Here is a 53424-nt window from a genome sequence, read left to right as displayed (position 1 = left end):
GAACGGCTCCTGAGCCTGCTGCCCAGCCAGGCGCGCAATCCCGTGGTGCTGGACACCACGCCCGATGCGCAGAGCTTCGACTGGCAGCCGGATCTCGGCCCCGAGCGGCAGGCGGAGCTGCGGCTGGCGCTGGAGGGGGGCGTCACGCCCTATATCCGCCGCACGCCCGATGGCCGCCTGCTGGTGAGCGTCGCCGAACCCGCGCGGCGCGGCGCGCAGGCGGTGGGCATCGTGCTGCTGACGCGCGAGGCGCGCGAGGTGGATGAGCGTCTCTTCGAGATCCGCGCCAGCGTGCTCGGCCTCTTCCTGCTGGCGCTGGGGCTGACGGTGGCCGTGTCGATCTACCTGACCTGGACGATCGCGACGCCGGTGCTGCAGCTGGCCGGCGCGGCCGCCGAGATGCGGCAGGGCAAGGGGCGGGGCGGCAGCGTGCCCAGCCGCCTGCTGGAGCGGCAGGACGAGATCGGCATCCTCTCGCGTGATCTGCAGGCCGCGGCCCGCGCGCTTTGGGCGCGGATCGACGCCAATGAGCGCTTCGCGGCCGATGTGGCCCATGAGCTCAAGAACCCGCTCACCAGCGTGCGCAGCGCCATCGAGACGCTGCGCCGCGTGGAGGACAAGGAGCAGCAGCACCGCCTGCTCTCGATCATCGCGAACGATGCGGTGCGGATGGACCGCCTGATCGGCGACATCGCCGACAGCTCCCGCGTCGATGCCGAGCTGTCGCGCACCATCGCGGAGCCCGTGGATATCGGCCCCATCCTCGCGGTGCTGGTGGAGCTGCACAACACGACGCGCCAGCCGCGCGACCCGGTGATGCACCTGGAGGCGCCGGAGAAGCTTGTGATCCTGGGCGTGGAGGACCGCGTCGTGCAGGTGATCCGCAACCTGCTGGGCAACGCGGTCTCCTTCAGCCCGGAGGAGGGGCATGTCTGGCTCCGCGCCCGCGAGACGGCGACCGAAGTGGAGCTGATCGTCGACGACGAGGGGCCGGGCATTCCCGACGCGAAGCTGGAAGGCATCTTCGACCGCTTCTACACCGAGCGCCCCCGCGGCGAGCGCTTCGGCCAGCATTCGGGTCTCGGGCTTTCCATCTCGAAGCAGATCATCGAGGGGCTGCGCGGGCGGATCAGCGCGGAGAACCGGCGCGGCGCGGACGGCAAGGTGACGGGCGCGCGGTTCATGGTGCGGATCCCGCGCGGCTAGTCCGCCTTACGGCGCTTCCGGCGAGGGGAAGCGCCAGCTGCCGTCCAGGATCTCGGCCCGCGGGCGGTAGAGCCGCACCGTGTAGTTCCAGCCCGGCGTGATCGGCAGGCAGTTGGGCACCGTGCCGTCGCAGCCGCCGAACTGCACGCGCACGGTTCCGTCGGCCTCGCGCCGTGCCGTCACGTTGTTGACCGAATAGGCGTTCTGCCGATTGGGCTCGAAGAAGCCGCGCGCGTTGTAGACGCTGATGGACCAGAACCCATCCACCGGAACGTCGCCCACCGTGAGCCGGTAGATCGTGCTGCCGTCGTTCCGGGACGGGAGGCCGTTGAGGTACAGCGCGTCGCGGTCCGGATTGCCGCCCCAGCCGGCCGCCGAGCCGATCAGATGGCGCACGGGCTCGACCTCGCCGCGCGCGCCGAACATGCGGCGCGCATCCGGCAGCGTCGCGGCCAGGCCGAGGAGCAGCTGGCGGACCTTGTCCTGGCTTTCGCGGTCCCAGCGCGGCAGCTCCAGCCGGCCGGCGGTGCGCGGCTCGATCCGGATCGTATCCTGCAGCGCATGCACCTGCTGCAGGTCCTGCGGCTTGGCCGGGTCCACCAGGATGCGGATGATGGCCATGACATAGCGCGTGCCGACCTGCTCGCGCGTCAGCACGTGCCGGCCGGCGCCGTAGTGCACGCCGATCGTGAAGTGATCCTGCGAGATCACCTGCATGGCGAGGTAGCGGTTGCCCGGATCGGGCAGCACGATCGCAGTCGGGCCCGCATCAAGGTCGATGACGGCGGAAGAATAGAGCGTGTCGCGATTCATGCGGATGACGGTCTGCGCGTCCACCGGCGTCGGCTCGCGGTGGTGGACGAACCGCTCGAAGCCGCCGTTCGCGGAGGTCGCGGCGAAGTAGAAGTCGCTTTCGGCGCGGATGAAGTTGTCCGCGGTCACGGTGACGGCCGCGGGCTGGGCCATGGCCGCCGGCGCGACGATGGCGAGCACGGCCGCGATGAGAGAGCGGCCGAAACGGAGCGACATGGCGTTTCCTTCGTTGAGGCGAGGTATACTTGCCTGGGAAGGTTAATCCGCGCGGCCGCCGCCCCACAACAGATCCAGCGCCTGGCCGCCGGCGCCGCGGGCGCGGAAGAGGCGGATCTCGACCTCCAGCGAAATCCCTTCCGCGGCGGGGACCAGCCTTCCGCGCTCCACCTCCTCCTGCGCCATGGTCACGGGCAGCCAGGCGATGCCGCCGCCCTCGCGGGCGATGTTCATGAGCGTGGCCGCGAGATGCGAGGTCAGCACCGGCTCATGGCCCACGAGGTCGGGCAGGGCGGGCGCCGAGGCCGCCACGATCCGCCCGAGGCCCGAGGCCGGGTGATAGGCCAGCAGCCTCCGCGAGCCGCCGGGCGCCCAGAAGGGCGCCAGCACGTCCGCGCCCACGCGGATGCTCTCGAAGCGCTCGCCCTCCAGCCGCACGGGGGCGGAGGGGTGGTAGTGGCAGAGCAGCGCCTGCACCTCGCCCGCCAGCATGATCTGCTCGCAGGTTTCCAGGCTGTCGGAGACGAGGCTGATGGCGCCCATGGCGCCCAGCGGTAGGCGCGTGCGGATCCAGCCGGGGAAGAAGGTGAAGGAAAGCGCATGCGTGGCGGCGATGGAGAGCGAGCCGCGCTCGCGCTCCGCGATGGCCCGCATCTCCCGCTGGGCGCGGGTCAGCAGGCGGAGCATCTCTCCGGCGAGGGGGTGGAAGTGCTGGCCGGCTCCCGTCAGCTCGGCACCCTGGGCGCCGCGCAGGAAGAGGGGCACGCCCACCCAGTCCTCCAGCGCGCGGATGCGGCGGCTGAAGGCCGGCTGCGTGACGTGGCGCAACTCGGCGGCGCGGGAGAAGTTCCGCTGCTCGGCGAGGGCCAGGAAATCCTTCAGCCAGTCGAGTTCCATCACGAGTTCCCGTGGCGGCGATACCGGTCATGCATCGCGCGAGGCGACAACGGCATTGGCCCGCGCGCTGCCCGCAGAGGTAGCTCTTCCGCCGCGCCCCGCGAAGGGGGCGGTTCAGGAGAGCCAGCCTTGAAGATCGTCGACGTCTGCGAGATCACCCAGCCGATCTCGTCCCCCATCCGCAACGCCTATATCGACTTCACCAAGATGACCGCGAGCCTGGTGGCCGTGGTCACGGATGTGGTGCGCGACGGCCGGCGCGTCGTGGGCTACGGCTTCAACTCCAATGGCCGCTACGGCCAGGGCGGGCTGATCCGCGAGCGCTTCCGCAACCGCATCCTCGAGGCCGCGCCGGGCAGCCTGATCGACGAGGCGAACGACAATCTCGACCCGCACAAGATCTGGGCGGCGATGATGACGAACGAGAAGCCGGGCGGGCATGGCGAGCGCTCGGTCGCCGTCGGCACGCTCGACATGGCGATCTGGGACGCGACGGCGAAGATCGCGGGCAAGCCGCTGTTCCGCCTGCTGGCCGAGCGCAAGGGCGTGACCGCCAATCCGCGCGTCTTCGTCTACGCGGCCGGCGGCTACTACTATCCCGGCAAGGACGATACGCAGCTGCGCGCCGAGATGCGCGGCTATCTCGACCGTGGCTACAACGTGGTGAAGATGAAGATCGGCGGCGCGAGCCTGGCCGAGGACCGGCGCCGCATCGAGGCCGTGCTGGCCGAGATCGGCAGCGAGGCGCAGCTGGCGGTGGACGCGAACGGCCGCTTCGACCTGGAGACGGCGATCGCCTACGCCAAGATGCTCCGGGACTACCCGCTCTTCTGGTACGAGGAGGCCGGCGATCCCCTCGACTACGCGCTGCAGGCGGCGCTGTCGGAATTCTATCCGCGCCCCATGGCCACGGGCGAGAACCTGTTCAGCCACCAGGATGCGCGCAACCTGCTGCGCTACGGCGGCATGCGGCCGGACCGCGACTGGCTGCAGTTCGACTGCGCGCTTTCCTACGGGCTGGTGGAATACCTGCGCACGCTGGACGTGCTGGAGCAGTTCGGCTGGTCGCCCAGCCGCTGCGTGCCGCATGGCGGGCACCAGATGTCGCTGAACATCGCTGCGGGCCTCGGGCTGGGTGGCAATGAGAGCTACCCGGACCTGTTCCAGCCCTATGGCGGCTTCCCCGACAGCGTGCGCGTGCAGGACGGGCACATCGTGATGCCCGAGCTGCCTGGCATCGGCTTCGAGGGGAAGTCGGATCTCATCAAGGTGATGCGGGAACTTGCGGCGTAGTTTCCGCCCTCATAGGCCGGGCGGCGGCATCCGCCGCCCTGGCTTTGCCGGGCCGCGGGTTCGCTGACACGGCGGGTGGGCAGCGCCGGCCGATATTCGCGTGCGGCAGTCCGAATTCTTCTCAGTCCAGCCTGATATTCGCGGCCTGCGCGACCTCGCGGAAACCCGCGATGTCGTCGCGCAGCACCGTCGCATATTCCTGCGGCGAGGAGCCGCCGGGCGTGGCGCCCTCCGCCTCGTAGACGCGCGCCACATCCGCCTCGCGCAGTGCGGAGGCGACGGCCGCATTCAGGATGCCCATCGGCCCGGCCGGGATGCCCTTCGGCCCCAGCAGCCCCCACCAGATCGAGGCCTCGTAGTTGATGCCCGTCGCCTCCTTCACGGAAGGCGCCGGCGGGCTGCCGGCCGGCGCGCCCGGTCCGCAATAGGCCAGCAGCCGCACCCGGTTCTCGCGGATCGCGGCGGAAGCGCTGGCCATGGTGGTGATGAGCAGCGGTACGTGCCCCGCCACCACATCCGTCACCGCCGGCGGCATGCCGCGATACGGCACGTGGTTCAGCCGCAGCCCCGCGCGCAGCGCGAAGAGTTCCGTCACGAAATGGTTGATGCCGCCGGGGCCGGAGCTCGCGAAATCCACCTGGCCCGGCCGGGCGCGGCAGTACTCGATGAGCTGGCCGATGTCGCGTGGCGGGAAGTCCGGATGCACCAGCACGAGGAAGGGCGCCCGCGCCAAGAGCGACACGGTGTCGAAGCTGCCGATCGCGTCGTAGGGCGTGCGCTGCACGGCTGCGGAGGCGGCGAAGCTGCTGCTGGTGACCATCAGCGTGTGGCCGTCGGCAGCCGATTGCGCGACCTGCGCGGCGCCGATGGCGCCGCTCGCGCCCGCGCGGTTCTCGATCACCACCGGCTGGCCCAGGCGCTGCTGCAGCTTCTCGGCCAGCGGGCGGGCGATCACGTCGTTCGAGCCGCCGGGCGGGAAGGGGACGACGATTCGGACCGGCCGTTGCGGCCAGGTCCCCTGGGCCTGCGCGATGACGGGCGCGGCCAGCAGCCCCAGGGTCAAGGTACGACGCTTCATGGATTGATTCCTCCGCGCGCATCCTGGACCCGCGGGCGGCGGCGGTCACCTGGGGAACAATTCCGTGTGCGTTTCCGCGGCGCGGCCGAAATAGAGCGCGCGCCGCCCGGCGAAGGAGACGATGTAGCCCGCGCACCCGGCCGCAGCGGCCTTCCGGCAGAAGCCGCGATAGCTATAGCCGGGGACCAGCTGCTGCGCCTCGCGGATCGCGGCCTGGAGGGCCAGGACGTCGAAGCCCTCCGCGACGGAGGGCTCGCGATGCGCGGGGAGCTCCAGGCTCTCGCCGTCCGGCAGGTAGAAGGTCGCGGTGCCCCGGCGATAGTCGATGGCGTAGCTCTCGAAGCCCGCGCGCATCAGGGCGTCCACGATTTGCGGGAAGGTCATGCGGCCGGTGTCGGCGGCTTCCAGGCAGGCCTGCGCCATCTGCTGCTGCTGGTCGTCCATGGGGCGGTCCTCCTATTCCACGGGCGGGGCGGCGATGCGGTGATGCGCGGAGAGCCGGCGAAGGATGCGCTCCAGCGCCTTGCGGTCGGCCGGTGAGAGGGGCGCGAAGAACTCCGCGTCGTGACGGTCGGCCAGCGCTGCGAGCCGGGGCACCAGCCGAGCCCCTTGCGGGGTGAGGGCCAGCGTCTGCGCGCGCCCGTCATCCGGGTCCGCCGCGCGGAGGATCAGCGACTTGGCGATGAGCCGGTCCGCCAGCTTGGTGATCGCGCCGCGCGTCATGCCCATCACCTCCGCGAGGCGGCTCGGCGGCATGGGGCGCTGGCCGTGCAGCGCGCGCAGCATCACCCATTCGGCGACGGTCACGCCGGTCGCGGCGAGGTGGGCCGCGAAGCCATGAGAGACGTGGTTGGACACGCCGCGCAGCCAGAAGCCGAGATGGTCGGTGAGATCGGAAACCTTCATGATTGATGAGGAAACTAGATCGCCATTGGTTTCCTAGTCAACCGGATTACAGCCCGCCCGTGACGGGCAGCACGGCGCCGGTGACGTAGGAGGCGGCGTCCGAGATCAGCCAGGCCACGGCTTCCGCGATCTCCTCCGGCTCGCCCACGCGTCCCATCGGCACCCGTAGCGCCACGCGGGCCGGGCGGCCGGGATCGCCCGCCGCCGCATGGATGCCGGTCTGCACCGTGCCAGGGGAGACAGCGTTCACCCGGATGCCCTGCGCCGCGACTTCGCGCGCCAGGCCGCGCGTGAAGGTCTCGATCGCGCCCTTGGTCGCGGCGTAGTGGACGTATTCGCCCGGGCTGCCCGTCGCCGCCGCGATGGAGGAGATATTGACGATGGAGCGGCCCGCCGCATCCGGCCGCCGCGCGAAGCACCGCAGCGCCTCCTGCGCGCAGAGCAGGCTGCCCACGAGGTTCACGTCCACGACGCGGCGCAGCTGGTCCGCCGGCAGGTCGGCGAAGCGGCCGAGCGGGCCGGTGATCCCCGCATTGTTCACCAGCGCGTGCAGCGGGCCGAGCTCGCGCTCCGCGGCCTCGAAGAGGGCGGCGACATCTTCCGCGACGGAGGTATCGGCGCGGACCGCGATGGCGCGGCCGCCCTTCGCGGCGATCCCGGCGACGAGGGAGGAGGCGGCCTCGCCATCCTCGCGGAAGTTCACGCAGACGGCGTGGCCGTCCCGGGCCAGGCGCCGCGCGGTGGCGGCGCCGATGCCGCGGCCGCCGCCGGTGACAACGACCACGCGGGCTCCATCCTGGACCATGCCTTTCCTCCGATGCTGCGGGGAAAGGCTACAGGCGCGCTCCGGGCTCGCGGAGGCGGATGAATTCCCTCGAAGTCCGTGGCCTCACCGCATCGGCGGCGAGAACATCATCCCTCCGCGCGTCCAGAGGTCGTTCAGCCCGCGCGGCAGCCGCACCGGCGAATTGGCGCCGAGGTGGCGATCATAGATCTCGCCGTAATTCCCGACAGCCTTGATGGCATTGTAGATCCAGCGCCGGTCGAGCCCGATCGCGGGGCCGAGATCTCCGTTCACGCCCAGCAGGCGGCGGATGGCGGGGCGGGGGCTGTTCAGCATCTCGTCCACATTGGCGCGGGTGATGCCGAGCTCCTCCGCCTCGATCAGGCCGTAGGCGACCCATTTCACGATGTCGAACCACTGGTCGTCGCCATGGCGCACGGCGGCGGCGTAGGGCTCCTTGCTGATGCGCTCGGGCAGCAGGATGTGCTGCTCGGGGTTGGGAAGGGCGGCGCGGATGGCGGCGAGCTGCGCGGCATCGCCCGTGAAGCTGTCGCAGCGGCCGGCCTCGTAGGAACGGCGAGCCTCGTCCTTGTCCGCGAAGATCACGGGCGTGAAGCGGATGTTGTTGGCGCGCGACCAGTCCTGCAGGTTCAGCTCATGCGTGCTGGCGGAGGTGAAGCAGATCGACGACCCGTCGAGCTGGTTCGCGTGCTGCACGCCGCTATCCGCCCGCACCAGGAAGCCCTGGCCGTCGAAGAAGTTGGGCGCCGCGAAGTTCAGCCCGTTGGTCGCGTCGCGCAGATAGGTCCAGGTCGTGGTGCGGCTCAGCAGGTCGATCTGGCCGGTGGCGAGCGTCGGGAAGCGGTTCTGGCCGGTCAGGGGGTGCCAGGCCACGCGGCTGCCGTCGCCCAGCACGGCGGCGGCGACGGCGCGGCAGAAATCGGCGTCCATGCCCTGCCACTCGCCGCGGCTGTCGGGCTGGGACCAGGCGGGATCGCCGGTGGAGATGCCGCAGGCGACTTGGCCGCGCGCGCGCACGGTGGTGAGCGTCGGTCCATTGGCGATGGCGGCGGTCTGCGCGCTGGCGGCGGAGGCGACGAGAAGGAGGGCGGCGGCGAGGCGAGCAAGCATGGGTGCGGTCCTGAAACGACCGCCCATTGGCCCATGGCGGGCTGCCCCGCGCAAGCGGCCGCGCGGCGCCGGATGGGCCGGCTCCGCGCGGGGATGGCGCGGTTTTAGGCCGCCTTCGCCTCGCGGCGGTACTTCGTCAGCAGGAACTCGGTATAGCCGTTGGGCTGCGTCGTGCCCTCCATCACCAGGGCGGTGGCGGCGCGGAAGGCCACGCCGTCGAAGCCGGGTGCCATGGGCGTATAGGCCGGGTCGTCCTGGTTCTGCTTGTCCACCACGGCGGCCATGCGCTCGAGCGTCTCCTTCACCTGCTCGGGCGTCACGATGCCGTGGCGCAGCCAATTGGCGATGTGCTGGGCGGAGATGCGCAGCGTCGCGCGGTCCTCCATCAGGCCGACATCGTGGATGTCGGGCACCTTGGAGCAGCCGACGCCCTGGTCGATCCAGCGCACGACGTAGCCGAGGATGCCCTGGGCGTTGTTGTCGAGCTCCGCCTGCAGGTCCTGCGCCGGCCAGTTGGTCTGGGCGGCGACGGGGATGGTCAGCAGGTCCTCGAGCTTGCCGCGGCGGCCGCCGGCCGCGATCTCCGCCTGGCGGGCGGCGACATCCACCTGGTGGTAGTGCAGCGCGTGCAGCGTGGCGGCGGTGGGCGAGGGGACCCAGGCCGTGTTCGCGCCGGCCTTGGGGTGCCCCACCTTCTGCTCCAGCATCGCGGCCATGGCGTCGGGCATCGCCCACATGCCCTTGCCGATCTGCGCCTTGCCGCGCAGGCCGCAGAGCAGGCCGATATCGACGTTCCACTCCTCATAGGCCTTGATCCAGGCGGTGCCGCGCATGTCGTTCTTGCGGATCATGGCGCCGGCTTCCATCGAGGTGTGGATCTCGTCGCCGGTGCGGTCCAGGAAGCCCGTGTTGATGAAGGCGACGCGCTCGGACGCCTCCTTGATGCAGGCCTTGAGGTTGACGGTGGTGCGCCGCTCCTCGTCCATGATGCCCATCTTGAGCGTGTTGTGCGGCAGGCCCAGCAGCTTCTCCACGCGGCCGAAGAGCTCCACGGCCCAGGCCACTTCCTCCGGGCCGTGCATCTTGGGCTTCACGATGTAGACGCTGCCGGCGCGGCTGTTCAGCCGCTTGCCGTTCAGGTCGTGCATGGCAATGAGGCTGGTGATGCAGGCGTCGAGGATGGTCTCGGGCACCTCGGCGCCGTCCAGAGTCACCGCGTCCGTCATCATGTGGTGGCCGACGTTGCGGACCAGCATCACCGAGCGCCCGGGCAGGGTCAGCGTGCCGCCGGCGGGCGTGGTGTAGGTGCGGTCCGGGTTGAGCCGGCGCGTGATGGTGCGGCCGCCCTTCTCCAGGTCGGCCGAGAGGTCGCCCTTCATGAGGCCGAGCCAGTTGCGGTAGACCTCGGCCTTGTCGGCGGCATCGACGGCCGCGACGCTGTCCTCGCAATCCTGGATGGTGGTGAGCGCGGCCTCCATCACGAGGTCCGCGACGCCGGCCGCGTCGTTCTTGCCGATCTCGCTGTTTCGGTCGATCCGCAGCTCGAGGTGCAGGCCGTTGTGGCGGAAGAGCAGGGCGGTGGGCGCGGAGGGCTCGCCCGTGAAGCCCACCAGCTGCGCCGGGTTCTTCAGCGGCACGGAGCCTCCGCCCTGCAGCGTGATGTCGAGCGCGCCGTCCTTCACGGCGTACTTCAGGGCCTCGGCATGGCCGGCGCCCATGAGCGGCACGGCCTGGTCCAGCACCTTGCGGGCGAAGGCGATGACGCGGGCGCCGCGCGTGGGGTTGTAGCCCGGCCCGCGCTCGGCCCCGTCGGCCTCGGGGATGGCGTCGGTGCCGTAGAGCGCGTCGTAGAGGCTGCCCCAGCGCGCATTGGCGGCGTTGAGCGCGTAGCGCGCGTTGTTCACCGGCACGACGAGCTGCGGGCCGGCGATGCCGCCGATCTCGGGATCCGTATTGGCGGTGGTGACGGCGAAATCCGCGGGCTCGGGCAGCAGGTATCCGATCTCGCGCAGGAAGGCCTGGTAGCTGGGCTCGTCGATCGGCTTGGACGGGTTGGCGCGGTGCCAGGCGTCGATCTTGGCCTGCAGGTCGTCGCGCTTGGCCAGCAGGGCTGCGTTGCGGGGCGCTAGGTCGCGCAGGATGGCCTCGAGGCCGGACCAGAAGGCGGCGGCATCCACGCCGGTGCCGGGAAGGGCTTCGGTCTCCACGAAGCTGCGAAGGGGGGCGGCGATGTTCAGGCTCATCCGGGCACTCCGTGGGACGTCTTCACTGTTCTGAACGAGCCTTAACCGGCAAAGCCGCCCGGCGAAAGGGGCGGATGGCTTGCCGAAGGGCAGGGGTGGGAACAGGATGCTTCCCCTGCCTAAGGACCGAATCACATGACCCATCCCGCCCACACCACCCAGCACTGGCATGTCCGCAAGCCGGCGGGCCGCGGCGACAAGGGCGTGGTCGCCAGCCAGTCGCGCGACGCGGCCGAGGCGGGCGTGGAGATCCTGCGCGCGGGCGGCACCGCGGCCGACGCGGCGGTCGCGACCGCCTTCGCCGTCGCCACGACGGAGCCCTGGAACAGCGGCCTGGGCGGCATCGGCTTCACCCAGGTCATGCGCCCGGGCGGCCCGGCGGAGACCTTCGACTTCGGCCCCATCGCCCCCCGCGGCCTCGACGCCTCGGCCTATCCGCTCACCGGCAAGATGAAGCAGGACCTCTTCGCCTGGCCGGAGGTGGTGGGCGACGCGAACATCCACGGGCCCAAATCGGCGCTGATCCCCTCGGCGGTCGCGGGCTATGCACTGCTGCACAAGCGCTACGGCCGCATGCCGATCAAGGACATCCTGGCCCCCGCCGTGGCGCTGGCCAAGCGTGGCTTATCGCAGGACTGGTTCACGACGCTGAAGATCGCGAACAGCGCCTCCGTCCTGCGCCTCTATGACGAGAGCGCGCGCATCTACCTGCCCAACGGCCTGCCGCCGGTGCCGCCCTACCAGGGCTCCTCCACCTTCTTCCGCCAGGGCCGCCTGCCCGACACGCTGGAGCGGCTGCAGACCGCCGGCCTCGATGATTTCTACAAGGGGGACATCGCGGCCTCGATCGCGGCCGACATGAAGGCCATGGAAGGCTTCGTGACCGCCGAGGACCTGGCGAACTGCGCGCCCGTCGTGCGCCCGGCCATGGAGGCCACCTTCCGCGGCCGCCGCCTGATGCTGGCCAATGGCCTGACGGCCGCGCCGACCCTCAAGCGCCTGCTGGCCATGATGGAGGATGCCCCCTACGGCGCCGTCCCGGATGCCGCCTGGTACGCCTACCTCGCCGCCGCGCTGCGCTCCGCCTATGCCGAGCGCCTGGCCGGCCTCGGCGACGACACGCCGACCGAGGCCGAGCCCGTGGGGGCCGACAGCTGCACCACGCACCTGACCGTCGCCGACAAGGACGGGATGATGGTGGCCATGACCACCACGCTCCTCTCCTCCATGGGCAGCCGCATGGTGCTGCCGGGCACGGGCGTGCTGATGAACAACGGCGTGATGTGGTTCGACCCGCAGCCGGGCAGCCCCAACGCCATCGCGCCGGGCAAGCGCCCGCTCTGCAACATGTGCCCGGTGATCGCGCTGGACGCGAAGGGCCGTCCCGAGATCGCGACCGGCGCCTCGGGCGGCCGCAAGATCATGGCGGCGGTGTTCCAGCAGCTCTCCTACGTCGCCGACTTCGCCATGGAGCCCGAGGCCGCCGCCCACCACCCGCGCATCGATGTGCATGGCCCCGAGGGCGTCATGGCCGACCAGCGTCTGGGAGAGGGCGTGATCGCGGCCCTGGCCAGGGATGCCGAGGTCGAGGTGGTGGAGCACACGGTGGCGCCGGGCAACTTCGCCTGCCCGAACCTCATCCTCCAGCGCGACGGCATGCAGATCGGCGTCTCGGACGTCATGTCGCCCTGGTCGGCCGCGATCGCGGCATGAGCGGGGAGCGCGCCGCGCTCTCCCTGCCGGAGGAGATCGTCCTTCTCACGCTGGACGAGGCCGGGAAGCCCATCGGGCGCCTCGGCCTCGCGGCGGATTTCGCCCTGGCGGGCGCGGTGCTGATGGAGCTCTCGCTCGCCGGCCGCATCGACACGGACCTCGCGCGCCTGCACCTGGTGAACGACGAGCCGCTCGGCGATCCGGTGCTCGATGCCGGGCTTCGCCTGGTGGCCTCCCAGCGCGACAGCCGGGGCGCCATCATGGCGCTGGCCCGCGAGGAATCCGGCCTGCGCGGGACCGTGCTCGACCGCCTGGTCGCGCGCGGGCTGCTGCGCCGGCAGGAGGGGCGGATGCTGCTGGTCTTCCCCACCCGGCGCTTCCTCAAGCCCGAGGACCGGGCCGAGCCGCGCGAGGTCCAGGCCCGGCTCTTGCGCCTCATCCAGGGCGACGAGCTGCCCGAGCCGCGCGAGGCGCTGCTGCTGGGCCTGGCCCGCGCCAGCGCCCTCCTGGTGCCGCTCTTCTCGGCGCCGCTGCTGGTGGCCCGGCAGGAAAGGATCCTCTTCCTCTCCCGGCTCGAGGCGCTGAACCGCTCCGTCAGCGAACTGGTTCACGACCTCTATTCGGCCCAGCTCCGCTCGGCCTGAACGGCACGGGCTTTGCTCTGATCTCCCGAGGCTTCATTTCCCCGGCCTGAGATGCGCGGCTGTTGCGCAATCTTTCGGCAGAGGGAGGCATGGGAGATTAAGAAGAATGCATCGTCGATCCATTTTGTCTGCCGCTGCCGGCCTTCTGGGCACGCCCGCCATTGTCCGGGCGCAGAGCGCCGCCTGGCCGACCCGGGGCTCCGTCCGCCTGGTCGCCCAGTTCCCGCCGGGCGGGCTGGTGGACACCATCGCGCGCCTGATGGCCCCCTCGCTGAGCCAGGCGCTGGGCCAGACGGTGCTGGTCGAGAACCGCGCCGGTGCGGGCGGGGTGATCGGCACGGACTACGTCGCGAAGGCCCCGGCCGATGGCTACACGCTGCTGGTCAGCCACGCCTCGGTGCATGTCTTCTCGACGGCGACGCTGCCCTCGCTGCCCTTCGACCCGGTGGGTGACTTCACCCATATGGGCCTGCTGGTCGAGGCGCCGAACGTGCTGCTGGTGAAGGCGGATTCGCCCTATCGCACGCTTCAGCAATATGTGACGGCGGCCAAGTCGCGGCCGGTGCGCTACGGCTCCTCGGGCATCGGCTCGGCGCCGCACCTGCTGGGCGCGATGCTCACGGGCGAGGCGGATGCGCCGAACCTCGACCACGTGCCCTATCGCGGCAGCGCCCCCGCCCTCCAGGACCTGATGGCTGGCCAGATCGAGAGCATGATCGACCCGGTCACCACCAATGTGGCGATGCTGAAGGACGGCACGCTGCGCTGCCTGGGCATTTCCACGGCGCAGCGCCTGCCGGCCCTGCCGGACATCCCGACCTTCGCCGAGCTGGGCTATCCGCGCCTGACCTCCGCGCAGTGGCTGGGGCTTTCGGGGCCGAAGAACCTGCCGCAGCCGATCGTGGACCGGCTTTCGGCGCTGATTCCGCAGATCCTGGCGCGGCCGGAACTCGCCGTCCGCTTCGAGGACCTGCAGACCAAGCCTCCGGCGCAGCCGGTGATGGGCACGGCCTTCACGGACCGGATCAAGGCCGAGATCAGCGAATGGACCGCCGTGGCGCGGCGCTACAACATCACGGCCGCCTGAGGCGGCCTTATCGGGCGGCGCGGTGCTCCTCCGCGCCGCCGTTGCGCGCGGAGTGTAAGGCCGCGCGCGTCAGGTGCGGCGCGGCGTATCCGCCGGTCATGCGGCGAGGGGCACCCGGTCCTTCCGGCACTTCATCAGCGGCTGGATCTTCTGGCCGAACATGTCCATGCCTCCCAGGAAATCGTCGAAGCAGAGCATGATGCCCGCCACGCCCGGCATCTCCGCCACCTCGTCCAGCAGCCGCGCGCAGGTGGCAGGGCTGCCTACGATGGTCCCCATGTTGAAGTTGATGGGCGAGGGGTTGCGCTGCACCACCGCCGCCATCGAGGTCTCCTGCGTATTCACGTCATGCGCCGCATGGCCGAGCAGATGGGTCAGCGCCTCGCGGTCGGCGCCTTTCTCGTAGCTGTCCCACTTGGCCATCGCGGCCTCGTCGGTCTCGGCGGCGATCACCATGAACAGCATGTAGGCACCGACGTCGCGGCCGGCCTTCTTCGCATGCTCCAGCACGCGGGCGGGGACCGAGGCGGATTTCGTCGGCTCGTTCACGCCCTCGCCGAGGCAGAAATTGTAGTCGCACCAGGTCGCGCCGAACTCCATGCCGCGGTCCGACTGCCCGGCGCTCACGATCTTGGGGCGCCGTGCCGGACGGGGGCTGAGCTTGCAGCCGTCCATCTGGAAGTACTCGCCCTTGAGGTCGGAATGTCCCGTCTCCCACAGCTCGTGCAGGATGCGGACGTATTCGGTGCTGTAGTCGTAGCGCTTGCCGAAATGCGCGTCGCCGGGCCAGAGCCCCATCTGGCTGTACTCGATCTTGTGCCAGCCCGAGACGATGTTCACGCCGAATCGGCCGCCCGAGATGTCGTCGATGGTGGCGGCCATCCGCGCCACGATCGCCGGCGGAATCGTCAGCACCGCCGTCGAGGCGAAGAGCCGAATCCGATTCGTCACCGCCGCCAGGCCGGCCATCAGCGTGAAGCTTTCGAGGCCGTGGTCCCAGAACTCGGTCTTACCGCCGAAGCCGTGCAGCTTGATCATGGAAAGGGCGAAGTCGAGGCCGTAGCCCTCGGCCTTCTGCACCACCTGCTTGTTGAGCTCGAAGCTCGGCATGTACTGCGGCGCGTTCTCCGAGATCAGCCAGCCATTGTTGTTGATGGGAATGAACACGCCGATATCCATGGATCGCTGGCCCTTTCGCGCATGGCTGCCTGGGCCCCGGCCAAGCAATCCATATGCCATCGAAAACCGTCCGCACGGGGTGCTGGACAGCCGTTGCGCGCGCGAACAACATCGCGCCCGACGGGCCGCGGCGGCCCTTGGAGAGGACCCAGGCCATGAAGCTGACCATGCCGGAGGAGATCATGCTCCTCCTGCTCGACGACAAGACGGGCCGCCCGATCGGCCTGCCGGCACCGGCCGGCGACTACGCGGTGGCCAGCGCCATCCTGATGCAGCTTTCGCTGGACGGCCGCATCGACACGGATCCCGAGCGGCTGATGGTGACGAGCCACAAGCCCTCCGGCGACCCGGTGCAGGATGAGGCGCTGACCCTCATCTCCACCAATGTCGGGATGCGCGACAGCCGCCACTGGATCGTGGAGATCGGCCGCCACGCCGACCACTACCGCTCGATGATCCTGGACCGGCTGGTGGCGAAGGGCGTGCTGAAGAAGGAGGAGGGGCGCTTCCTCTGGGTCTTCCCCGACCGCCGCTATCCCAAGGCCGCCGAGGGCGAGGCCGAGGTGCTCGAAGTCCGCGCCCGCCTGCGCAAGGTGCTGCTGGAGGACGACATCCCCGAGCCGCATGATTCGCTCATGATCGGCCTCGCGCGCGCCAGCGGCATCATCCCGCTGATCATCACCGCGCAGGAGCAGGAGCGCGTGGGCAAGCGCGTGGACCAGGTCGCGGACCTGGAGGAGCTGGGCCGCACGCTCTCCTCCGTGACGCGCGAGGTCTACGCCATGATGCTGGCCTTCGCCGGCGCGCATTAGCGCCGGTTTTTGCGGCCTCGGACGCCGGGCGGCGGCATTCGCCGCCCTGGCTTCCCTCGCTTCGGTCGCATCTGCGGGAAGGGTGGGCAGCGTTCATCCTGAGAGGTGGCGCTACCCCGGCGCAACGGGACTGCCGCGGGCTATCCGGCGGCAGAGTTCAGTTCGCCGTGCTGGCCCGCTGGATATAGGCGATCACGTCGTTCAGCATCTGCGGGTTCCGCAGCCCAGGGTAGGACATCGAGCCGCCGGGCACGACCGCCTTCGGGTCCGCCAGATAGGCGCGCAGATTCTCCTCGTTCCAGACCAGCCCGGCCGCCGCGCGCTCGCGCATCGGCGCCGAGTAGCGGAAGCCCTCGACCGTGCCCGCCGCGCGGCCCCAGACGCCGTAGAGGTTCGGGCCCACGCCGTTGCGGCCATTGGCGGCGATGGCGTGGCAGGCGCGGCACTGGTTGAAGACCCGCTGGCCCGCATCGGCATCCTGCGCCCTGGCGCTCCCCGGGGCGCTCATCGGCGCCAGGGCCAGAAGGCCCGCCATCATCGCTACAACTCGCATAGGCTCGCTCCCATCAGCTTGGCCTCCATTCTGGGGCTTCGGAGCGATCCGGGCTAGGCGGCGCGCAGCTCGCCCCGCCAGCGCCAGGCGATCCAGATCGTCGCCAGCAGCCCGAAGCCCGCATAGAGGGTCGCCGTCGCCGTGAAGCCGAGGCGCGCAATGCCCCAACCCGCCAGCAGCAGCCCCACCGGCAGCCCGTAGATCGCGAGCATGCGCAGCCCCATGATGCGCCCGCGGAAGCTCGCCGCCGCCGTTCGCAGCAGCAGCACCGACATCGGGATCATGCAGAAGCTCTGCACGAAGCCGGCGACGAAGAGCAGCGCCATGCCGGCGCCCGCGGTCGAGACCTGCGCGAAGCCCAGCAGCACCACGAACCACAGGCCCGATGCCACCAGCATCGTCCGCGCCGGATGCCGCCCCACCCCGCCCCAGGAAATGATCAGCGAGCCCAGCAGCGCCCCGCCCGCGAAGGAGGCGACGAGCGTACCCAGCCCCGTCCGGTCCATGCCGTAGACGTCGCGCGCCACATGCGGCAGCAGCCCGCCCGAGAGCGGATACGCCGCGAAATTCGCAAGGAAGGCGAGCCAGACGGCGGCCATCAGCACGGGGGTGGTGCGCGTATAGGAGATGCCCTCGCGCAGCTCGCCCCAGGCCGAGACAGCGGCGCGGGCGCTGGGCTCGCGCGGCGCCTCCCGCACGGCGAGGGTGAGGCAGAGGCTCGTCGCGTAGAGACCGACCACGACGGCATAGCCCGCCCCCATGCCGAGCGCCGCCACGATCGCGGCCCCCGCCAGCGCGCCCATCGCGCGCGCCGAATCCATGCTGACCCGCGCGACGCCGAGCGCGCTGGCCAGCAGCTTGGGCGGCATCGTGCTGGCGATCAGCGCGTTGCGCACGCCGATATCGGACGGCCGCACCAGCCCGGAGAGTGCCGTCAGCGCGAAGACCGCCACGGGCGAGAGCCACCCCGCCGCGATCAGCAGCGCGAGCGTCGCGGCGCAGGCCAGGTACACCCCGCGCATGGCCGAGAGCAGGTTGCGATGACCTACCCGGTCACCCAGCACGCCGATCATGGGCGCGACCAGCGTGCCGATGAACTGCAGTGCGCCGAAGGCCGTGAGCCAGACCACCGATCCGGTCGCGACCAGCACGTACCAGCCGAGGATCAGGGTCTCCATCTCGAAGGCCAGCGAGGTCGAAAGGTCGGCCGGCCATTGGAAGCGGAAGTCGCGCTGGCGGAAAACGCCCGAACGCTCCTCGGAGGCTCCGCTCATGGGCGGGCCCGTGTCCTGGCCATCTCGCTTCCTCATCCTGGGCGCCTTCGGGCCCCCTTGCGCGCGAGTATGAGCCGCCTGTCATTGACGGGGAAGCAGGGGGGCGCGCCAATGCGGGCCGCGCCCCAACCAACCACGACAGGGAGAAACGCATATGGCCGAAGCCACCACCTTCCCGGGCACCGTCGAATGGTCCGGCGAGAACCCCGGCATCTCGCTGAAGGAGGATCCGGACGGCGCCTTCACGACGCTGGCCTCCTTCTTCCGCGTGGTGCTCTCGCCGCATGGGCGCGGGCATGCGCTGGTGCTGCTGCAATCGCCCCAGGAAGCCGCGGCAGGCAATGTCTGCCTGACGGATAACGAGCCGCTGGCGCGCTGGCTGGTGGCCGAATACGTCTCGCATTTCGGCGCCTGGCGCGGGCTGCCGGGCCTCGCCTCGCTGACCTACCGCAAGCTCGACCATGTGGAGGCGAGCGGCGATGCGATCTCCAGCTACGCCGAGACGGTGAGGGCGGGCGACCTGACGGTGAAGATGGAATGGAGCGGGCTTGGCAAGCCCTTCTGCTTCGCGCTGCCGCCCGCGCTGTCGGCGACGGGCAAGCACCACATGCCGAGCCTCTTCGTGGGCTGCGGGAAGGCGGCGGTGACGGTGAACGGCGTGGCCCGCCCGGGCGCGCCCATCCCGCGCGACGTCGCCGGAAATCGCATCTCGACCGCGATGCTGGCCTTCTCCGAGACCTGGATCAGGGTCTAGGCGAACTCCTTCGCATAGGCGTCGGGCGAGAAGCCGACCAGCAGCTTCTTCCCCCGGGCCAGCACGGGGCGCTTGATCATGGAAGGCTGCTCCACCATCAGCGCGATGGCCTTGGCCTCGTCGATGTTCTCGCGCGCCGCATCGGGGAGCTTGCGGAAGGTGGTGCCGGCGCGGTTGAGCAGCTTCTCCCAACCCACCTGCGCGGCCCAGCCGCGCAGGGTGGCGGCATCGATGCCTTCCGCCTTGTAGTCGTGGAAGGCGTAGGGCACGCCCTTGGCATCGAGCCAGGAGCGCGCCTTCTTCATCGTGTCGCAGTTCTTGATGCCGTAGATCGTCGTCGTCATCGCTATCCTCAGGCGCGCCCATCCAGGAAGCCGCGGATGGCGGCGACCGTGGCGGTAGGTTGCTCTTCCATCAGCCAGTGGCCCGCATCCGCGATCACGGTCCCCGTGACGTCGTCCGCGCCGGCGCGGATCACCTCGGCCATGGCGGCGCCGAAGGACTTCTCCCCGCCCACCGCGAGCACCGGCATGGCCAGCCGACCCTGGGCCAGGAAGGCACGGTTGTCGATGGCGTCCTGGTCGAAGGCGCCGAACTGCGCGAAGCCCGCGCGCATGGCGCCCGGCCGGGCGTAGAGCTGCGCGTAGTGCTCGCGATGCGCCTCGGTGAACCGGGCCGGATTGGCGGAGAACTCGTTCCAGAAGCGGTCGAGGTAGATGCGCTCGCGCCCCGCGACCAGGCGCTCCATGTCCGGCCCGCCGAAGCGGAAGTGCCAAAGCAGCGGGTTCTTCAGGATCTCCTCCCAGGGGCCGACGCCAGGAACCGGGGCATCCATCAGCACGAGCCTGGTGACGCGCGCGGGATGACGGGCGGCGAAGGCGAAGGCCACCATGTTGCCGATGTCGTGCGCGACGACCTCGGCGCTCCGGACGCCCAGGGCGTCCAGCAGCCCGGCCATGTCCTCGGCCTGGACCATCTTCTCGAAGCCGCGATCGGGGATCGAGGAGAGGCCCATGCCGCGAAGGTCCGGCACGATGACGGTGTGGTCGCGCATCAGCTCGGTGGCGAGCGGCACCCACATGTCGCCGGTGTCGCCATAGCCGTGCAGCAGCAGCACGGCCGGGCCGGTGCCCCCCACGCGGACATGCAGCTGGATGCCGTTGGTGGGCACCTCCTGCGTGCGGAAGGCGGCGGGGAAGACGGGAATTTCGCTGTCCATCGAAGGGTCTCCGGTTCGGGGGCCGCCGTCGGGGCGGCTCTGATGGCGCGAAAACTAGGAGAGCGTGGGAGGCCGCAGTAGCCAGATCATTCTGGACTTATCTTCCGGATTTGCCGAACGATGCCGCATGCTCAAGATGGACGGAATCGCCGCCTTCGTCGCCGTGGTGGATGCGGGCTCGATCAGCGGGGCGGGCCGGGCGCTCGGCCTGTCGAAATCCGTGGTGAGCGAGCGCTTGGCGGAGCTGGAGCGCCTGATGGACGCCCGCCTGCTGAACCGCACCACGCGCCACCTCGCGCTCACCGAGGATGGCGAGAGCCTGCTGCCGCGCGCCCGCCGCATCCTGGGCGAGACCGAGGAGGCGATGGCCGAGGCCGCCGCCCGCCGGGGCCAGCTTTCCGGGCGCCTCCGGATCTCGGGGCCCGTCAGCTTCGGCACGCTGCACCTCGGCCCCGCGCTGCATGCCTTTCTGCGCGAGCACCCGGCCATCGAGCTCTCGCTGGAGCTGGAGGACCGCTTCGTGGACATCGCGGGCGAGGGCTTCGACGCGGTGGTGCGCCATGGGCCCGCGGGCGATGGATGGCTCATCGCCACGCGGCTCGCGCCCAGCCGGCGCCTGCTGGTGGCGAGCCCGGACTACCTCGCCCGGAATGGCGAGCCGCGCAGCCTGGCCGAGCTCGGTGCGCATCGGGCCATCCTCTATTCCAACCGCGCGCAGGACTGGAGCTTCCGGGGGCCGGACGGGCCCGTGATCCTGCGGCCGCGCGGGGCGATGCGGGTGAACCACGGCATCATGATGCGTGATGCCGCGCTGGCGGGACTCGGCATCACCCTGCTGCCGAGCTTCATCGCCCATGACGCGATCCGCGCGGGTGCGCTGCGCGTGCTCGATGTCGGCGCGCGGGCCGAGGGGGCGGACGTATACATCATCCATCGCGGGGAGGGGGGCTCGGCCAAGCTCCGCGCCCTGATTCGCCACTTGCGGCACCATTTCGGCGTGCCGCCGCATTGGGAGCGCGACCTGCCGGCCTAGGGGCGAAGCTCGCGGCCGCGCTCGCGCTGGCGCGCGCATCGGGCGGGGTCCGCCAGCTCGCGCCGCAGCGCGCGGCAGTCGGGCGCGCCCACATCGTCCCAGCGGGCGCAGCGGCCATCGGGCCGGCGCCAGCCGGGGCCGCCGCAGATTCCGCAGCCCGCATGCTCGCCATCCCTCGGGTAGAGGCGGCAGAGGTCCGAACCGGGCGCGGGCTGCCCTGCCGCGGGGAGGGCGGCGAGGATCAGCCCGGCGAGCAGAAGATGTCGCAAGCGATCCTCACCCATGGCCGTGATGGCCCGGTTAGGCTAGGTGGCAGGAGCCATGAGTCACAACAGCTTCGGCCATCTTTTCCGCGTCACCACCTGGGGCGAGAGCCATGGGCCCGCGATCGGCTGCGTGGTGGATGGCTGCCCGCCCGGCCTGCCGCTCGACGAGGCCTGGATCCAGCCCTTCCTGGACAAGCGCAGGCCTGGCACCTCCAAATTCGTGACCCAGCGGCAGGAGCCGGATCAGGTCCGCATCCTCTCGGGCGTCTTCGAGGGGCGGACCACCGGCACCCCCATCGCGCTGCATATCGACAATCAGGACCAGCGCTCCAAGGACTACGGCGAGATCGCGAAGTCCTTCCGGCCGGGCCATGCCGACATCGCCTATGAGTGGAAGTACGGCATCCGCGACTATCGAGGCGGCGGCCGCTCCTCGGCGCGCGAGACGGCCATGCGCGTCGCCGCCGGCGCCGTGGCGCGGCGCATCCTGGGCGAGGGGGTCGTGATCCGCGGCGCGCTGGTCCAGATCGGCGCCGACCGCATCGACCCGGCCGCCTGGGACTGGTCGGAGACGGCGAACAACGCCTTCTGGTGCCCCGACAAAAACGCCGCAATCCGTTGGGAAGAACAGCTTTCCGCCGTTCGGAAGTCAGGCTCCTCCGTCGGCGCCGTCATCGAAGTGCGGGCCGAAGGACTTCCCGTCGGCCTGGGGGCACCCATCTATGGGAAGCTCGATGCCGATCTGGCCGCGGCGCTGATGTCGATCAACGCCGTGAAGGGCGTCGAGATCGGCGACGGCTTCGCGGCTGCCGCGCTCTCGGGCGAAGAGAACGCGGATGAGATGCGGATGCGACAAGACGGCACGGTGGAGTTCCAGGCCAACCATGCGGGCGGAATCCTGGGCGGAATCTCGACGGGCCAGCCCGTCATCGCCCGCTTCGCGGTGAAGCCCACCAGTTCGATCCTGACGCCGCGCCGGGCGGTGACGCTGGAGGGCCAGGACACCGAGATCCTCACCAAGGGGCGCCATGACCCCTGTGTGGGCATTCGCGCCGTGCCGGTGGGCGAGGCCATGATGGCCTGCGTGCTCGCCGACCACCTTCTGCGCCACCGGGCCCAGAACCCCGGCGCGCCCAGCTTGCCTCGCATGCCGCGGGAGCCGGGATATTGAGGCGAGGGAATGTTTCGGTTAGCCTCGCGGAGCCGGACGGCGCGGTGGCGCCGGCTGGTCCCCGCCTGAGAGCCCAGCCCATGTCCGCATCCGGTTCCCGCAACGACGCGCAGTCGCTGAAGGCCTTTGTCGCGCTGGCGGGCCAGGCCGCGTGGCGCCGCCGCCTGAGCCATATCGGCGAGAAGGTGCAGGCGCGTTCCCACACCGGCCGCGCGGCCCAGCAGCGCCATGCGCTGGAGCTCATCCTGGCGCGGCTCGACCGGCCCGAGATGCTGGCCCGTGCCACCGAGGCGGAACGCCGGCTGCTCGGCTTCGCGCATGAGGCGGCGGCGCTGGCGAAATCCCTGGGGACGGGGCCTCGCGCACGGCTCAAGACGCTGATCGCGGAGGGGCTGTCGGGCGAGAAGAACCTCGTGCCCGTCTTCCACCTCGTCCGCACGGCGGCGACGCTGCGGGCCCGCGGCTTCGAGGTCAGCTTCCACGGGCTGGAAGGCGAGGGGTACGACCTGCTCATCCGCCGTGGCGGCGCGGAGGCGGAAGTCGTCTGCGAGACCGTCTCGGCCGAGGAAGGCCGCCCCCTGCACAAGGGCGACTGGGCCACGCTGGTGGACCGCGTGAACCCCGAGCTGCAGACCTGGCTCGCGGCCCATCCCGGCCGCTACGTGCTGAAGCTCACCCTGCCCGAAGGCGTCTCGGACAAAACCCAGCTCGCGGACCTGCACGGCCGCATCTCCGCCATGCTGGCGGCCGAGCGCCGTCAGGATGCGAGCGCGGATGCCGTCCTGAAGCTGGACCCGCTTCTGCTGGCCGGCGCCCAGGCGGCGGGCGCGCTGCCCGCGCGGCTGCGCCAGGCCTTCGGTGTGGAAGCGCACCTCGCCGTGACGGCCGATCCCGCGAGCGGCAGCGTGATGGTGATGGCCGCCCGCGCGGGGCGCGAGAACGAGATCTCGCAGGCCGTGCACCGTCGCATGGCGGTCGCGGCCGGCTCGCGCCTCTCGGGGCGCCGTCCGGGTATCCTCTCGGCCTTTCTCGAGGACCTGGAGGCGGCCGAGTGGAGCTCGCTGCGCGATACGCTGCAGCTCGAGGGCTCGATGCGGCGCTTCCTGACGGAGGCGGTGGCCAGACCCGTCGTCGCCGTGACCTGCACGACCCGGCAGGAGTTCTTCGGCGTGGGCGCGGCGGTGCCGGATGGCGAGCTGCGCTTCCGCAATCCAGGGCACCCGGCCGCCAAGCATGTGGGGCTGGGGCCCGCGATCAGCAGTAATTAATGGCCTCAAGCGCCGGCGCGTTTCGCGCGCTGGGCGTCGCGTCGCTTCGGACGGGCGCGACAGACGGCACAAAACTCTCCTGGCCTGGGAAGGAGCCGCGGATGTTCACTCCGCGGCTTCTGGAGGAGGCCGCAAGACATGCCTGTTATCGCCCGCCGCACCACTATCCTCGCCGTACCCGCGCTGGCCGCCGGATGGATGCACCCCGCCGCCGCCCAGGCGCCGGGCGTGAAGCTCTTCCGCGTGGTCGGCCCGCGCGACGAGGTGACGATCGGCCTGACCGAGGCCGAACTCGCCAGGCTCGGCACGGGGCCGGAGGTGGAGCGCATCGCCCGCGCGCTGGTCGCGAACGGGCAGCTCACCGCCTGGCAGTATGCGGTGGGCCGCGCGCCGGACGGCAGCACGCGCTTCGCCACGACGCGCCGCATCGCGGTGATGCGCAACGACAGCCTGCGCATCGAGCCCTATACGCCGGCGCTGCCGGTGGCGCCGCCGCCGGAGTAACTGTTTCCGGGCCGGTCCTGTCCATTTGCGGCGCAGCACCGCCGCAACTTGGCCCTCTTCCATCCGTTCCATGCAGGTCCCCGGAGGTCTGCATGCACTTTGCCCGCGCCACGACGGTTCTCGGCGCCGCGCTCGCGGCGGCACTTGGCGCAGCCATCGTCATCCATCTCTTCGGGCCGCATATCCTGCCGCCTTCCAGCACGGGATGGATGCTGTCCGGGCAGGTGGGGCCGGATCCGGTGCAGTACTGGCTGGGCTGGACCTTCTTCCGTCAGGCCCCCTGGGGCTGGCCGCCCGGGGAGAGCCCGCTCTACGGGATGGAGCTCTCCTCCTCGATCTTCTACGCGGATTCGATTCCGCTCATCGCATTGGCGCTGAAGGCGCTGCGCGGCGTGGTCGATGTCGACCAGTACTGGGGCCTCTGGCTCGCCTTCTGCGGGGCGATGCAGGCCTGGCTCGGATGGCGGCTGGTCGGGCTCTTCACGAAGGACGTGCTGGCGCGCGTCGCGGGCGCGATGATCCTGGTGCTGCAGCCCATGCTGCTGAACCGCATGGGCGGGCATTTCGCGCTCTCGGCGCAGTGGCTTGTCCTGTGGTCGCTGCTGCTGGTGTTGACGCCGGGCGGGCGGTTCCGGCCGCTGGGCTGGGCGCTGCTCGTGCTCGCGGCCTCGCTCATCCACTCCTATATCCTGCCGATGGTGCTGGCCCTGTGGGTCGCGGACTGGTGGTCCCGGAAGGGCGTGCTGGAACTGGCCCTGGTGCCGGCCGCAGGGCTCGGCGGGCTCTGGCTGGCGGGCTTCTTCCTGCTCGGTGCCGGGCATGGCAACGCGCAATACGGCACCATGCAGCTCGACCTGCTCGGGCCCTTCGATCCCGGTTTCTGGGGCAGCCTGGTGCCCGATCTGCCCGACCCGGACCACCCGGAATCCGGCAGCAGCTACCTGGGCCTCGGCGCGCTGCTGCTCCTGCCCTTCGCCTTCCTGGCGCGGCCTGTGCGGCGCATCTGGCCGCTCGCGCTCGTGCTGCTGGCCATGCTGGCCTTCGCCATCAGCCACCGTGTCCTCGTCGGCGGCGCGGAGGTGCTGCACATCCCGCTGCCCGGCGCGCTGGTCGAGAAGATGGGCGCGTTGCGCTGCTCGGAGCGTTTCTTCTGGCCGCTGGCCTATGCGTTGATCCTGGCCGGGATGGCCGGGCTGCTGCGGGTGGCCGGGCCGCGCTGGGGCGGGCTGGCGCTGTTGGCGCTGCTCGCCGTGCAGGCGGTGGACCTGCGGCCGGGCTATGCCCGCATTGCCCACTACTTCCCGCCCACGCCGGCGGAATTGCCGCTGCGCCTGCAGGACCCGTTCTGGGAGCAGGCGGCCATCCGCTACCGCGCCATCCGCGCCGTCCCCGCTGCCAATCAGGGCCGGGCGTGGGAGGAGATCGCGGTCTTCGCCGCGCGCCACGGCATGGCGACGGATGCGATCTACCTCGCGCGCGCCGATGCCTCGGCGGTGGCGGGCCTGCGCCGCCGGGTGGCGCAGCGGCTGATGGACAGCGACCCCGAGCCCGCCACGCTCTACGTGCTGCGGGACGAGGAAAGCCTGGAGATCGCGCGCGAGGGGCTGCGGCCGGGGCGCGACGCCATCATCCAGGCGGACGGGCTGAACATCCTCGCTCCGGATTGGGACGTAACCGCCTCGGTCTCCTTGACGAACCCAGGGGAGATGATCCGGACTCCGGGAGAGGAGAATTCCCATGCTGATCCGACGCCGCCGCGGCTATGAGCTTCCCGAAAGCCAGGTGACCCCCGAGGCGCTGGTGCTGAACCGGCGCGCCTTGTTCGGCGCCGGGGCGGCGCTGCTGCCCGCGGCGGCCTCGGCCCAGTCCGCCGCCGGCCCCGTGCCGCCGCTGCCCGAGCACCAGCGCAACATGCGCTTCCGGGCCGAGCGCGACATCACCGCCGAGCGCGAGGCGACGACCTACAACAATTTCTACGAGTTCGGCTCCAGCAAGAGCATCGCTCGCGACGCCGCGCGCATGCCGCTGCGCCCCTGGACCGTGAAGGTCGACGGCATGGTGGCGAACCCGCGCGAATTCGCCATCGACGACCTGATCCGCATGATGCCCATCGAGGAACGTGTCCTGCGCCTGCGTTGCGTCGAGGCGTGGTCCATGGTCGTGCCCTGGACGGGCTTTCCGCTGGCCGAGCTGATGAAGGCGGTGCAGCCGCAGGCAGGCGCGAAATACCTGGCCTTCCAGACGGCCTCCATCCCCGCGGTGATGCCCGGCCTGCGGCAGACCTGGTATCCCTGGCCGCATGTCGAGGCCTGCACGGTGGAGGAGGCGAACAACGAGCTCGCCTTCCTCGCGATCGGCAATTACGGCAAGCCGCTGCAGGGCTCGAACGGCGCGCCGATCCGCGTTCTGTTCCCGTGGAAGTACGGGTTCAAATCGGGCAAGTCGATCGTGCGGATCACGCTGACGGACCGCAGGCCCAATACCTTCTGGGGAACCATCCAGCCCTCGGAGTACGGCTTCTGGGCCAATGTGAACCCTGAGGTGGCGCACCCGCGCTGGAGCCAGGCGAGCGAGCGCGTGCTGGGCACGGGAGAGCGCGTGCGGACGCAGCTCTTCAACGGGTATGGCGAGTTCGTCTCGGGGCTGTACACGAACCTGCAGAACGAGCGGCTCTGGACTTAAAGGAGCTCCAGCAGCTTCCGCATCGCGGTCGGCAGGCGTCCGGCCGCTTCCTCCGGCGTCGCGCCTTCCGCCCCTTCCGGCAGCCGTTGCACCCGCGCGGCCATCACGCGCATCGACAGGTCCCGATGGGTGAAGCCGTGCAGCGCCACGCCGGGGCGCAGCTGCCAGGCCAGGCCGGGAAGGGGGGCATGTGCGAGGGCTTCCTCCTCGGCCCAGGGCGCGTCGCGCCAGGGAGTGCCGGGCAGGCCCAGCATCCCGCCGAGCAGCCCCTTCTCGGGCCGGCGCGCCAGCAGCAGGCGGCCGGCGGCATCCGTCAGCGCGAAATGCACGCCATGCAGGGGCTTGCGTGCCGCCTTCGGCGCCTTGCGCGGCAGGCTGGCCTGGATACCGAGCGCCGCCGCCCGGCAATCCGGCCGCCAGGGACAGATGGTACAGGCCGGGTTCCGGGGCGTGCAGATGGTGGCCCCGAGGTCAAACAGCGCCTGGGCGAAGTCGCCCGGCCTGGCGCGCATGGCGGGCTGGGCGTCGAAGCCCTGGGCCAGCCGGCCGAGCTCGGCCTTCGCCCCGGGCAGGGGCGTCTCGATGGCGAAGAGGCGGGAGACGACGCGCTCCACATTGCCGTCCAGCGGCACCACCGGCTCGCCCAGCGCGATGGCGCCGACGGCCGCGGCGGTATAGGGCCCGATGCCCGGAAGAGCGCGCCAGCCCGCCGAATCCGCCGGGAAGCCGCCTGCCGCGATGGCCTTGGCCGCGGCGTGCAGGTTGCGCGCGCGGGCGTAGTAGCCGAGCCCCGCCCATTCCTCCGCGAGCTCGCTCCAATCCGCCGCCGCCAGCGCCTGCACATCGGGGAAGCGGGCCAGGAAGCGGGCGTAGCGCGGCGCCACCGTCACGACGGTGGTCTGCTGGAGCATGACCTCGCTCAGCCAGATGCGGTATGGATCGGTCTGGCCGCGCCAGGACAGGGTCCGGGCGGAGCGGTCGTACCAGGCAAGCAGTTCGGCGGCAGAGGGGTAAGGCATTTGGCGAAGAAGGAGACGGTCCTGCCGCCGCTGTCCAGCGGGCCGAGGGACCTGTCCATGCTGATCCCGCGCCAGACGCGGGCGGCCTTCCGCAAGCGAAGCCCGGATTCCGCGCAGATCATGGCCGATTGGCCGCTCATCATCGGCCCGAGCGTCGCCCGGATGGCCGAGCCGGTGCGGCTTTCCTCCGGCACGCTCACGCTCGCCTGCACGGGGCCGGCGGCGATGGAGCTGGGCATGGCCGCGCCCTCGATCATCGGGCGGATCAACGGCCATCTCGGCCGCGTCGCGGTCAGCAAGCTCGCCTTCGTGCAGCGGCCGCCGCGCCCGGAGCCGGCGCGGCCCGCGCCACTGGTGCCGGGGCCGCTGCCGGAGAAGATCGCCAGCGGGATCGGGACGGTGCCCGGCGAGGAGCTGCGCGCCGCGCTGGAGCGGCTGGCGAAGGGCGTGTTTGCCCGTAAATCCTAAGGCTTCAGCCGGTAACCCGTCCGGAACATCCACCACAGCACCGCCAGGCACAGCGCGATGAAGCCGGCCGTGAAGCCCAGGCTCGCCGCCACGCTGACGTCGCCCACGCCGAAGAAGCTCCAGCGGAAACCGCTCACCAGGTAGACCACCGGGTTGAAGAGGCTGACCGTGCGCCAGGGCTCGGCCAGCATGTCGATGGAATAGAAGCTGCCGCCCAGGAAGGTCAGCGGCGTCACCACCAGCGAGGGCACGATCGCCAGCTGCTCGAAGTTCTTCGCCCAGATGCCGATGATGAAGCCGAAGAGGCTGAAGGCGATGCAGGTCATCACCAGGAAGGCGGCCATCGCGGCCGGGTGCTGGATCCGCACCTCCACGAAGAAGGTGGCCGTCGCCAGGATGATCAGCCCGATGATCAGCGACTTCGTGGCCGCGGCGCCGACATAGGCGATCACCGCCTCCAGGCTGGATAGCGGGGCGGAGAGGATCTCGAAGATCGTCCCGGTGAATTTCGGGAAGTAGATGGCGATGGAGGCGTTGGAGATGCTCTGCGTCAGGATCGCGAGCATGATGAGCCCGGGCACGATGAAGGCGCCGTAGTCCACGCCACCGATCTGGTTCATGTGCGAGCCGATGGCGCCGCCGAAGACGATGAAATACAGCGCCGTCGTGATCACCGGCGTGGCGATGCTCTGCCAGACGGTGCGCAGCGCGCGGGCCATCTCGGTGCGGTAGATGGCCCAGATGCCGTGGAGGTTCATACCGGTCATCAGCTGCGCCCCACCAGGCTGACGAAGATGTCCTCCAGCGAGCTCCGCTCGCTCTCCAGGTCCTGGAAGGCGATGCCGATCTCGCCCAGGCGCTGCAGCAGGCTCGGAATGCCCGTGTCCTCGGACTTGGCGTCGAAGCTGTAGACCAGCTGCCGCCCCTCCTCCTCCAGGGCCAGCGACCAGCCCGCGAGCTCGGGCGGGATGGCGGGCAGGGGCTGGGGCAGGGCCAGCTTCAGCCGGCGCTTGCCGAACTTCCGCATCAGGGCGGCGGTGTCCTCCACCAGCAGGATGCGGCCCTTGTCGATGACGCCGACGCGGTCGGCCATTTCCTCCGCCTCCTCGATGTAGTGGGTGGTCAGCACGATGGTGACGCCCTTCTCGCGCAGCTTGCGGACCAGCGCCCACATGTCGCGGCGCAGGTTCACGTCCACGCCCGCGGTAGGCTCGTCGAGGAAGAGGAGCTCGGGCTCGTGGCTCAGCGCCTTGGCGATCATCACGCGCCGCTTCATGCCGCCGGACAGCTCGATGATCCGGCTCGTGCGCTTTTCCCAGAGCGAGAGGTCGCGCAGCAGCTGTTCCACATAGGCGGGGTTGGGCGGCTTCCCGGCCAGGCCGCGGCTGAAGCGCACCGTGTCCTGGACGTTGGAGAAGATGTCCACCGCGATCTCCTGCGGCACCAGGCCGATGGCCGCTCGCGCCGCCCGGTAGTCGTGCTGGATGTCCCGCCCGCCGACGGTGACGGTCCCCGCCGTCATGTTCACGGTGCCGCAGATGATGCTGATGAGGGTGGTCTTGCCCGCGCCGTTGGGGCCGAGCAGGGCGAAGATCTCGCCCCGCGCGACCTCCAGATCGACGCCGGAGAGCGCCGCTAGGCCCGAGGCATAGCGCTTCTCGATGCCGGAAACTGAAAGAATTGAAGGCATTGGGTATCCATATGGCCAGCGACAGGCCATCAGATGGCCTCGCGAGGCGGTGGGGCAAGCCATGCGGCGGTTCTGGACAGGGCAGGGCTCCTACGCCAGATGTTGTGCGATTCATCCTGCCGGAGCCAGGCCCATGCAGCTCACCCGCCGTTCCCTCGGCCTTGCCGTCGCCGCCACCGCCGCTACCCCGGGCCTCGCCCTGGCGCAGGGCGCCGACCCGCGCCTGGGCATCCGTGCCATGGGGCGGCCCGACGCGCCCGTCACGGTGCAGGAGTTCTTCTCGCTGACCTGCGGCCATTGCGCGGCCTTCCACAATACCAACTGGGCCCGCGTGAAGGCCGAGCTGGTGGACACCGGCCGCATCCGCTTCGTCTGGCGCGATTTCCCCCTGGACGGCATCGCGCTGGCCGCCGCCTGCGTGGCCCGCTCCCTGCCGGAGGACCGCTACCCGGCCTTCATCTCCACCCTGTTCCAGACCCAGGACCGCTGGGCCTTCCAGCAGGGCCGCCAGATGGAGGAGCTGGCGCGCCTCGCCGCGCTCGCCGGCATGGACCGCAAGGCCTTCGACGCGGTCGCCGCCGATGAAGGCCTGCGCCGCGGCATCCTGGAGCAGCGCGTGGCCGCCGAGCGCGAGTTCCGCATCCAGGCCACGCCGTCCTTCGCCTTCAACGGCCGCCTGCAGTCGGGCAACATGCCCTTCGACCAGTTCGTCCAGATGGTCCAGCAAGCGCCGAAGTCTTGAGCGAAGCCCCACCGGCCCTTCCTGCCGGTGAGGACGACGCCGACCCGGCCGCCACGACCGGGCCGGAGCCCCGTCGCCTCACGGCCACGCTGACCGGCCTGCGCATCGCGGGTTTCAAGAGCTTTGCCGAGCCGGTGCAGGTGCCCGTGCTCGCCGGGCTCACCGGCATCGTCGGCCCCAATGGCTGCGGCAAGTCCAATGTCGTCGAGGCGCTGCGCTGGGCGATGGGCGAAAGCTCGGCCCGGTCGCTGCGCGGCGGCGAAATGGACGACATCATCTTCGCCGGCACCGCGACCCGCCCCGCGCGCAACCTCGCCGAGGTGGTGCTGCGGCTGGAGGAGGCCGAGGGAGTGGCCCCCGCGCCCATGGACCAGGCCTCGGAACTCGAGGTCACGCGCCGGATCGACCGGGGCTCGGGCAGCACCTACCGCATCAATGGCCGCGAAGTCCGCGCGCGCGACGTGCAGACGATGTTCGCCGACCTCGCCAGCGGCCCCCGTGCCTCGGGCATGGTCAGCCAGGGGCGCGTCGCCACGCTGATCGGCGCCAAGCCCGAGGAGCGCCGCTCCGTGCTGGAGGAGGCCGCGGGCATCGCGGGCCTGCGCGCCCGGCGGCACGAGGCCGAGCTCAAGCTGCGCCAGGCGGAGAACAACCTCTCCCGCAGCGAGGACCTGCTGGCCCAGCTCGGTATCCAGCAGGAGGGGCTGAAGAAGCAGGCCCGCCAGGCCATCCGCTACCGCAGCCTCTCGGGCCTGGTGCGGCAGGCGGAGGGCGAGTGGTTCGCCCTGCTGGTCGCCCGTGCCGAGGCCGCGATCGAGGCGGCGCGCGAGGCCCACGCCGGCCGCGCCCAGGCGCTGGCCCGCGCCGAGGCCGCCGCCGAGGAGGCCCACCGCCTCGCCGAGGCCGCCCAATCCGCTATCGATTCCCCCCGCGCCGAGGAAGGCGTGGCCCGTACCCTGCTGGAGCGCCGGCGCGTCGAGGCCGAGAACATCGCCGCCGAGGCCGGCCGCGCCCAGGCCGCGCTGGACGAGGCGCAGGCTGCCCTGACCCAGCTCCTGGCGGACCTCGAGGACGCCCGCTCGGTCGAGGCCGACGCCCGCGCCGCCGAGACGCGCGCGCAGCGTGAGGCAGCCGGGCTCGCCTCCGCCGAAGCCCAGATCCCCGCCCGCATCGAGGCGGCCGAGGCCGAGGCCGCCGGGCTGGATGGCGAGCTTTCCGCCGCCGAGGCCCGGACCGAGGCCGCGACCGAAGCCGCTGCCGCCCTCGCGGCGCGCACCAACCAGGTCGCCTCCGAACTGACGTTCGCCGAGCAGCGGCATGGCCGGGCGCGTGACCAATCCGCCCAGCTTGCCGCCCAGCGCGCCGCCGCCGAGGCGCAGTCCGTGCCCGAGGCCGCGCTGGGCGCCGCCGATGCCAAGCTGGCAGAAGCCGATGCCGCGCTGGCCGCCACCCGCGCCGCGCTGGAGGCGGCCGAGCGCCGCCGCGCCGAAACGGCCGCGGCCGCCGCCGCCGCCCGCGATGCCGCCCGCGCCGCCGAGATCGAGCGTGGCGCCGCCGAGCGGGCCCGGGGCGCCGCCGCCCAGCGCCTGCAATCCGCGCGCGGCCGCGAGGAAGCGGCCCTGCGTTCCGCCCCCGCCGCACCCGACGCGGCCCCCATTGCCGAGGCCCGGGCTGCCGCCGAAACCGCCGCCACGGCGCTCCGCGAGGCCGAGGCTGCGCTGGCCGCCGCCCGCCAGGCGCGCGAGGCCGCCCAGGAGAAGGCCACGGCCGCCCGCCAGGCTGAGGGCGAGGCCCGCGCGGCCGAATCCCGCCTGCAGGCCGAGCTGCAGGGCCTGCGCGCCGCCGCCGGCGACGCCGCCGAGCCCGACCCCATCGCCCGCACCCTGACCATCCCCGAAGGCCTGGAGGCCGCGCTGGGCGCCGCGCTGGGCGAGGGGCTGGAGGGTGGACGGGGCAGCGGCACCAACCGCTTCTGGCGCGCCCTGCCGCCCCTGGGTTCCGCTCCCCCCCTGCCGGGCGGCGCCGAGCCGCTCGCCGGGCTGGTCGGCGCACCGGAGGAGCTGGCCCGCGCCTTGTCCCAGATCGGGCTGGTGGAGGATGGCGCGGCGCTCCAGGCCGGGCTGCTGCCGGGGCAGGCGCTGGTGGCGCGCTCGGGCGCGCTGTGGCGCTGGGATGGCTATGTCCAGTGGCCGGGCGCCGCGAAGTCCGGCGCCGCGCGTCTGCAGAACCTGGCCCGGCTGCGCCAGGCCGAGGCGCGCCTCGCCGAAGCCGCCCCCGCCGCCCGCGCCGCCGAGGCCGCCCGAGCCGAGGCTGTCGCCGCCGACACCGCCGCGCAATCCGCCGAGGTCCTGGCCCGCCGCGCCCGCGACATGGCCGAGCCGGAGGCGCGCCGCGCGGCCTCCCGCGCCGCCGAGCTGGCGGCCCGGCACGAATCCGCCGAGCGCCGGATGGCCGAGCACGCCGCCCAGGCCGCGCGGCTGGCCGAGGAGCGGGCCGAGGCCGAATCGGCGCTCTCCGAGGCCGAGGCGCTGCTGGCCGCCACCCCCGCCCTCCGCAGCTTCGATGCCGAAGCCCGCGAGGCCGCCGAGGCGCAGTCCGCCGAGAATGCGGCCCGCGAGGCCCGCCGGCAGGCCGAGGCCTCGCTCTCCGCCGCCCGTTCGGAGCAGGCCGCCCTCCACAGCCGCGCCGCCGCCGCCGCCGCCCAGATCGCCGCCCTGGTCCCGCAGCAGGAGCGCCTGACCGCCGAGCTGGGCGAGGCGGCCGAGGCCCTGGAGCGGGCCCGCGCCGCCCGTGCCGCGCTGCCCGACCTCGCGGCCGCGCGGGCCGAGGTGGATGCTGCCCGTCTGGCCCTGGCCGAGATCCGTACCCGTGCCGCAGAGGCCCGGGGACGGGTGCTCTCCCTGCGCGGCGAGCGGGAGGCGCTGGCCATCCGCCGCGAATCCGCGCTGGCGGATCGCGCCGCCTGGGCCCAGCGCCTGGCCGATGCCGGCACCCGCCTCGCGGCCCTGGAGTCGCGCCAGGCGGAGGCCGTCGCCCGTAAGGAGGCAGCCGCCCGCCTGCCCGAGCGGGTGAATGCCGCCCAGGAGGAGGCCACCCGCCGCCTCGAATCGGCCGAGCAGGCCCATGCCGCGGCCCGCGCCGCCCTCGACGCCGCCGAATCCCGCGCGCGGGAGCGCTCGGAGGCCAGCCGTTCCGCCCAGGCGGCCTTCCAGGAGGCTCGGGAGGCCGCCTTGCGGGCCGAGGCCGCCCGCGAATCCGCGCACCAGGCGGGCGCCGCGCTTGCCGCCCGCATCACGGAGCGCCTTGGCGAGGCGCCCGAACTGCCCGAGCCCGGCGAGGACCTCTCCGATGCCGCCGAGGAGCGCGCGCGCCGCCGCGCCGAGCGCCTCGCCCGCGAGCGCGAGGAGATGGGCCCCGTGAACCTCCGCGCCGAGACGGAGCTGGAGGAGCTGGAGGCCCGAATCGCCCAGATCCACGTGGACAGGGATGAAATTACGGCCGCGATCGCGAAGCTCCGCGGCTCCATCGGCCATCTGAACCGCGAGGCGCGCGAGCGGCTGCGCGCCACCTTCGACAAGGTGGACCGCGAGTTTCGGCAGCTTTTCGGCCGCCTCTTCGGCGGCGGGCGGGCGCATCTGGCGATGGTGGGCAGCGAGGATCCGCTGGAAGCGGGGCTCGAGATCTATGCCGAGCCGCCGGGCAAGAAGCTTTCCGCGCTGTCCCTGCTCTCGGGCGGGGAGCAGGCGCTGACGGCGCTCTCCCTCATCTTCGCGGTGTTCCGGTGCCATCCGGCGCCCGTCTGCGTGCTGGACGAGGTGGACGCCCCGCTGGACGACGCCAATGTGGAGCGCCTGTGCGACCTGCTGGACGCCATGTCCGAGACCGGGACGCGCTTCCTGATCGTGACCCACCACGCCCTGACCATGGCGCGGATGAACCGCCTCTTCGGCGTCACCATGCAGGAGCGCGGCGTCTCGCGCCTGCTCTCGGTGGATCTGGGCGAGGCCGTCGCGATGGCGGAAGGATAGCGGCCTCAAATGCCGGCATCGTTGCCCTGAAGCCACGTCCGGGCGGCCACCCGGCCGCATAGCGGCATCCGGACGACTGCTTCGCCCGGCGAAGCTGCGCCACCGGAGGCAGCGCCCGGCGTTAGAGGGCGAGAACGCCGCGTTTCACGGGGTTCATGCGCTTGACAGGCATGCACCGCCGCCATAGAGGCAGCCTCGCCTTCCGGCGGAAATATTGCAGGGAGGAGCCAAGGTGGACGAGCGCACATCGTTCAAGGATCGCCTGAAGGCAGCGCGGACCCGGCAGGGTCTCGACAAGCCTGAGGAAGCCCGGGGCAAGCTGCCCTCCACCTGGGGTTTCGGCCTGCGTGCCGGCGTGGAGGTCGTCTCCGCGCTGATCGTGGGGGTCGCCATCGGCTTCGCGCTTGATAGGTGGCTTGGAACCTGGCCCTGGCTCTTCCTGGTGATGTTCATCCTGGGGGCCGCCGCGGGGGTGATGAACGTCTACCGACTGTTCAATCCCCGGTCCGGTGCTCGCAAGATTTGAGTTGGGATGAGGTGACTGGTGGCGGCTGAGGGGAAAGCGATCGACGCGCTGAGCCAGTTCGAACTGGGCACGGTCGGCGGCGCCATCGGCGCATCGGTGGGCTTCACGCAGTCGAACCTGCACATGCTGATCGCCGGCGCGCTGATCGTGCTGCTCATGGTCATCGGCATGCGTCCCCGCGCCATCATCCCCGGCCGCCTGCAGGGCGTGGCCGAAAGCGCCTACGGCTTCATCGACGACATGGTGGTGGCGCAGATCGGCCCCGAGGGCCGCCGCTTCTTCCCCTTCGTCTTCACGCTCTTCATGTTCATCCTGTTCGGGAACATGCTGGGGCTGTTCCCCTACGCTTTCACCTACACCAGCCACATCAGCATGACCTTCACCATGGCGGCGATCGTCATCGTGCTGGTCACCGTGGTCGCGCTGTCGATCCACGGCATGCACTTCTTCAGCTACTTCTTCCCGGAGGGCGCGCCGCTCTGGCTGGCGCCGATCATCATCCCGGTCGAGATCGTGTCCTACCTCTCGCGCCCGGTGAGCCTCTCCATTCGTCTCTTCGCGAACATGGTCGCGGGGCACGTGATGCTGAAGGTCTTCGCGACCTTCATCGTGATGCTCGCCGGCCTGGGCGCGATCGGCCCGTTCCTCTCCGCCATGCCCCTCGCCATCAACGTGGTGCTGGTCGGCTTCGAGGTGCTGGTCGCGTTCCTGCAGGCCTATGTCTTCGCGATCCTGACCTGCATCTACCTCCACGACGCCGTGCACCTGCACTGAGCGTTCGACGGACCATCCCTAGCTTCTCAGTTCAACGGAAGGACTAAGACCATGGAAGTTGCTGCCGCCAAGGCCCTCGGAGCCGGTATCGCCGTCATCGCGCTGTTCGGCGTGGGCCTGGGCATCGGGAACATCTTCTCGTCGCTCATCAACAGCGTGGCCCGCAACCCGGCCGCCCGCGACGCCGTCTTCCCGATCGGCATTCTGGGCTTCGCGCTGACGGAAGCCGTGGCGCTCTTCGCGCTGCTGATCGCCTTCCTCATCCTGTTCGCCTGAGGTCGCCGGGCGGGGCTGCCTGAAGGCTCCCCCGCCTCGTCGCCTTCCAGCTTCAGGATACGAATATGCCGCAGCTCGATTTCGCCAACCCGCTGATGATGAGCAAGCTGATCTGGCTGCTCATCATCTTCGGCGTGCTCTACTACGTCCTGAAGGCCTATGCGCTTCCGCGCGTGGCCTCGGTGCTGGATGAGCGCGCGGCCCGCATCGCCGCCGACCTGAACGCGGCGCGCGACGCGCAGGCCGAAGGCGAAGCCGCGCTGGCGGAGCTTCGTGCCTCGACCGCCGCGGCGCGGGCCGAGGCGCAGGCCGCCATCTCGGCGGCGATGGTCGAGGCGCAAGCCGCGGCCGCTGCCCAGGCCGCGGAGATCAACGCCCGCCTCAACGCCCAGGTCGCGCAGGCCGAGGCGCAGGTGAGGCAGGCGCGGGACAATGCGATGGGTGCGCTGCGCGGCGTGGCGTCCGACACGGCGCAGGCCATGCTGGCCCGTCTCTCCGTGCCGGCTGCGGCCAATGACGTCGCCGCGGCCGTCGACCGCGCCGCCAGCCAGGGGGCCGGCTGATGCATCACCATTACGAGCACTTCTATCTCGACCCGAAGTTCTGGGTCGCGATCAGCTTCGTCATCTTCGTGCTGCTGACGGGCAAGCTGTTCTGGACCAAGTCCACGCAGATGCTCGACGCCCGGTCGGCCCGCATCAAGGCCGAGCTGGAGGAGGCCTCCCGCCTCCGCGCCGAGGCCGAGGCGATGATGGCCCACGCGCGCACCGAGCGTGAGCAGGCCGCCCGCGAGGCTGTGGAGCTCGTGGCCCGCGCCAAGGCGGAAGCCGAGCGCCTGGCCGCCGCGTCCAAGGCCGAGGCCGAGGCCGCCGCCCGCCGGCGCGAGCGGATGGCGATGGACCGCATCGCCGCCGCCGAGGCGAGCGCCGTGACCGAAGTCCGCAACGCCGCGGCCGAGATCGCGACGCGGGCTGTGGCCGAGGTCATCGCGCAGACGCACGGCGCTCAGGCTGACGCCGCGTTGGTGGATGCCGCCATCCAGAACCTGCCTTCGGCCTTCCGGGCCGCCTGAGGTCGGATACGCCTGGGGCAGTCGCCCAAAAGGCACGCAGAATGGGGGCCTCGCGGCCCCCTTTTTCGTTTCCGCCCCAACTCGACGCCCCCGCCGACTCGGGGCTAGCCTCCCGGGGCAAATCGCTTCGGGAGACACCGAGAATGATCCGCCATTTCCTCGCCGCGACACTCGTCGCGGCCAGCCTTGCCTTGCCTGCCCAGGCGGCGACCTTCCGCTGGGCCAATGACGGCGACGTCAATTCGATGGACCCCTACACGCGGTCCGAAACCTTCCTGCTCACCTTCAACGCGAACATCTACGAGCCGCTGATCCGCCGGAACCCGGAGCTCCGGCTGGAGCCCGCGCTGGCCGAGCGTTGGGAGCAGACGGATCCGCTCACCTGGACCTTCCATCTGCGGCGCGGCGTGAAGTTCTCGGACGGCACTCCCTTCACCTCGGCGGACGTGGTCTTCTCCATCGCGCGCGCGCGAGGCCCCGGCTCCAACATCAACGCGTACTTCGCGACGGTCGCGGAGGTCACCGCCCCCGATGACCACACCGTCGTCGTGAAGACTCGCGCACCGAACCCGATCTTCCCCGAGGAGATCACGAGCTTCGGCATCATGAGTAAGGCGTGGTCCGAGCGGAACGGCGCCCATCGCGTGGCCGACCTCACCTCCCGCGAAGAGAATTTCGCGACGCGCAACGCCATGGGCACGGGCCCCTTCATCCTCGCCTCGCGCGAGCCCGACCGGCGCACCATCCTGACGCGCAATCCCAATTGGTGGGACACGCCCACGCATAACCTCGACCGCGTTGAGTTCAACGTCATCGCCAATGACGCGACGCGCGTGGCGGCCCTGCTCTCGGGCGAGGTGGACATGATCTACACCGTGCCGCCGCAGGATATGGCGCGCATCGGCAACACCAACGGCCTGCGCGTCATCCAGAACGCCGAGCTGCGCACCATCTACCTCGGCCTCGACCAGAACCGGGCGGAGCTGCTGAAGAGCGACGTGCGCGGCCGCAACCCGCTGCAGGATGTGCGCGTGCGCCGCGCCATGTACCAGGCGATCGACATCGAGGCGATCCGCACCCGCGTCATGCGCGGCCAATCGCGTCCCACCGGGCAGATCTTCGGCCCGGGCGTGAACGGCTTCCTCGAGGCGAATGATCGCCGCCTGCCGCTCGACGTCGATGGTGCCAAGCGCCTGCTGAGCGAGGCCGGCTATCCCAATGGCTTCGGCATCACGCTCGACTGCCCGAACGACCGCTATGTGAACGATGAGGCGATCTGCCAGGCCGTCGTCGCCATGCTGGCGCGTATCGGCGTGCGCGTGACCCTGGCCGCGCAGACCCGCGTGCGCTTCTTCGCCGAGGTGAACGCGCCCCGCTTCAACACGAGCTTCTACCTGCTTGGCTGGACGCCCAACACCTATGACGCGCACAACGCGCTGTTCAACCTGGCGGGCACGCGCGACGGCACGCGCGGCGTGTTCAACAATGGCGGCTTCTCCAACGCGCGGCTGGATTCGCTGATCGATCAGATCGGCGTCGAGACCAACCCGCAGCGCCGGCAGGAAATGATCACCGAGACCTCGAACATCATCCGTGACGAGGCGCTCTATATCCCGCTGCACCAGCAGCAGGTGGTCTGGGCGGCGCGGACGAACGTGCAGCTGCAGCAGCAGGCCGATAACGGCTTCCCGCTGCGCCTGGTGCGCGTGGGCAACTGATGGGCAGGGGGGGCGCGAGCCCCCCTTCCAACCGGCTTTGGTATGCGCCTGCGGCCCGGGGGGGGCGGGTGGCACCCGACGCCCGTGGCTACGCCAGGGTCGTCAGATCCTGGAACCAGTGCTGCGCCTGGGTGTAGCCGCGCACGTTCCGTCCTGCCGCGTGCGGGTTCGTGTCGTGCACCACGAAGACCAGCAGCGCCTCGTCCACCGCCTTCTGGTGCACCTGCGCCATCAGGCGGTCCACCTGGGCCGGGTCGAAATTGCTCGTCGCCTCGTCGATCAGCTTGTCCATGTCCGCATTGCGGTAATGGCTCCAGTTCACCCCGCGCGGCGAGATCTGGTTGGAGTGGAAGAAGCGGATCAGCGCGTAGAGCGGATCGCTGGTCACGTAGGCCACGTTGTTCGCGGTGATGTTGCCCTGGCGTGCGATGTCGCCGGCCGCGCCCTGGCGCCAGCAGGTGTAGGAGACCTCCAGCTCCACCGGCACGAACTCCACGTCGATGCCGACCTCGCGGAAGGCCGACTGGCAGTATTCGTTGATGGGCATGGACAGCATCTGGCCCGAGCCGCCTGTCGGCACCAGGAACTTGGTCTTCAGCGGGTTGGCGCGCGAGAAGCCGGCCTCCTGCACCAGGCGCCGCGCGCGGTCGGGGTCATGGGTGATGCGGAAGGTCGGGTTGCCGAACCAGGGCGAGGTCGGGTCCACCACGCCCACGGCAGGCTTGGCCAGCCCGTTCATGAGCGCCACCACCTCATCGCGGTTGATGGCGAGGTTGGCGGCCTGGCGCAGCTTCAGGTCGCGCCAGGGCGAGCCTTCCAGCAGGCTCAGATGATAGTTCCAGACATGCGGCGTCACGTTCTCGATGATGCGCGCACCGGATTGGCGCAGGCGCGGCACGAGGTCGGGCGAGGGGGTCTCGATGAAGTCCACCTGGCCGGTGAGCAGCGCGTTGGTGCGCGTCGTGTCCTCGGGCGCGACCACCAGCACGATGCGGTCCGCCTTGGCCATGCGCGCCGGGTTCCAGTAGCCCGTGTTCTTCACCAGCTCCGCGCGCTCGCGGGGGACCAGGCGGGCGAGGCGGAAGGGGCCAGTGCCGGAGGGCTCGGAGGCGAAGCGCTCCCAGCTGCGGCCGAGCTTCTCGTACTGCGCGGGCGAGGAGATGAGGAACCAGAGCATCTGGTAGGGGAAGATGCTGTCCACCGCGCGGGTCGTGACCTCGACGGTCATGGCGTCGAGCTTGCGCCAGCTGGCGACGCTGGGCAGGCGAGGGCGGACCTGAGCCGCCTGGCGCTGGTCGAAATGCGGCGCCTGGGGGTTCAGCACCTTCTCGAAGTTCCAGATCACGGCGTCCGCGTCGAAGTCGCTGCCGTCGTGGAACTTCACGCCCGGGCGCAGCCTGAAGGTCCACTTGGTTCGATCCGCGGGGTCGGCCTCCCACGAGGTCGCGAGGCCGGGGACGAGCTTCCCGGGCCGGTCGGCGACGTCCATCTCCCAGGCGACGAGCGGGTCGTAGAGCGTGTAGCCGGTGAACTGGTAGGCACCGGCGCCGCGGTCGGGCTGGCCTGTCGTCTGCGGTATATCGGCCATGGAGATGGCGTAACGAATCACCCTTTCGCCCGAGCTCTGGGCAAGCGCCTTATCGTCAGCCCAGGGAGTGGGCATTCCGGCCATTCCGGCGGCACCTGTGAGGGTCAGCAGATCACGGCGGGAGAGGCGGTTGAACGTCATGCGAGCCATCCGGTCTTGAGGAATGAGCCGGTGAGCTTGCAAATCGGGGGCCATCCCCTGGCATGGGATGCTTCTCGCAAAAACATCGCGATAAGGCTTTCCAACTAAGAAGTGACATGGACGCGCGGCGGAGTTGCGCCTAGTTACGAATTGGCGAAGCAAAATTGAGGTCTGGCTTGGGCCGATTGGGGATGTTCGCGGCCGCCGCGGCTCTGTGCCTCGGGGCCGCCTGGTGGTTCGGTGCGTTCCAGGACGCGCCGCCTGCCGCCGTGACGGCGGCGCTGCCCGCGCCGGGCAGCGCGCCCGTCGCAACCCCACCCGCCGCGCCCGCGCGACAGGCCGAGCCTCCGCGCCCCGCCACGCCCGAGCCTGTCGCCGCCCCCGTCCAGCCCGCCGCCCGCGCGCCGGAGCCGGTCGTGCGGGCTGAGCCCGCCGCGGCGGCCCCGCCGCGCCCGGCGCAGGTCGCGCCACGCTTCGACGTTGCCCGCGTGAATGTCCGCGGCGTGCTGGTCACGGCCGGCCGTGCCGCTGCGGGGGCAGAGGTCACGCTCCTGGAAAACGGCCGCGAGATCGGCGCGGGCCGGGCCGATGCCCGCGGCGAGTGGGTGATCCTGCCCGACGCCCCGCTGGCGCCTGGAGCCCGCGAGCTAACTTTGCTCGCGCGGCTCCCGGGCGGCGAGCCGGTCGCGGGTGAGGCCAGTGTCGTCCTGATCGTGCCGGAGCCTGCGCCCGCCGTTGTCGCCGCGGCCCCCGCGGCCCCCGCGCCCGCCGCTCAGCCGCAGCCGGCCCCGGAGCCGCAGGCTTCGTCTGGCCAGCAGGCCGACCCGCCTTCCGCGCTCGCCCTGTTGCTGCCCGCGCCCGGCACGGATGCGCCCATCCGCGTGCTGCAGGCCCCGTCGGTGTCCCGGCTTTCGCTGGATCTCGTGGATTATGCCGGCGCTTCCGGCATGCGTTTCGCGGGCGGCGCGCCAGCCGGTTCCGTGGTGCGGCTCTATATCGACGGCGCGCTGGCCGGCGACGTCACGGCCGATGGGCAGGGCCGCTGGTCCTTCTCACCCACGGTGCAGCCCAGCGTGGGCCGCCACGTGCTGCGCGCCGACCAGATCGGCCCCCAGGGCCAGGTGGTGGCGCGCATCGAGCAGCCCTTCCAGCGCGACCCGCCGCCCGCCGCCCATACGGCCGATGCCGCCGCGGACGGGCGCTACATCGTCCAGCCGGGCAACAATCTCTGGCGTATCGCACGCGGGGCCTATGGGCAGGGCGTGCGCTACACGCTGATCTATTCGGCGAACCGCGACCAGATCCGCAGCCCGCACCTCATCTATCCCGGCCAGGTCTTCTCGGTGCCGATCCCGCCGGAGGCGCCGACCGCCTCCAACCGCTCCAGATAGGGGTCGAGAGCGAGGGCGAAGCCCACCATCTCCGTCATCATGGCGACGATCGTGGCGCTCGGGCCCGCGCCTGTCTCCAGCGTCAGGCGGTGGTCCGGCGTCAGGCGCAGCCGCCAGCCGGCCGGGAGTTCTGCCGGCAGATCGGCGACGTCGCGCAACGTGCGCGCGCGGTCGGCGTTCGGTTCGGCAGTGGAGGGGATACGGCCGGCGACGGCTCGCAGTTGCAGGCTTTCGCCGGTCAGCGTGGCTTCGCAGCTTCGCCCCCGCCAGCGGAAGCGCAGCGTCGGGCGGAGGCCGCCTCGAGGGGTCAGCGAGCCGTCGCGGCCGACGGCGAAGGGACCGAAGGTGATCATGCGGCATCAGCTTGCCGCTGACTGGTGAAGAGAGGATAAACCGTCCCGCATGTCGCTTTCCAACAGCCTCTCCCTCGTCCTGGCCAAGCCGCATCCGGTCGGCCGGCCCTTCATCTATGGCGGCGCGGCCTTTGCCGTTGTCGGCGGACTGATCCTCGGCCCCTGGCTGTTCTGGATCGGCGTCGCCTTCACGCTCTTCTGCCTCTATTTCTTCCGCGATCCGGAAAGGGTGATGCCGCAGGAGCCGGGCCTCGTGCTCGCGCCCGCCGACGGCAAGGTGGTGCTGGTCGGCCCGGCCATCCCGCCCGCGGAGCTCGACATGGGGGAGGCGCCGCGCTGGCGCGTCGCCATCTTCCTCTCCGTGCTGGACGTACACGTGAACCGCAGCCCGGTGCAGGGCCGCGTGAGCCGCATCGCCTACCGCCCCGGCAGCTTCGTGGATGCGAGCCTGGAGAAGGCCTCCGAGGAGAATGAGCGCAACGCCCTGCGCTTCGACCTGCCCGATGGGCGCCAGCTGGCCTGCGTGCAGATTGCGGGCCTCGTCGCGCGACGCATCGTCTGCCAGGTGCGCGAGGGCGACAGCCTGATGGCGGGCGAGCGCTTCGGCATCATCCGCTTCGGCAGCCGCACCGACATCTACCTGCCCGAGGGCGTGAAGCCCAAGGTGCTGGTGGGCCAGAAGATGGTGGGCGGCGAGACGGTGATCGCCGACCTCAAGACGGGACCGCTGGCATGACCAAACAGGGGCTGCGCGGCCAGCTCGGCAAGCTGCGGCCCCGCCAGCGGCCGCGTTTCCGCGGGCCGTCCTTCAATCGCCTGATCCCCAACCTGATGACCCTGGTGGGGCTGTGCTGTGGGCTGGTCGCGATCCGCTTCGGCATCGAGGGACGCTTCCCGCAGGCGGCGGGGCTCATCATCGTCGCCGCCGTGATCGACGGGCTGGATGGGCGCATTGCGCGCCTGCTCAAGGGCACGTCGCGCTTCGGGGCGGAGTTCGACAGTCTTTCGGACTTCCTCTGCTTCGGCGTGGCGCCGGCGCTGATCCTGTATCTCTGGACGCTCCATCACGCGGGGCCGCTCGGCTTCATCCCCTGCGTGATGTTCGCGGTCTGCAGCTCGCTCCGGCTCGCGCGCTTCAACGCGGCGAGCATCGCGGAGCCGGGCGTGGTGCCGGAACCCAAGCCTGCCTACGCCTACAACTTCTTCACCGGCGTCCCGGCGCCAGCGGGGGCGGGGCTGGCGCTGTTTCCGCTCTTCGCCTCGCTCGCCTTCATGGACTGGGAATGGTTCGCCTTCGCCCAGGCCTTCCGCTGGCCGGTGCTGAGCGCGATCGTCCTCTTCGTGGTCGGCGGGCTGATGGTGAGCACGCTGCCCTCCTGGTCCTTCAAGAACTTCAAGGTGCCGGCGCAGATGGTGCTGCCGCTGCTGCTGGGCACCGGCGCCTTCATCGCCTTCCTGGTGACCGAGCCCTGGGCCGCGCTGGCGCTGGGCGGGCTGCTCTATGTGGGCATGCTGTATTTCTCCGTGCGGTCCTACGTCCGGCTGAAGCGCGAGGCCGAGGCCCTGGTCGCGGCCGAGCCGCCGGCCCAGGCCGCCATCGAGGGCTGAACGCCTCCCCGTTTTCGTGCCACGCTGCGCCTTCGGCGTGGAGGATCGCGATGGAGCGGGTGAAGGTCTGGGACGGCTGGGTGCGGCTCTGCCACTGGGGCATCGTGGCCTGCCTCACGGTGTCCTACTTCAGTGCGCGCAACGAGGCCTGGGATGTTCACTACGTGTCCGGCTACACGCTGCTGGGCCTCCTCGGCTTCCGGATTCTCTGGGGCTTCGTCGGATCGGAAAACGCGCGCTTCGCCCATTTCCTCCGCTCGCCGGCCGCGGCGCTGCGGCACCTTGCCCACCTGTTCCGGCGCGAGCCGGACATCGAGACAGGCCATAACCCGGCCGGCGGCTGGATGGCGCTGGTGCTGCTGTTGATGCTGGCGGTGCAGGCGGGCAGCGGGCTCTTCGCCAACCACGACGTCGGCTTCACCTATTCGCAGCATGGGCCCCTCGCCATGTCCGTGAGCGAGGCGAGCTCCGAATGGGCGACGACCCTGCACGTGACCTTCTTCGACTGGCTGCTGGTCGCCGTCGCGCTGCACGTGCTGGCGGTGCTGGCCTATGCGCTCTTCAAGCGGCAGGACCTGGTCCGCCCGATGGTGACGGGATCCAAGGCGATGCCGGCGGGCGCGGCCGTGCCACCGCGCCACGGGCATCCCTTGCTGGCGGTCGCGCTTGCGGTCGCGGCGGCGCTGGGCGTGTGGGCCGTTACGCGCTTCGGCGGAGGCGCGTAGCGCCCCCTTGTTACCGGGCCCGGTTGACCCGGTGGCAGGCGCCGCAGGCCGCGCCGGTCTGGTTGAAGGCGGCCGGGAAGGCGGCGTTGTCGCCGGCCGCGGCCAGCGCCCGTAGCGCGGTCAGTTGTGTGATCAGGTTTGCATTGGCCTGCTCGAAGCCCGCGCGGTCGGACCAGATGGCGGGAAGGGCACGGGTGTTCCCTGTGCCGCTGCCTTCGGGGAAGCGGGCGGGCAGGCCGCGGAAGAAGGCGATCAGCTCGTCGATCTGTGCGGCCACGGGGCGCAGGTCGCCACGCGCGTCGGAGACGGCCTTGATGGCCTGGAACTGTTCGCCGGCGTTCTTCAGCCCCGCACGGCGGTCAGCGATCACATCCTGCGCGATGGCCGCGCCAGCGCCGCCGATGGCGACGGCCATGCCGACGGCCAGGATCCAGTTTCGCATGTAAGATTCTCCCCGGACAGATGAGGGCGCCGGCCCGGCGGCAGCCTGCCGTCGCGCAGGCCGCCGCGCAAGATCAGCGGGCCATCATCAGGCCGATGGGCACCATCTCGGGGATCACGCGGCCGGTGAAGACGCGCAGCAGCTCTCGCGCCTCGGCCATGGCGTGGACGGGGGGCTCGGGCGGGGCGGCGAGGTAGGGGCGCAGACGGTCCGCCTCGACCGAGGCCGCGACCAGCACGCCGTCGCGCAGGGCGGCGATGCGGCCCGTCGCCATCATGGGCGAGAGCGCGGTGTAAAGCGGCGTCAGCAGCGCCGGCCAGTTGGCCAGATGCAGGTAGAGCGTCGGCACCACGCCGCCCTCATGCCCATGCAGCGTGGCCAGGGCGCGCACCCGGCGGGCCGTGTCTTCGTCCAGCGCATCGAGGCGCGGCAGGGGAGGAGGCTCGGGCAGCATGCCGGGCGGGGAAGCGGGCGCGGCGACCGCGTGGCCCTCCTTGCCCCGCATCAGCGCTGTCAGAAAGATGAGGTTCCCCAGATTGCCCCTGTTATAGAGGGCGGCGAGGCGCGAGGCCTCGACGCCCACCGGCAGGCTCGGGACCTGGACGGAGGCGGCGACGCGATCGCGCGCCGCGGGCAGGAGCGGCAGCGCCGGGGCCACGGATTCCCAGGCCCAGGGCAGCACGCCCGGTAAGGCCGCGAAGCGCCGCCAGATGAGATTCACGAGGGGAAGGCCATAGCCCTCCCGCAGCCGGGCGTAGATCGCCGCGACCTCGGGAGGGGCCTCCGCCTCGCGTATCTCGGCCGTCACGACTTGCGCCGCTTCTCCACCAGCACGCCGGAGGCGGCCAGCTTCTCGATCTCCTCGGCGGAGAAGCCGTGCTTCGCGAGGACCGCCTGCGTGTCCTGCGCGAATTTCGGCGGCGCCGAGCGCGTGCCGCCCGGCGTCCGGCTCAGCTTGATCGGGGTTCCGAGGCCGACGAAGCCGTCCTTCTCGGTGATCATGCTGCGATGGGCGGTGTGCGGCTGACGCATCGCCTCGTCCACGCCCAGCACCGGGCCGGCCGGGAGGCCCGCCGACAGCATCCGCTGGCAGAGGTCCACGCCGTCCTCCTCCGCGAAGCGCTTGTTCAGGATCTCGGTCAGCGCGGCCTTGTTGATGACGCGCTGGCCGTTGGTGGCGAAGCGCTCATCGGTGCCGAGCTCGTCGAGGCCCAGGAACTTGCAGAACTTCCGGAAGGTCGGGTCATTGCCGCAGCCCACGAAGATCTCGCAGGTCTTCGTCGTGAACTTGGCATAGGGGGCCAGGTTCGGGTGCGGGTTGCCCGTGGCGACCGGCCGCTTGCCGTTCAGGAAGAAGTTGGCCGCGTGGGGGTGCAGCAGCGCCATGCCGCAATCATGCAGAGTCATGTCGCAATACTGGCCCTGGCCGGACTTCTCGCGCTCCACCAGCGCCATGAGGATGGCGATGGTGCTGAACAGGCCGGTCGCGATGTCCACGATGGGCGTGCCGAGGCGGGTCGGGCCGGAATTCTCCGTGCCGTTGATGGACATGAGGCCCACCATCGCCTGCACGATGGCGTCATAGCCCGGGAAGCCGCCGAGCGGCCCCGTCGCGCCGAAGCCCGACACGCGGCAGTGGATCAGGCGCGGGAAGCGCTTGGACAGCACCTCCTGATAGCCCAGGCCCCACTTCTCCATGCTGCCCGGCTTGAAGTTCTCGATGAGCACGTCCGCGCCCTCGAGCAGGCGCAGCAGCACCTCGCGGCCCTCGGGCGCGGCGAGGTCGAGGCCGACCGACTTCTTGTTGCGGTTCACGCCGATGAAGTAGCTGGCGTCGCCGTTCTCGTTGAACGGAGGACCCCAGTCGCGGACCTCGTCGCCCTGCGGGGGCTCCAGCTTGATCACGTCCGCGCCGTGGTCGCTGAGGACCATGGTGCAGTAGGGCCCGCCGAGCACGCGGGTGAGGTCCACCACGCGAAGCCCGGAGAGGGCGCCTGGACCCGTGGCGAGGGCGCGGCCCTCGGCCATCGGCAGGGCGTCGTTCATGCCGCAGCCTTTCGATTGAACACCCGGGCGCAGAAGTCCGGGTAGGTTTCCATCATCTCGTCACACACCGAACCGCGGAGTAGCGCAAGCTCCTCGGCCGTCGGTTCGGGCGTTTCCGGAACATCGCCGTCGATGTCGAAGGTGAAGCCCGTCATCTCCCGCACGCTCTCCACCGTCTCGCCCGGATGCACCGAGGCCAGCGAGAAGCGGCCGCGGTCGGGGTGGAAGGTGAATACGCAGCGGCCGGTGACCAGCGCCTGGGCGTGGCCGCGGCGGTAGACGCCCGGCTCGCTGACGCCGGGGGCGGAGATGTTCGCGACCTTGTCCACCAGCACGCGCGGGCTGTGCTCCTCGCGGAAGAGGATCGTCCGGCCCGACATGAAGTACATGAAGGCCGAGCCGAAGCTGCCCGGGAAGCGCACCTCGCGGCCCGGCCAGGCGCCGGTGCCGATGAGGTTGAGGTTGGCCTGCCCGTCGATCTCGCCGCCGCCCAGGAAGAAAAGGTCGATGCGCCCCTGGCCCGTGAGGTCGAAGAGCTCGCGCGTGCCTTCGGTGAACGGGTTGCCCGTGCGCTTGTGCAGCAGGGAGAGCCGCAGCTTCTCGCCCTGCTTCACCGCCAGCCAGCAGGCGGCGGCGGGCAACGGCGAGGCGGCGCCGACGGCTATATGGCGCGTCGGCACGGCCCGGATGAGCTTCGCCAGCGTGACGGCCAGCAGTTCCTCGGGCTTGTAGGTCATTCCGCGGCCACCGCCTGCTTCTCGAAGACATGTTCCGCGCACCAGTCGGCGAAGCCCGCCTCGGTCTTGGCGGCGCGCGCATAGGCAGAGACATAGGCCGCGTCGAAGCCGTATTCGTCGAGCAGCGCCGCCGGCCGCGCGCCGCGCGCGGCGATGGCGAAGGCGGTGATGTAGGTCGCGTTGATGGTGCCGGGGGCGAGGCGCTCATCCTCGAGGAAGTTGCCCTCCACCACGCGCTCCACCGTCACCAGCGCGCGCTTCGAGGCATGGGCGATGGTCGCGCATTCGCGGCGGCGGCCGACATAGATGTTGCCGTGGCTGTCGGCCATGACGCCGTGGAAGACTGCGATGTCCGGATGCAGGGCGGGCAGCACCACGATCTTCTCGTTGCTGTCGAAGGGGCTCTCGATCACCTTCCAGTCGGGGCGGTTGGCCAGGATGTCGCTGCCAATGATCCCGCGCAGCGGCATGAAGGGGACGCCCTTCTCGGCGGCCTGCAGCATGGTGTGGATGGCGGGGCAGGTGGCATCGCTGATCGTCACCGTGCCGGCCTTCAGCGCGGCGGTGAAGCGCGGCGCGAAGCCCGCCTCCCCGAGGCTGACGGCGCTGGTCTGCAGGCTGGCGACGCAGCCGGCGCCGACCAGGATGTCGGTCGCGAAGCCGGAGACGGGAACGCCGATGAGGCGCAGGTTGCGCGCACCGCGCCGGATCAGCGCCTTTGCCAGTGCCACCGAAGGAAGCGAGTTGTCCGGAGGCATCGCGATCAGCGCGCCGTCCGGCACGGTGGCCGCCATGGCTTCAAGGTCGGTGGGTGTCATCTTGCGTTCCTTTTGTCCGGACCCTACGCCGAAGCGCCGCAAGTGACGAGGGGGATCGGCCCATGTTCCTCACCGGTAAACGCCTTTTCCTCCGCCCGCCCGTCGCGGAGGACGCGGCTGCCCTGGCCGCCATCAATGGCGATGCCGAGGTGATGCGGCATTTCGTGACGCCGCAGACGCGCGAGGAAAGCGACGCGATGCTGGCACGCATCATGGCGCATCATGCCGAGCACGGCTTCGGCTTCTGGACGGTGGAACGGAAGGGCCAGCCCGGCCTGATCGGCCTGGTCGGCCTCTCGCATGTCGGCTTCGAGGCAGGCTTCACCCCGGCGGTCGAGATCGGCTGGCGGATCGCGCCGGCGCACCAGCGGCAGGGATATGCGGAGGAGGCGGCGCGGATGGCGCTGGCGGCAGGGTTCGGGCCGCTGGGACTCCGGGAGATCGTGGCCTGGACCATCCCTGCCAACGAGACATCCTGGCGGCTGATGGAGCGGCTCGGCATGGCGCAGGATGGCGAGTTCGAGCACCCGAAGGTGCCCGAGGGCCATCCCAAGCGGCGCCACGTCCTCTACCGGATCAGCGCGGCTTGAGGGGCGCTTCCTCGAGGCCGGATGGAGTCGCCCCCGGAACCGGCTTGTCCGGCGGCAGGCCGGGCGGCGTCGCGGGCAGGGGCTTGCCGCGGAGGAGAGGCGCGGGCGCCGTGCCTGGCTGAAGCGGGACGACGGGGGGCGGTTGCGCGGGCGCCAGCGTGGCGACGCAGCCCTGGAACGCGTTCATGATGGCGTTGCTGCCGCTCAGGCTGAAGTGCCAGGTCGCCTCGTTGCCGCGGAGAAACTCGATCCGCATGGAGGAGCCGTTACGGAAGGCGGACTCGAAGCCCGGCGCGACGTCCCCCGTCACGACCCAGGTGATCTCCTGGCCGCTCCCGGTGGCCTCCGCCGACCAGCTGCGGCCGGCGTCGATCGCGAAGCGGACCGGCACCCGGTCATAGGCCGTGATGTTCCAACTCGGCCGCACCATGCGAACGAGCATCGGCTGGCCGGCGCGCTGGATGATCTGGAACTGCCGCCCGGTCTGGGAATCGCGGTTGTCGATGCCGCAGGCGGGCGTGTCGCCGTCGAAGGGGCCGCTGAAGGCCGTCCACCAGCCGGCCCGCGCCAAGGTCTGCGTTGGCGTCTGCGCTCCCGCGGGCAGGGCGGCGAGGCAGGCGAGAAAGGTTCCGGCCAGGGCAAGCTGCTTCATCACGGATCGATCCTGTTCTCCCGAACGTGGCAAGGAAATGTCGCGAATGAGGCCGTCAGAACGGCTCGGCGCGGTCGCTCGCCATGAGCAGCCGCGCATAGGCGGATTTGGAGCGGTCCGTGCCCGTCAACCGGTCAGCCAGCGCGTCCAGCCAGCCGGAAAACCAGGCTTTTCCCCAGTCGCCGGTCTGGGCCATGGGATTTTCCAGGACCGAGGCGCCGGCCTCGAAGGCGAGGCGGCCCGCGGCATAGGCATCGTCGCTCACGAACCTGTCTTCAGGGTCCACGTCCTGGGGCATGTCGTCTCCTGCCGCTGATCACATTGAAATGGCATGAACCGGTGGAGTTTGCACCCTGCGCGGCGCGGGGTGCGGACCTATATTGGGCCGCATGGACCTCCCCGCCGCTTTGCCCATGCTGTTCAAGCCCATCCGGCAGCCCATGCCGCCGGGCGGCAAGCCCCTGACCGTCGTGAGCCCCTTCCAGCCCAATGGCGACCAGCCCCGGGCCATTGAGGAGCTCGTCCGCGGGGTGACAGACGGGGACCGCGACCAGGTTCTCCTGGGCGTCACCGGCTCCGGCAAGACCTTCACCATGGCGAAGGTCATCGAGGCGGTGCAGCGGCCGACGCTCATCCTCGCGCCCAACAAAACGTTGGCGGCCCAGCTCTACGGCGAGATGAAGAGCTTCTTCCCCGACAACGCGGTGGAATACTTCGTCAGCTACTACGACTACTACCAGCCGGAAGCCTATGTTCCGCGCACGGACACCTACATCGAAAAAGACAGCCAGATCAACGAGCAGATCGACCGGATGCGCCACTCCGCGACCCAGGCGCTGCTGGAACGGCGGGACGTGGTGATCGTGGCCTCCGTGTCCTGCATCTACGGCATCGGCTCGGTCGAGACATACTCCAATATGGTCGTGAAGCTGGAGCGCGGCGGCACCATCCCCCGGGACGCGCTGCTCAAGGGCCTCGTCGAGCAGCAGTACCGGCGCAACGACGCCGCCTTCCAGCGGGGCACCTTCCGCGTGCGCGGCGAGAACCTGGACGTCTGGCCCGCGCATCTGGAGGACCGCGCCTGGCGCATCTCCCTCTTCGGGGACGAGGTGGACGGGCTGCGCGAGTTCGACCCGCTGACGGGCGAGATCACGGGCGAGTTCGACAAGATCTCGATCTACGCCAACAGCCACTACGTCACGCCGCGCCCGACGCTGCAGCAGGCCATCGGCCGCATCAAGATGGAGCTGAAGGAGCGGCTGGCGGAGCTCGAGGCCGAGGGCAAGCTGCTGGAGGCGCAGCGCCTCGACCAACGTACGACCTTCGACATCGAGATGATGGAGACCACCGGCTCCTGCAAAGGCATCGAGAACTATTCCCGCTACCTCTCCGGCCGCAATCCGGGCGAGCCGCCGCCGACCCTCTTCGAATACCTGCCCGAAGGCGCCCTGCTGGTGGTGGATGAGAGCCACGTCACCGTGCCGCAGATCGGGGGCATGTTCCGCGGCGACTTCGCGCGCAAGATCATTCTCAGCGAGTTCGGCTTCCGCCTGCCGAGCTGCACCGACAACCGCCCGCTGAAGTTCGAGGAATGGGAGAGCTTCCGCCCGCAGACCGTCTTCGTCAGCGCGACCCCCGGCGCCTGGGAGATGGAGCGCACGGGCGGCGTCTTCTCCGAACAGGTGATCCGTCCCACGGGCCTCGTGGACCCCGTCTGCGACATCCGTCCCGTCGAGGGCCAGGTGGACGACCTGCTGGCCGAATGCCGCGATGCCGCCGCCAAGGGCCAGCGCGTTCTGGTCACGGTGCTGACCAAGCGCATGGCCGAGCAGCTGACCGAATACCTCACCGAGATGGGCGTGAAGGTGCGCTACCTGCACAGCGACGTGGACACGCTGGAGCGCATCGAGATCATCCGCGACCTGCGCCGGGGCGTCTTTGACGTGCTGGTCGGCATCAACCTGCTGCGCGAGGGGCTCGATATTCCCGAATGCGGGCTGGTCGCGATCCTCGACGCGGACAAGGAAGGCTTTCTCCGCAGCACGACTTCGCTGATCCAGACCATCGGCCGCGCGGCGCGCAACGCCGAGGGCAAGGTGATCCTCTATGCGGACAAGATGACCGACAGCATGAAGCGGGCGCTGGAGGAGACAGAGCGGCGCCGCGCCAAGCAGATCGCCTACAATGCCGAGCACGGCATCACGCCCACCACCATCCGGCGCGAGATCGCCGACGTGCTGCGCGATGTGAGCCAGGGCGATTACGTGACCGTGGAGGCCGTGGAGGGCGATGCCACGGCGCAATTCGTGGGGAAGGACCTGCGCGCGGCCATCGCGGAGATGGAGAAGAAGATGCGCGCGGCGGCCGCCGACCTCGAATTCGAGACCGCCGCACGCTACCGCGACGAGATCAAGCGGCTGGAGGCGCTGGAGCTCGGGATCGGAGATCCGGTCCTGTCGGCGAACGAGGCCGGGCGGTCCCTGCGCGAGGCCACGCCGAAGCGCGACTGGAAGCCGAAGCCGATGGGCCCCGGCGGCGGTGGCTACGATCCGAAGAAGGGCAAGGGCGGGCGGCCCAAGCGCGCCTGATCAGCCGCCCTTCTGCGTATTGCGGCGGATGAGCTCCAGAAGGGCAGGCGGCAGGGGTTCGTTCGCGACGTCGCCATAAATGCCGTTCAGGCTGCGGGTGAGCCAGGCGTCGAAGCCGGTCTCTGCCGCCGGCTTGCGCGGTGCGCGATTGTGCCACTGAGACTGCGGGGTCATCCCCTCGGCCTTTCCATTGTCATCCGGCCCGTCGCTCATGACGCGCCTCTCGCAAATAACCAACCAGAGCCGCGGCCCGGAGAGCCAGTCTCTTCAGCCGGGGTTGGAACTTGCATGGTCATGCAGAACTAACCTGTGTTGCTCAAGAAAGTTTCACGGCAGCAACATCGGAGAGACTCATGCCAGGCATGCCAAAGGCGGCAGGGTTTCCCCTGCCGCCCTGGACTGACCCGTCCGGACTCGGCGTTAGCCGGCGCGGAGCGAGCTGTAATCGAAGGGAGTGCGCGACTGCAGCGCTTCCTTCGTGGCGCCCGGCAGCACCATCCGCGAGTTCTCGCGGTTCCACTGCAGGTCGTTCAGCGGCACGGCCACCAGGCGGCCACCCATGCCCAGGAAACCACCCACCTGGATGATCGCCGTCGGGCCGGTCACGGAGGTGCCAGCCAGGATGATGTCGTCCACCTCGCCGACGCGCTCGTTGCGCTCGTTGTAGACGGCGCCGCCGATGATCTGGCTGAGGCGCGGACGCTCC

General features: G+C 70.6%; 56 protein-coding genes (2 of these 56 cut by a window edge). 28 read left to right on the top strand and 28 right to left on the bottom strand.

Annotation, left to right across the window (positions count from 1 at the left end):
• A protein-coding gene (locus WJM96_RS11965) for a stimulus-sensing domain-containing protein (protein WP_424812717.1) crosses the window boundary here: on the top strand, window positions 1–1206 show its 3' portion. 462 nt of this gene lie to the left of the window's left edge; the window shows 1206 of its 1668 coding nt (coding positions 463–1668); the start codon falls outside the window, past its left edge; the stop codon is at window positions 1204–1206.
• 6 nt (window positions 1207–1212) lie between these two features.
• On the opposite strand, the gene WJM96_RS11960 is transcribed toward WJM96_RS11965, so the two are convergent.
• Both WJM96_RS11960 and WJM96_RS11955 read right to left on the bottom strand, forming a co-directional pair.
• Complete coding sequence (locus tag WJM96_RS11960; protein WP_424812716.1) at window positions 1213–2235, bottom strand: DUF1254 domain-containing protein; 1023 nt, start codon at window positions 2233–2235, stop codon at window positions 1213–1215.
• A 42-nt stretch (window positions 2236–2277) separates the two neighbouring features.
• On the bottom strand, window positions 2278–3132 hold the full coding sequence (locus WJM96_RS11955; protein ID WP_424812715.1) for a LysR family transcriptional regulator: 855 nt from the start codon (window positions 3130–3132) through the stop codon (window positions 2278–2280).
• A 129-nt stretch (window positions 3133–3261) separates the two neighbouring features.
• On the opposite strand from WJM96_RS11955, the gene WJM96_RS11950 reads away from it, so the two are divergent.
• Window positions 3262–4425, top strand: a complete 1164-nt coding sequence (locus WJM96_RS11950) for a mandelate racemase/muconate lactonizing enzyme family protein (RefSeq protein ID WP_424812714.1) — start codon at window positions 3262–3264, stop codon at window positions 4423–4425.
• Between the two features lie 121 nt (window positions 4426–4546).
• Here the strand turns inward: WJM96_RS11950 and WJM96_RS11945 are convergent, their stop codons facing one another.
• The 6 genes from WJM96_RS11945 to WJM96_RS11920 form a co-directional block, all read right to left on the bottom strand.
• On the bottom strand, window positions 4547–5503 hold the full coding sequence (locus tag WJM96_RS11945) for a Bug family tripartite tricarboxylate transporter substrate binding protein (protein WP_424812713.1): 957 nt from the start codon (window positions 5501–5503) through the stop codon (window positions 4547–4549).
• 45 nt (window positions 5504–5548) lie between these two features.
• Window positions 5549–5947: a DUF1398 domain-containing protein gene (locus tag WJM96_RS11940; RefSeq protein ID WP_424812712.1), complete on the bottom strand. Its 399-nt coding sequence runs from the start codon at window positions 5945–5947 to the stop codon at window positions 5549–5551.
• 12 nt (window positions 5948–5959) lie between these two features.
• On the bottom strand, window positions 5960–6409 hold the full coding sequence (locus tag WJM96_RS11935; protein ID WP_424812711.1) for a MarR family winged helix-turn-helix transcriptional regulator: 450 nt from the start codon (window positions 6407–6409) through the stop codon (window positions 5960–5962).
• A gap of 46 nt (window positions 6410–6455) precedes the next feature.
• On the bottom strand, window positions 6456–7214 hold the full coding sequence (locus WJM96_RS11930; RefSeq protein ID WP_424812710.1) for a glucose 1-dehydrogenase: 759 nt from the start codon (window positions 7212–7214) through the stop codon (window positions 6456–6458).
• Between the two features lie 84 nt (window positions 7215–7298).
• The gene (locus WJM96_RS11925) at window positions 7299–8324 is read right to left on the bottom strand and encodes an amino acid ABC transporter substrate-binding protein (RefSeq protein ID WP_424812709.1); all 1026 of its coding nucleotides are present in this window, start codon (window positions 8322–8324) and stop codon (window positions 7299–7301) included.
• A 104-nt stretch (window positions 8325–8428) separates the two neighbouring features.
• On the bottom strand, window positions 8429–10567 hold the full coding sequence (locus WJM96_RS11920) for a malate synthase G (protein ID WP_424812708.1): 2139 nt from the start codon (window positions 10565–10567) through the stop codon (window positions 8429–8431).
• Between the two features lie 135 nt (window positions 10568–10702).
• On the opposite strand from WJM96_RS11920, the gene WJM96_RS11915 reads away from it, so the two are divergent.
• The 3 genes from WJM96_RS11915 to WJM96_RS11905 all read left to right on the top strand — a co-directional run bounded on the left by WJM96_RS11915 (window position 10703) and on the right by WJM96_RS11905 (window position 14011).
• Window positions 10703–12280: a gamma-glutamyltransferase gene (locus WJM96_RS11915; protein WP_424812707.1), complete on the top strand. Its 1578-nt coding sequence runs from the start codon at window positions 10703–10705 to the stop codon at window positions 12278–12280.
• Window positions 12277–12924: a GOLPH3/VPS74 family protein gene (locus WJM96_RS11910; RefSeq protein WP_424812706.1), complete on the top strand. Its 648-nt coding sequence runs from the start codon at window positions 12277–12279 to the stop codon at window positions 12922–12924. Before WJM96_RS11915 ends, WJM96_RS11910 begins: the two co-directional genes overlap by 4 nt.
• A 124-nt stretch (window positions 12925–13048) precedes the next feature.
• Window positions 13049–14011: a Bug family tripartite tricarboxylate transporter substrate binding protein gene (locus WJM96_RS11905; protein WP_424812705.1), complete on the top strand. Its 963-nt coding sequence runs from the start codon at window positions 13049–13051 to the stop codon at window positions 14009–14011.
• A gap of 96 nt (window positions 14012–14107) precedes the next feature.
• Here WJM96_RS11905 and rutA read toward each other — a convergent pair whose 3' ends face one another.
• Window positions 14108–15178: a pyrimidine utilization protein A gene (gene rutA / locus WJM96_RS11900; protein ID WP_424812704.1), complete on the bottom strand. Its 1071-nt coding sequence runs from the start codon at window positions 15176–15178 to the stop codon at window positions 14108–14110.
• A 167-nt stretch (window positions 15179–15345) separates the two neighbouring features.
• On the opposite strand from rutA, the gene WJM96_RS11895 reads away from it, so the two are divergent.
• Window positions 15346–16002 (top strand): GOLPH3/VPS74 family protein, encoded by a 657-nt coding sequence (locus WJM96_RS11895; RefSeq protein WP_424812703.1) that lies wholly within the window; start codon window positions 15346–15348, stop codon window positions 16000–16002.
• A 157-nt stretch (window positions 16003–16159) separates the two neighbouring features.
• Here the strand turns inward: WJM96_RS11895 and WJM96_RS11890 are convergent, their stop codons facing one another.
• Together WJM96_RS11890 and WJM96_RS11885 are read right to left on the bottom strand one after the other, a co-directional pair.
• Entirely contained in the window at window positions 16160–16510 is a 351-nt protein-coding gene (locus WJM96_RS11890; protein WP_424812702.1) for a c-type cytochrome, read from the bottom strand.
• A 98-nt stretch (window positions 16511–16608) separates the two neighbouring features.
• Window positions 16609–17829, bottom strand: a complete 1221-nt coding sequence (locus WJM96_RS11885) for an MFS transporter (protein ID WP_424812701.1) — start codon at window positions 17827–17829, stop codon at window positions 16609–16611.
• A 154-nt stretch (window positions 17830–17983) separates the two neighbouring features.
• Between WJM96_RS11885 and WJM96_RS11880 the strand changes: the two genes are divergently transcribed.
• Window positions 17984–18583, top strand: a complete 600-nt coding sequence (locus WJM96_RS11880) for a hypothetical protein (protein ID WP_424812700.1) — start codon at window positions 17984–17986, stop codon at window positions 18581–18583.
• Here WJM96_RS11880 and WJM96_RS11875 read toward each other — a convergent pair.
• Both WJM96_RS11875 and WJM96_RS11870 read right to left on the bottom strand, forming a co-directional pair.
• Window positions 18580–18927: an ArsC family reductase gene (locus WJM96_RS11875; RefSeq protein ID WP_424812699.1), complete on the bottom strand. Its 348-nt coding sequence runs from the start codon at window positions 18925–18927 to the stop codon at window positions 18580–18582. The two genes, WJM96_RS11880 and WJM96_RS11875, sit on opposite strands and share 4 nt — an antisense overlap.
• An 8-nt stretch (window positions 18928–18935) precedes the next feature.
• Window positions 18936–19802: an alpha/beta fold hydrolase gene (locus tag WJM96_RS11870; protein ID WP_424812698.1), complete on the bottom strand. Its 867-nt coding sequence runs from the start codon at window positions 19800–19802 to the stop codon at window positions 18936–18938.
• 127 nt (window positions 19803–19929) lie between these two features.
• Between WJM96_RS11870 and WJM96_RS11865 the strand changes: the two genes are divergently transcribed.
• A complete protein-coding gene (locus WJM96_RS11865; RefSeq protein WP_424812697.1) occupies window positions 19930–20835 on the top strand; it encodes a LysR family transcriptional regulator in 906 nt (301 codons plus the stop codon).
• On the opposite strand, the gene WJM96_RS11860 is transcribed toward WJM96_RS11865, so the two are convergent.
• Window positions 20832–21104, bottom strand: a complete 273-nt coding sequence (locus WJM96_RS11860; protein ID WP_424812696.1) for a hypothetical protein — start codon at window positions 21102–21104, stop codon at window positions 20832–20834. The two genes, WJM96_RS11865 and WJM96_RS11860, sit on opposite strands and share 4 nt — an antisense overlap.
• 52 nt (window positions 21105–21156) lie before the next feature.
• On the opposite strand from WJM96_RS11860, the gene aroC reads away from it, so the two are divergent.
• From aroC to msrP, 5 genes are all read left to right on the top strand, one after another.
• Window positions 21157–22272, top strand: coding sequence for a chorismate synthase (aroC, locus tag WJM96_RS11855; protein WP_424812695.1), 1116 nt, complete (start codon window positions 21157–21159; stop codon window positions 22270–22272).
• Between the two features lie 80 nt (window positions 22273–22352).
• Window positions 22353–23540 (top strand): hypothetical protein, encoded by a 1188-nt coding sequence (locus WJM96_RS11850; protein ID WP_424812694.1) that lies wholly within the window; start codon window positions 22353–22355, stop codon window positions 23538–23540.
• A 138-nt stretch (window positions 23541–23678) separates the two neighbouring features.
• Window positions 23679–24044, top strand: a complete 366-nt coding sequence (locus WJM96_RS11845) for a hypothetical protein (protein WP_424812693.1) — start codon at window positions 23679–23681, stop codon at window positions 24042–24044.
• 92 nt (window positions 24045–24136) lie between these two features.
• Window positions 24137–25810 carry a DUF6311 domain-containing protein gene (locus tag WJM96_RS11840; protein ID WP_424812692.1) on the top strand — a complete coding sequence of 558 codons (1674 nt, stop codon included), beginning with the start codon at window positions 24137–24139 and terminating at the stop codon, window positions 25808–25810.
• The gene (msrP, locus tag WJM96_RS11835; protein ID WP_424812691.1) at window positions 25782–26726 is read left to right on the top strand and encodes a protein-methionine-sulfoxide reductase catalytic subunit MsrP; all 945 of its coding nucleotides are present in this window, start codon (window positions 25782–25784) and stop codon (window positions 26724–26726) included. The genes WJM96_RS11840 and msrP overlap by 29 nt, the downstream gene beginning before the upstream one ends.
• Here the strand turns inward: msrP and WJM96_RS11830 are convergent.
• Window positions 26723–27745 carry an A/G-specific adenine glycosylase gene (locus WJM96_RS11830; protein ID WP_424812690.1) on the bottom strand — a complete coding sequence of 341 codons (1023 nt, stop codon included), beginning with the start codon at window positions 27743–27745 and terminating at the stop codon, window positions 26723–26725. The genes msrP and WJM96_RS11830 overlap by 4 nt on opposite strands.
• Window positions 27746–27802: 57 nt before the next feature.
• Here WJM96_RS11830 and WJM96_RS11825 point away from each other — a divergent pair, with 57 nt between their 5' ends.
• Window positions 27803–28213 carry a DUF721 domain-containing protein gene (locus WJM96_RS11825; RefSeq protein WP_424812689.1) on the top strand — a complete coding sequence of 137 codons (411 nt, stop codon included), beginning with the start codon at window positions 27803–27805 and terminating at the stop codon, window positions 28211–28213.
• Here the strand turns inward: WJM96_RS11825 and WJM96_RS11820 are convergent.
• Together WJM96_RS11820 and WJM96_RS11815 are read right to left on the bottom strand one after the other, a co-directional pair.
• Window positions 28210–28980 carry an ABC transporter permease gene (locus WJM96_RS11820; RefSeq protein WP_424812688.1) on the bottom strand — a complete coding sequence of 257 codons (771 nt, stop codon included), beginning with the start codon at window positions 28978–28980 and terminating at the stop codon, window positions 28210–28212. The genes WJM96_RS11825 and WJM96_RS11820 overlap by 4 nt on opposite strands.
• On the bottom strand, window positions 28980–29903 hold the full coding sequence (locus WJM96_RS11815) for an ABC transporter ATP-binding protein (RefSeq protein WP_424812687.1): 924 nt from the start codon (window positions 29901–29903) through the stop codon (window positions 28980–28982). The genes WJM96_RS11820 and WJM96_RS11815 overlap by 1 nt, the downstream gene beginning before the upstream one ends.
• 133 nt (window positions 29904–30036) lie before the next feature.
• Between WJM96_RS11815 and WJM96_RS11810 the strand changes: the two genes are divergently transcribed.
• The 8 genes from WJM96_RS11810 (at window position 30037) to WJM96_RS11775 (ending at window position 39039) form a co-directional block, all read left to right on the top strand.
• The gene (locus WJM96_RS11810) at window positions 30037–30645 is read left to right on the top strand and encodes a DsbA family protein (RefSeq protein ID WP_424812686.1); all 609 of its coding nucleotides are present in this window, start codon (window positions 30037–30039) and stop codon (window positions 30643–30645) included.
• Window positions 30642–34673 (top strand): chromosome segregation SMC family protein, encoded by a 4032-nt coding sequence (locus WJM96_RS11805; protein ID WP_424812685.1) that lies wholly within the window; start codon window positions 30642–30644, stop codon window positions 34671–34673. The genes WJM96_RS11810 and WJM96_RS11805 overlap by 4 nt, the downstream gene beginning before the upstream one ends.
• Window positions 34674–34905: 232 nt before the next feature.
• On the top strand, window positions 34906–35199 hold the full coding sequence (locus tag WJM96_RS11800; protein ID WP_424812684.1) for an AtpZ/AtpI family protein: 294 nt from the start codon (window positions 34906–34908) through the stop codon (window positions 35197–35199).
• 18 nt (window positions 35200–35217) lie between these two features.
• Entirely contained in the window at window positions 35218–35973 is a 756-nt protein-coding gene (locus WJM96_RS11795; RefSeq protein WP_424812683.1) for a F0F1 ATP synthase subunit A, read from the top strand.
• A gap of 51 nt (window positions 35974–36024) precedes the next feature.
• Window positions 36025–36249 (top strand): ATP synthase subunit C family protein, encoded by a 225-nt coding sequence (locus WJM96_RS11790; RefSeq protein ID WP_027284881.1) that lies wholly within the window; start codon window positions 36025–36027, stop codon window positions 36247–36249.
• 65 nt (window positions 36250–36314) lie between these two features.
• Complete coding sequence (locus tag WJM96_RS11785; RefSeq protein WP_424812682.1) at window positions 36315–36812, top strand: F0F1 ATP synthase subunit B'; 498 nt, start codon at window positions 36315–36317, stop codon at window positions 36810–36812.
• A complete protein-coding gene (locus tag WJM96_RS11780; RefSeq protein WP_424812681.1) occupies window positions 36812–37321 on the top strand; it encodes a F0F1 ATP synthase subunit B in 510 nt (169 codons plus the stop codon). Before WJM96_RS11785 ends, WJM96_RS11780 begins: the two co-directional genes overlap by 1 nt.
• A gap of 143 nt (window positions 37322–37464) precedes the next feature.
• Complete coding sequence (locus WJM96_RS11775; protein WP_424812680.1) at window positions 37465–39039, top strand: ABC transporter substrate-binding protein; 1575 nt, start codon at window positions 37465–37467, stop codon at window positions 39037–39039.
• An 88-nt stretch (window positions 39040–39127) separates the two neighbouring features.
• Here the strand turns inward: WJM96_RS11775 and WJM96_RS11770 are convergent, their stop codons facing one another.
• Window positions 39128–40768, bottom strand: a complete 1641-nt coding sequence (locus WJM96_RS11770) for an ABC transporter substrate-binding protein (protein WP_424812679.1) — start codon at window positions 40766–40768, stop codon at window positions 39128–39130.
• Between the two features lie 191 nt (window positions 40769–40959).
• On the opposite strand from WJM96_RS11770, the gene WJM96_RS11765 reads away from it, so the two are divergent.
• Window positions 40960–42159: a LysM peptidoglycan-binding domain-containing protein gene (locus WJM96_RS11765; RefSeq protein WP_424812678.1), complete on the top strand. Its 1200-nt coding sequence runs from the start codon at window positions 40960–40962 to the stop codon at window positions 42157–42159.
• Here WJM96_RS11765 and WJM96_RS11760 read toward each other — a convergent pair.
• Window positions 42090–42512, bottom strand: coding sequence for a hypothetical protein (locus tag WJM96_RS11760; protein WP_424812677.1), 423 nt, complete (start codon window positions 42510–42512; stop codon window positions 42090–42092). The two genes, WJM96_RS11765 and WJM96_RS11760, sit on opposite strands and share 70 nt — an antisense overlap.
• A 49-nt stretch (window positions 42513–42561) precedes the next feature.
• On the opposite strand from WJM96_RS11760, the gene WJM96_RS11755 reads away from it, so the two are divergent.
• The 3 genes from WJM96_RS11755 to WJM96_RS11745 are packed head-to-tail and all read left to right on the top strand — an operon-like array spanning window position 42562 to window position 44845.
• Window positions 42562–43248: a phosphatidylserine decarboxylase gene (locus WJM96_RS11755; RefSeq protein WP_424812676.1), complete on the top strand. Its 687-nt coding sequence runs from the start codon at window positions 42562–42564 to the stop codon at window positions 43246–43248.
• Complete coding sequence (locus tag WJM96_RS11750; protein ID WP_424812675.1) at window positions 43245–44120, top strand: CDP-alcohol phosphatidyltransferase family protein; 876 nt, start codon at window positions 43245–43247, stop codon at window positions 44118–44120. The genes WJM96_RS11755 and WJM96_RS11750 overlap by 4 nt, the downstream gene beginning before the upstream one ends.
• Before the next feature lie 50 nt (window positions 44121–44170).
• Window positions 44171–44845 (top strand): cytochrome b/b6 domain-containing protein, encoded by a 675-nt coding sequence (locus WJM96_RS11745; protein ID WP_424812674.1) that lies wholly within the window; start codon window positions 44171–44173, stop codon window positions 44843–44845.
• A gap of 10 nt (window positions 44846–44855) precedes the next feature.
• Here WJM96_RS11745 and WJM96_RS11740 read toward each other — a convergent pair whose 3' ends face one another.
• The 5 genes from WJM96_RS11740 to WJM96_RS11720 form a co-directional block, all read right to left on the bottom strand.
• Window positions 44856–45287 (bottom strand): cytochrome c, encoded by a 432-nt coding sequence (locus WJM96_RS11740; protein ID WP_424812673.1) that lies wholly within the window; start codon window positions 45285–45287, stop codon window positions 44856–44858.
• Between the two features lie 73 nt (window positions 45288–45360).
• The gene (locus tag WJM96_RS11735) at window positions 45361–46095 is read right to left on the bottom strand and encodes a hypothetical protein (RefSeq protein ID WP_424812672.1); all 735 of its coding nucleotides are present in this window, start codon (window positions 46093–46095) and stop codon (window positions 45361–45363) included.
• Window positions 46092–47333, bottom strand: a complete 1242-nt coding sequence (locus WJM96_RS11730; RefSeq protein WP_424812671.1) for a CaiB/BaiF CoA transferase family protein — start codon at window positions 47331–47333, stop codon at window positions 46092–46094. The genes WJM96_RS11735 and WJM96_RS11730 overlap by 4 nt, the downstream gene beginning before the upstream one ends.
• Window positions 47330–48070 (bottom strand): CoA-transferase, encoded by a 741-nt coding sequence (locus WJM96_RS11725; RefSeq protein WP_424812670.1) that lies wholly within the window; start codon window positions 48068–48070, stop codon window positions 47330–47332. The genes WJM96_RS11730 and WJM96_RS11725 overlap by 4 nt, the downstream gene beginning before the upstream one ends.
• Complete coding sequence (locus WJM96_RS11720; protein WP_424812669.1) at window positions 48067–48888, bottom strand: CoA transferase subunit A; 822 nt, start codon at window positions 48886–48888, stop codon at window positions 48067–48069. The genes WJM96_RS11725 and WJM96_RS11720 overlap by 4 nt, the downstream gene beginning before the upstream one ends.
• Window positions 48889–48950: 62 nt before the next feature.
• Here WJM96_RS11720 and WJM96_RS11715 point away from each other — a divergent pair, with 62 nt between their 5' ends.
• Window positions 48951–49478 carry a GNAT family N-acetyltransferase gene (locus WJM96_RS11715; protein ID WP_424812668.1) on the top strand — a complete coding sequence of 176 codons (528 nt, stop codon included), beginning with the start codon at window positions 48951–48953 and terminating at the stop codon, window positions 49476–49478.
• Here the strand turns inward: WJM96_RS11715 and WJM96_RS11710 are convergent.
• Window positions 49465–50130 (bottom strand): hypothetical protein, encoded by a 666-nt coding sequence (locus tag WJM96_RS11710; RefSeq protein WP_424812667.1) that lies wholly within the window; start codon window positions 50128–50130, stop codon window positions 49465–49467. The genes WJM96_RS11715 and WJM96_RS11710 overlap by 14 nt on opposite strands.
• A gap of 55 nt (window positions 50131–50185) precedes the next feature.
• The gene (locus tag WJM96_RS11705) at window positions 50186–50428 is read right to left on the bottom strand and encodes a hypothetical protein (protein WP_424812666.1); all 243 of its coding nucleotides are present in this window, start codon (window positions 50426–50428) and stop codon (window positions 50186–50188) included.
• A gap of 91 nt (window positions 50429–50519) precedes the next feature.
• On the opposite strand from WJM96_RS11705, the gene uvrB reads away from it, so the two are divergent.
• Window positions 50520–52718, top strand: a complete 2199-nt coding sequence (gene uvrB, locus WJM96_RS11700) for an excinuclease ABC subunit UvrB (protein WP_424812665.1) — start codon at window positions 50520–50522, stop codon at window positions 52716–52718.
• Here uvrB and WJM96_RS11695 read toward each other — a convergent pair whose 3' ends face one another.
• Together WJM96_RS11695 and WJM96_RS11690 are read right to left on the bottom strand one after the other, a co-directional pair.
• A complete protein-coding gene (locus WJM96_RS11695) occupies window positions 52719–52931 on the bottom strand; it encodes a hypothetical protein (RefSeq protein WP_424812664.1) in 213 nt (70 codons plus the stop codon).
• Window positions 52932–53138: 207 nt separating this feature from the next.
• A protein-coding gene (locus tag WJM96_RS11690; RefSeq protein WP_424812663.1) for a PRC-barrel domain-containing protein crosses the window boundary here: on the bottom strand, window positions 53139–53424 show its final stretch. It continues 386 nt past the right edge of the window; 286 of the gene's 672 nt are visible here — the last part of the coding sequence; its start codon lies off the right edge, out of view; it ends in the stop codon at window positions 53139–53141.

The organism is Roseococcus sp. YIM B11640 (assembly GCF_049727625.1).
Taxonomy (GTDB): Bacteria; Pseudomonadota; Alphaproteobacteria; order Acetobacterales; family Acetobacteraceae; genus Roseococcus.
The sequence above is the reverse complement of the archived record's forward strand: the minus strand, read 5'-3'. Positions and strand labels throughout refer to the sequence as shown.

Excerpts from the sequence above, each read along its gene's own strand:
- WJM96_RS11960 (WP_424812716.1), bottom strand. The coding sequence starts at position 2,235 with ATGTCGCTCCGTTTCGGCCGCTCTCTCATCGCGGCCGTGCTCGCCATC.
- WJM96_RS11955 (WP_424812715.1), bottom strand. The coding sequence starts at position 3,132 with ATGGAACTCGACTGGCTGAAGGATTTCCTGGCCCTCGCCGAGCAGCGG.
- WJM96_RS11945 (WP_424812713.1), bottom strand. The coding sequence starts at position 5,503 with ATGAAGCGTCGTACCTTGACCCTGGGGCTGCTGGCCGCGCCCGTCATC.
- WJM96_RS11940 (WP_424812712.1), bottom strand. The coding sequence starts at position 5,947 with ATGGACGACCAGCAGCAGCAGATGGCGCAGGCCTGCCTGGAAGCCGCC.
- WJM96_RS11935 (WP_424812711.1), bottom strand. The coding sequence starts at position 6,409 with ATGAAGGTTTCCGATCTCACCGACCATCTCGGCTTCTGGCTGCGCGGC.
- WJM96_RS11930 (WP_424812710.1), bottom strand. The coding sequence starts at position 7,214 with ATGGTCCAGGATGGAGCCCGCGTGGTCGTTGTCACCGGCGGCGGCCGC.
- WJM96_RS11925 (WP_424812709.1), bottom strand. The coding sequence starts at position 8,324 with ATGCTTGCTCGCCTCGCCGCCGCCCTCCTTCTCGTCGCCTCCGCCGCC.
- WJM96_RS11920 (WP_424812708.1), bottom strand. The coding sequence starts at position 10,567 with ATGAGCCTGAACATCGCCGCCCCCCTTCGCAGCTTCGTGGAGACCGAA.
- WJM96_RS11915 (WP_424812707.1), top strand. The coding sequence starts at position 10,703 with ATGACCCATCCCGCCCACACCACCCAGCACTGGCATGTCCGCAAGCCG.
- WJM96_RS11910 (WP_424812706.1), top strand. The coding sequence starts at position 12,277 with ATGAGCGGGGAGCGCGCCGCGCTCTCCCTGCCGGAGGAGATCGTCCTT.
- WJM96_RS11895 (WP_424812703.1), top strand. The coding sequence starts at position 15,346 with ATGAAGCTGACCATGCCGGAGGAGATCATGCTCCTCCTGCTCGACGAC.
- WJM96_RS11890 (WP_424812702.1), bottom strand. The coding sequence starts at position 16,510 with ATGAGCGCCCCGGGGAGCGCCAGGGCGCAGGATGCCGATGCGGGCCAG.
- WJM96_RS11885 (WP_424812701.1), bottom strand. The coding sequence starts at position 17,829 with ATGAGCGGAGCCTCCGAGGAGCGTTCGGGCGTTTTCCGCCAGCGCGAC.
- WJM96_RS11880 (WP_424812700.1), top strand. The coding sequence starts at position 17,984 with ATGGCCGAAGCCACCACCTTCCCGGGCACCGTCGAATGGTCCGGCGAG.
- WJM96_RS11875 (WP_424812699.1), bottom strand. The coding sequence starts at position 18,927 with ATGACGACGACGATCTACGGCATCAAGAACTGCGACACGATGAAGAAG.
- WJM96_RS11870 (WP_424812698.1), bottom strand. The coding sequence starts at position 19,802 with ATGGACAGCGAAATTCCCGTCTTCCCCGCCGCCTTCCGCACGCAGGAG.
- WJM96_RS11865 (WP_424812697.1), top strand. The coding sequence starts at position 19,930 with ATGCTCAAGATGGACGGAATCGCCGCCTTCGTCGCCGTGGTGGATGCG.
- aroC (WP_424812695.1), top strand. The coding sequence starts at position 21,157 with ATGAGTCACAACAGCTTCGGCCATCTTTTCCGCGTCACCACCTGGGGC.
- WJM96_RS11850 (WP_424812694.1), top strand. The coding sequence starts at position 22,353 with ATGTCCGCATCCGGTTCCCGCAACGACGCGCAGTCGCTGAAGGCCTTT.
- WJM96_RS11845 (WP_424812693.1), top strand. The coding sequence starts at position 23,679 with ATGCCTGTTATCGCCCGCCGCACCACTATCCTCGCCGTACCCGCGCTG.
- WJM96_RS11840 (WP_424812692.1), top strand. The coding sequence starts at position 24,137 with ATGCACTTTGCCCGCGCCACGACGGTTCTCGGCGCCGCGCTCGCGGCG.
- msrP (WP_424812691.1), top strand. The coding sequence starts at position 25,782 with ATGCTGATCCGACGCCGCCGCGGCTATGAGCTTCCCGAAAGCCAGGTG.
- WJM96_RS11830 (WP_424812690.1), bottom strand. The coding sequence starts at position 27,745 with ATGCCTTACCCCTCTGCCGCCGAACTGCTTGCCTGGTACGACCGCTCC.
- WJM96_RS11825 (WP_424812689.1), top strand. The coding sequence starts at position 27,803 with ATGCTGATCCCGCGCCAGACGCGGGCGGCCTTCCGCAAGCGAAGCCCG.
- WJM96_RS11820 (WP_424812688.1), bottom strand. The coding sequence starts at position 28,980 with ATGACCGGTATGAACCTCCACGGCATCTGGGCCATCTACCGCACCGAG.
- WJM96_RS11815 (WP_424812687.1), bottom strand. The coding sequence starts at position 29,903 with ATGCCTTCAATTCTTTCAGTTTCCGGCATCGAGAAGCGCTATGCCTCG.
- WJM96_RS11810 (WP_424812686.1), top strand. The coding sequence starts at position 30,037 with ATGCAGCTCACCCGCCGTTCCCTCGGCCTTGCCGTCGCCGCCACCGCC.
- WJM96_RS11790 (WP_027284881.1), top strand. The coding sequence starts at position 36,025 with ATGGAAGTTGCTGCCGCCAAGGCCCTCGGAGCCGGTATCGCCGTCATC.
- WJM96_RS11785 (WP_424812682.1), top strand. The coding sequence starts at position 36,315 with ATGCCGCAGCTCGATTTCGCCAACCCGCTGATGATGAGCAAGCTGATC.
- WJM96_RS11780 (WP_424812681.1), top strand. The coding sequence starts at position 36,812 with ATGCATCACCATTACGAGCACTTCTATCTCGACCCGAAGTTCTGGGTC.
- WJM96_RS11775 (WP_424812680.1), top strand. The coding sequence starts at position 37,465 with ATGATCCGCCATTTCCTCGCCGCGACACTCGTCGCGGCCAGCCTTGCC.
- WJM96_RS11770 (WP_424812679.1), bottom strand. The coding sequence starts at position 40,768 with ATGACGTTCAACCGCCTCTCCCGCCGTGATCTGCTGACCCTCACAGGT.
- WJM96_RS11765 (WP_424812678.1), top strand. The coding sequence starts at position 40,960 with ATGTTCGCGGCCGCCGCGGCTCTGTGCCTCGGGGCCGCCTGGTGGTTC.
- WJM96_RS11760 (WP_424812677.1), bottom strand. The coding sequence starts at position 42,512 with ATGATCACCTTCGGTCCCTTCGCCGTCGGCCGCGACGGCTCGCTGACC.
- WJM96_RS11755 (WP_424812676.1), top strand. The coding sequence starts at position 42,562 with ATGTCGCTTTCCAACAGCCTCTCCCTCGTCCTGGCCAAGCCGCATCCG.
- WJM96_RS11750 (WP_424812675.1), top strand. The coding sequence starts at position 43,245 with ATGACCAAACAGGGGCTGCGCGGCCAGCTCGGCAAGCTGCGGCCCCGC.
- WJM96_RS11745 (WP_424812674.1), top strand. The coding sequence starts at position 44,171 with ATGGAGCGGGTGAAGGTCTGGGACGGCTGGGTGCGGCTCTGCCACTGG.
- WJM96_RS11740 (WP_424812673.1), bottom strand. The coding sequence starts at position 45,287 with ATGCGAAACTGGATCCTGGCCGTCGGCATGGCCGTCGCCATCGGCGGC.
- WJM96_RS11730 (WP_424812671.1), bottom strand. The coding sequence starts at position 47,333 with ATGAACGACGCCCTGCCGATGGCCGAGGGCCGCGCCCTCGCCACGGGT.
- WJM96_RS11725 (WP_424812670.1), bottom strand. The coding sequence starts at position 48,070 with ATGACCTACAAGCCCGAGGAACTGCTGGCCGTCACGCTGGCGAAGCTC.
- WJM96_RS11720 (WP_424812669.1), bottom strand. The coding sequence starts at position 48,888 with ATGACACCCACCGACCTTGAAGCCATGGCGGCCACCGTGCCGGACGGC.
- WJM96_RS11715 (WP_424812668.1), top strand. The coding sequence starts at position 48,951 with ATGTTCCTCACCGGTAAACGCCTTTTCCTCCGCCCGCCCGTCGCGGAG.
- WJM96_RS11710 (WP_424812667.1), bottom strand. The coding sequence starts at position 50,130 with ATGAAGCAGCTTGCCCTGGCCGGAACCTTTCTCGCCTGCCTCGCCGCC.
- WJM96_RS11705 (WP_424812666.1), bottom strand. The coding sequence starts at position 50,428 with ATGCCCCAGGACGTGGACCCTGAAGACAGGTTCGTGAGCGACGATGCC.
- uvrB (WP_424812665.1), top strand. The coding sequence starts at position 50,520 with ATGGACCTCCCCGCCGCTTTGCCCATGCTGTTCAAGCCCATCCGGCAG.
- WJM96_RS11695 (WP_424812664.1), bottom strand. The coding sequence starts at position 52,931 with ATGAGCGACGGGCCGGATGACAATGGAAAGGCCGAGGGGATGACCCCG.